This is a genomic window from Mesorhizobium sp. M0029 (genome assembly GCF_040323735.1).
Classification (GTDB): domain Bacteria; phylum Pseudomonadota; class Alphaproteobacteria; order Rhizobiales; family Rhizobiaceae; genus Mesorhizobium.
This window is the reverse complement of the sequence record NZ_JAMYVF010000018.1, coordinates 52,948-108,415: the sequence shown is the minus strand read 5'-3', so window position 1 is coordinate 108,415 and position 55,468 is coordinate 52,948. Positions and strand designations below refer to the sequence as shown.

Annotated in this window: 57 protein-coding genes, 1 tRNA gene and 1 pseudogene (2 of these 59 running past the window's edge); 21 read left to right on the top strand and 38 right to left on the bottom strand. The window is 62.8% G+C overall.

Going from position 1 to position 55,468, the window contains the following annotated elements; genetic code table 11:
- Positions 1-15 (top strand): annotated as a pseudogene (locus tag NKJ76_RS25445) (ABC transporter ATP-binding protein); it begins 1,060 nt to the left of the window's first position.
- 40 nt (positions 16-55) lie between these two features.
- Here the strand turns inward: NKJ76_RS25445 and NKJ76_RS25440 are convergent.
- The 5 genes from NKJ76_RS25440 to NKJ76_RS25420 form a co-directional block, all read right to left on the bottom strand.
- Complete coding sequence (locus NKJ76_RS25440; protein ID WP_352538642.1) at positions 56-1,351, bottom strand: flavin monoamine oxidase family protein; 1,296 nt, start codon at positions 1,349-1,351, stop codon at positions 56-58.
- Positions 1,348-2,424 (bottom strand): extracellular solute-binding protein, encoded by a 1,077-nt coding sequence (locus NKJ76_RS25435; RefSeq protein ID WP_352538641.1) that lies wholly within the window; start codon positions 2,422-2,424, stop codon positions 1,348-1,350. Before NKJ76_RS25435 ends, NKJ76_RS25440 begins: the two co-directional genes overlap by 4 nt.
- Before the next feature lie 116 nt (positions 2,425-2,540).
- Positions 2,541-3,623 (bottom strand): ABC transporter substrate-binding protein, encoded by a 1,083-nt coding sequence (locus NKJ76_RS25430; protein WP_352538640.1) that lies wholly within the window; start codon positions 3,621-3,623, stop codon positions 2,541-2,543.
- A gap of 58 nt (positions 3,624-3,681) precedes the next feature.
- A complete protein-coding gene (gene betI, locus NKJ76_RS25425; RefSeq protein ID WP_352538639.1) occupies positions 3,682-4,359 on the bottom strand; it encodes a transcriptional regulator BetI in 678 nt (225 codons plus the stop codon).
- 27 nt (positions 4,360-4,386) lie between these two features.
- Positions 4,387-5,187 (bottom strand): class I SAM-dependent methyltransferase, encoded by an 801-nt coding sequence (locus tag NKJ76_RS25420; RefSeq protein ID WP_352538638.1) that lies wholly within the window; start codon positions 5,185-5,187, stop codon positions 4,387-4,389.
- Positions 5,188-5,388: 201 nt separating this feature from the next.
- Here NKJ76_RS25420 and NKJ76_RS25415 point away from each other — a divergent pair, with 201 nt between their 5' ends.
- From NKJ76_RS25415 to NKJ76_RS25400, 4 genes are read left to right on the top strand one after another with little or no spacing between them, the layout of a single operon-like run.
- On the top strand, positions 5,389-7,008 hold the full coding sequence (locus tag NKJ76_RS25415) for a phytoene desaturase family protein (protein ID WP_352538637.1): 1,620 nt from the start codon (positions 5,389-5,391) through the stop codon (positions 7,006-7,008).
- Positions 6,995-8,560: a phytoene desaturase family protein gene (locus tag NKJ76_RS25410; RefSeq protein ID WP_352538636.1), complete on the top strand. Its 1,566-nt coding sequence runs from the start codon at positions 6,995-6,997 to the stop codon at positions 8,558-8,560. Before NKJ76_RS25415 ends, NKJ76_RS25410 begins: the two co-directional genes overlap by 14 nt.
- Before the next feature lie 51 nt (positions 8,561-8,611).
- Positions 8,612-9,838: an aminomethyl transferase family protein gene (locus NKJ76_RS25405; protein ID WP_352538635.1), complete on the top strand. Its 1,227-nt coding sequence runs from the start codon at positions 8,612-8,614 to the stop codon at positions 9,836-9,838.
- A gap of 2 nt (positions 9,839-9,840) precedes the next feature.
- A complete protein-coding gene (locus NKJ76_RS25400) occupies positions 9,841-10,089 on the top strand; it encodes a hypothetical protein (protein WP_352538634.1) in 249 nt (82 codons plus the stop codon).
- 3 nt (positions 10,090-10,092) lie between these two features.
- Here NKJ76_RS25400 and NKJ76_RS25395 read toward each other — a convergent pair whose 3' ends face one another.
- From NKJ76_RS25395 to NKJ76_RS25380, 4 genes are all read right to left on the bottom strand, one after another.
- Positions 10,093-11,151: a dipeptidase gene (locus NKJ76_RS25395; RefSeq protein ID WP_352538633.1), complete on the bottom strand. Its 1,059-nt coding sequence runs from the start codon at positions 11,149-11,151 to the stop codon at positions 10,093-10,095.
- Positions 11,152-11,400: 249 nt separating this feature from the next.
- The gene (locus tag NKJ76_RS25390; RefSeq protein WP_352538632.1) at positions 11,401-11,700 is read right to left on the bottom strand and encodes a GNAT family N-acetyltransferase; all 300 of its coding nucleotides are present in this window, start codon (positions 11,698-11,700) and stop codon (positions 11,401-11,403) included.
- Positions 11,693-12,325, bottom strand: a complete 633-nt coding sequence (locus tag NKJ76_RS25385; RefSeq protein WP_023683957.1) for an alpha/beta hydrolase — start codon at positions 12,323-12,325, stop codon at positions 11,693-11,695. Before NKJ76_RS25385 ends, NKJ76_RS25390 begins: the two co-directional genes overlap by 8 nt.
- A gap of 4 nt (positions 12,326-12,329) precedes the next feature.
- The gene (locus NKJ76_RS25380) at positions 12,330-13,262 is read right to left on the bottom strand and encodes a VOC family protein (RefSeq protein WP_352538631.1); all 933 of its coding nucleotides are present in this window, start codon (positions 13,260-13,262) and stop codon (positions 12,330-12,332) included.
- 217 nt (positions 13,263-13,479) lie between these two features.
- Between NKJ76_RS25380 and NKJ76_RS25375 the strand changes: the two genes are divergently transcribed.
- Positions 13,480-15,018: an alkaline phosphatase family protein gene (locus NKJ76_RS25375; protein WP_352538630.1), complete on the top strand. Its 1,539-nt coding sequence runs from the start codon at positions 13,480-13,482 to the stop codon at positions 15,016-15,018.
- A gap of 96 nt (positions 15,019-15,114) precedes the next feature.
- On the opposite strand, the gene NKJ76_RS25370 is transcribed toward NKJ76_RS25375, so the two are convergent.
- The gene (locus tag NKJ76_RS25370; RefSeq protein ID WP_352538629.1) at positions 15,115-16,419 is read right to left on the bottom strand and encodes a PRC-barrel domain-containing protein; all 1,305 of its coding nucleotides are present in this window, start codon (positions 16,417-16,419) and stop codon (positions 15,115-15,117) included.
- 259 nt (positions 16,420-16,678) lie between these two features.
- On the opposite strand from NKJ76_RS25370, the gene NKJ76_RS25365 reads away from it, so the two are divergent.
- Positions 16,679-17,599: a diacylglycerol/lipid kinase family protein gene (locus NKJ76_RS25365; protein ID WP_352538628.1), complete on the top strand. Its 921-nt coding sequence runs from the start codon at positions 16,679-16,681 to the stop codon at positions 17,597-17,599.
- Between the two features lie 26 nt (positions 17,600-17,625).
- Here NKJ76_RS25365 and NKJ76_RS25360 read toward each other — a convergent pair whose 3' ends face one another.
- Positions 17,626-17,853 carry a hypothetical protein gene (locus NKJ76_RS25360; protein WP_352538627.1) on the bottom strand — a complete coding sequence of 76 codons (228 nt, stop codon included), beginning with the start codon at positions 17,851-17,853 and terminating at the stop codon, positions 17,626-17,628.
- A 166-nt stretch (positions 17,854-18,019) separates the two neighbouring features.
- Between NKJ76_RS25360 and NKJ76_RS25355 the strand changes: the two genes are divergently transcribed.
- Positions 18,020-19,540, top strand: a complete 1,521-nt coding sequence (locus tag NKJ76_RS25355; RefSeq protein ID WP_502882002.1) for a sensor histidine kinase — start codon at positions 18,020-18,022, stop codon at positions 19,538-19,540.
- Between the two features lie 57 nt (positions 19,541-19,597).
- On the opposite strand, the gene NKJ76_RS25350 is transcribed toward NKJ76_RS25355, so the two are convergent.
- From NKJ76_RS25350 to NKJ76_RS25340, 3 genes are all read right to left on the bottom strand, one after another.
- A complete protein-coding gene (locus NKJ76_RS25350; RefSeq protein WP_023683962.1) occupies positions 19,598-20,059 on the bottom strand; it encodes a hypothetical protein in 462 nt (153 codons plus the stop codon).
- Positions 20,060-20,070: 11 nt separating this feature from the next.
- Positions 20,071-20,397 carry an ElaB/YgaM/YqjD family protein gene (locus NKJ76_RS25345; protein ID WP_023670092.1) on the bottom strand — a complete coding sequence of 109 codons (327 nt, stop codon included), beginning with the start codon at positions 20,395-20,397 and terminating at the stop codon, positions 20,071-20,073.
- Positions 20,398-20,521: 124 nt separating this feature from the next.
- The gene (locus NKJ76_RS25340; protein WP_023670093.1) at positions 20,522-21,283 is read right to left on the bottom strand and encodes a Crp/Fnr family transcriptional regulator; all 762 of its coding nucleotides are present in this window, start codon (positions 21,281-21,283) and stop codon (positions 20,522-20,524) included.
- A gap of 278 nt (positions 21,284-21,561) precedes the next feature.
- Between NKJ76_RS25340 and NKJ76_RS25335 the strand changes: the two genes are divergently transcribed.
- Positions 21,562-21,939 carry a response regulator gene (locus NKJ76_RS25335; RefSeq protein ID WP_023806536.1) on the top strand — a complete coding sequence of 126 codons (378 nt, stop codon included), beginning with the start codon at positions 21,562-21,564 and terminating at the stop codon, positions 21,937-21,939.
- Between the two features lie 56 nt (positions 21,940-21,995).
- On the opposite strand, the gene NKJ76_RS25330 is transcribed toward NKJ76_RS25335, so the two are convergent.
- Positions 21,996-22,547 (bottom strand): sigma-70 family RNA polymerase sigma factor, encoded by a 552-nt coding sequence (locus tag NKJ76_RS25330; protein ID WP_023670095.1) that lies wholly within the window; start codon positions 22,545-22,547, stop codon positions 21,996-21,998.
- 3 nt (positions 22,548-22,550) lie between these two features.
- Entirely contained in the window at positions 22,551-22,754 is a 204-nt protein-coding gene (locus tag NKJ76_RS25325; RefSeq protein ID WP_023670096.1) for a NepR family anti-sigma factor, read from the bottom strand.
- Positions 22,755-22,966: 212 nt separating this feature from the next.
- On the opposite strand from NKJ76_RS25325, the gene NKJ76_RS25320 reads away from it, so the two are divergent.
- The 6 genes from NKJ76_RS25320 (at position 22,967) to NKJ76_RS25295 (ending at position 26,445) form a co-directional block, all read left to right on the top strand.
- Complete coding sequence (locus NKJ76_RS25320) at positions 22,967-23,761, top strand: response regulator (protein WP_023670097.1); 795 nt, start codon at positions 22,967-22,969, stop codon at positions 23,759-23,761.
- Between the two features lie 220 nt (positions 23,762-23,981).
- Positions 23,982-24,149, top strand: a complete 168-nt coding sequence (locus tag NKJ76_RS25315; protein ID WP_023670098.1) for a DUF1328 domain-containing protein — start codon at positions 23,982-23,984, stop codon at positions 24,147-24,149.
- Between the two features lie 160 nt (positions 24,150-24,309).
- Positions 24,310-25,344 (top strand): sensor histidine kinase, encoded by a 1,035-nt coding sequence (locus NKJ76_RS25310; protein WP_352538626.1) that lies wholly within the window; start codon positions 24,310-24,312, stop codon positions 25,342-25,344.
- 129 nt (positions 25,345-25,473) lie between these two features.
- Entirely contained in the window at positions 25,474-25,650 is a 177-nt protein-coding gene (locus tag NKJ76_RS25305) for a hypothetical protein (protein WP_352538625.1), read from the top strand.
- A 142-nt stretch (positions 25,651-25,792) separates the two neighbouring features.
- Complete coding sequence (locus NKJ76_RS25300; protein ID WP_352538624.1) at positions 25,793-26,119, top strand: hypothetical protein; 327 nt, start codon at positions 25,793-25,795, stop codon at positions 26,117-26,119.
- Between the two features lie 83 nt (positions 26,120-26,202).
- Complete coding sequence (locus NKJ76_RS25295) at positions 26,203-26,445, top strand: YMGG-like glycine zipper-containing protein (RefSeq protein ID WP_023670102.1); 243 nt, start codon at positions 26,203-26,205, stop codon at positions 26,443-26,445.
- 39 nt (positions 26,446-26,484) lie between these two features.
- Here NKJ76_RS25295 and NKJ76_RS25290 read toward each other — a convergent pair whose 3' ends face one another.
- The 4 genes from NKJ76_RS25290 to xylF form a co-directional block, all read right to left on the bottom strand.
- Entirely contained in the window at positions 26,485-28,131 is a 1,647-nt protein-coding gene (locus tag NKJ76_RS25290; protein WP_352538623.1) for a CHASE domain-containing protein, read from the bottom strand.
- A 154-nt stretch (positions 28,132-28,285) separates the two neighbouring features.
- Positions 28,286-29,083 carry an ATP-binding cassette domain-containing protein gene (locus tag NKJ76_RS25285; RefSeq protein ID WP_023693682.1) on the bottom strand — a complete coding sequence of 266 codons (798 nt, stop codon included), beginning with the start codon at positions 29,081-29,083 and terminating at the stop codon, positions 28,286-28,288.
- Between the two features lie 12 nt (positions 29,084-29,095).
- A complete protein-coding gene (locus NKJ76_RS25280; protein WP_352538622.1) occupies positions 29,096-30,412 on the bottom strand; it encodes a sugar ABC transporter permease in 1,317 nt (438 codons plus the stop codon).
- Between the two features lie 144 nt (positions 30,413-30,556).
- Positions 30,557-31,597: a D-xylose ABC transporter substrate-binding protein gene (xylF, locus tag NKJ76_RS25275; protein WP_352538621.1), complete on the bottom strand. Its 1,041-nt coding sequence runs from the start codon at positions 31,595-31,597 to the stop codon at positions 30,557-30,559.
- A 265-nt stretch (positions 31,598-31,862) separates the two neighbouring features.
- Here xylF and NKJ76_RS25270 point away from each other — a divergent pair, with 265 nt between their 5' ends.
- The gene (locus NKJ76_RS25270; RefSeq protein WP_352538620.1) at positions 31,863-33,098 is read left to right on the top strand and encodes an ROK family protein; all 1,236 of its coding nucleotides are present in this window, start codon (positions 31,863-31,865) and stop codon (positions 33,096-33,098) included.
- A gap of 30 nt (positions 33,099-33,128) precedes the next feature.
- Here NKJ76_RS25270 and phoB read toward each other — a convergent pair whose 3' ends face one another.
- From phoB to NKJ76_RS25235, 7 genes are all read right to left on the bottom strand, one after another.
- Entirely contained in the window at positions 33,129-33,818 is a 690-nt protein-coding gene (gene phoB, locus NKJ76_RS25265; RefSeq protein WP_031193203.1) for a phosphate regulon transcriptional regulator PhoB, read from the bottom strand.
- A 16-nt stretch (positions 33,819-33,834) separates the two neighbouring features.
- Positions 33,835-34,539, bottom strand: coding sequence for a phosphate signaling complex protein PhoU (gene phoU / locus NKJ76_RS25260; protein ID WP_352462178.1), 705 nt, complete (start codon positions 34,537-34,539; stop codon positions 33,835-33,837).
- Between the two features lie 40 nt (positions 34,540-34,579).
- Positions 34,580-35,404: a phosphate ABC transporter ATP-binding protein PstB gene (gene pstB / locus NKJ76_RS25255; protein WP_023670110.1), complete on the bottom strand. Its 825-nt coding sequence runs from the start codon at positions 35,402-35,404 to the stop codon at positions 34,580-34,582.
- 17 nt (positions 35,405-35,421) lie between these two features.
- Entirely contained in the window at positions 35,422-36,738 is a 1,317-nt protein-coding gene (gene pstA, locus NKJ76_RS25250) for a phosphate ABC transporter permease PstA (RefSeq protein ID WP_023683971.1), read from the bottom strand.
- The gene (gene pstC / locus NKJ76_RS25245; RefSeq protein ID WP_352538619.1) at positions 36,735-38,195 is read right to left on the bottom strand and encodes a phosphate ABC transporter permease subunit PstC; all 1,461 of its coding nucleotides are present in this window, start codon (positions 38,193-38,195) and stop codon (positions 36,735-36,737) included. The genes pstA and pstC overlap by 4 nt, the downstream gene beginning before the upstream one ends.
- A gap of 95 nt (positions 38,196-38,290) precedes the next feature.
- A complete protein-coding gene (locus NKJ76_RS25240) occupies positions 38,291-39,319 on the bottom strand; it encodes a substrate-binding domain-containing protein (protein ID WP_352538618.1) in 1,029 nt (342 codons plus the stop codon).
- Positions 39,320-39,815: 496 nt separating this feature from the next.
- Positions 39,816-44,378: a PAS domain-containing hybrid sensor histidine kinase/response regulator gene (locus tag NKJ76_RS25235; RefSeq protein ID WP_502902342.1), complete on the bottom strand. Its 4,563-nt coding sequence runs from the start codon at positions 44,376-44,378 to the stop codon at positions 39,816-39,818.
- 188 nt (positions 44,379-44,566) lie between these two features.
- Between NKJ76_RS25235 and NKJ76_RS25230 the strand changes: the two genes are divergently transcribed.
- Positions 44,567-44,923 carry a hypothetical protein gene (locus tag NKJ76_RS25230; protein ID WP_023742935.1) on the top strand — a complete coding sequence of 119 codons (357 nt, stop codon included), beginning with the start codon at positions 44,567-44,569 and terminating at the stop codon, positions 44,921-44,923.
- A 110-nt stretch (positions 44,924-45,033) separates the two neighbouring features.
- On the opposite strand, the gene NKJ76_RS25225 is transcribed toward NKJ76_RS25230, so the two are convergent.
- Complete coding sequence (locus NKJ76_RS25225) at positions 45,034-45,945, bottom strand: DUF2865 domain-containing protein (RefSeq protein ID WP_352538616.1); 912 nt, start codon at positions 45,943-45,945, stop codon at positions 45,034-45,036.
- 292 nt (positions 45,946-46,237) lie between these two features.
- Between NKJ76_RS25225 and NKJ76_RS25220 the strand changes: the two genes are divergently transcribed.
- A complete protein-coding gene (locus NKJ76_RS25220; RefSeq protein WP_023670117.1) occupies positions 46,238-46,453 on the top strand; it encodes a hypothetical protein in 216 nt (71 codons plus the stop codon).
- A gap of 134 nt (positions 46,454-46,587) precedes the next feature.
- On the opposite strand, the gene tolA is transcribed toward NKJ76_RS25220, so the two are convergent.
- From tolA to NKJ76_RS25190, 6 genes are all read right to left on the bottom strand, one after another.
- Positions 46,588-46,956, bottom strand: a complete 369-nt coding sequence (gene tolA / locus NKJ76_RS25215; protein WP_352538615.1) for a cell envelope integrity protein TolA — start codon at positions 46,954-46,956, stop codon at positions 46,588-46,590.
- 215 nt (positions 46,957-47,171) lie between these two features.
- Complete coding sequence (locus NKJ76_RS25210) at positions 47,172-48,056, bottom strand: glutathione S-transferase family protein (RefSeq protein ID WP_352538614.1); 885 nt, start codon at positions 48,054-48,056, stop codon at positions 47,172-47,174.
- A 25-nt stretch (positions 48,057-48,081) separates the two neighbouring features.
- Positions 48,082-48,663: a VOC family protein gene (locus NKJ76_RS25205; RefSeq protein WP_352519835.1), complete on the bottom strand. Its 582-nt coding sequence runs from the start codon at positions 48,661-48,663 to the stop codon at positions 48,082-48,084.
- Between the two features lie 591 nt (positions 48,664-49,254).
- Positions 49,255-49,329: transfer RNA gene (locus tag NKJ76_RS25200), tRNA-Glu, on the bottom strand.
- Positions 49,330-49,421: 92 nt separating this feature from the next.
- The gene (locus NKJ76_RS25195; RefSeq protein ID WP_023696435.1) at positions 49,422-49,829 is read right to left on the bottom strand and encodes a VOC family protein; all 408 of its coding nucleotides are present in this window, start codon (positions 49,827-49,829) and stop codon (positions 49,422-49,424) included.
- Positions 49,830-49,842: 13 nt separating this feature from the next.
- Complete coding sequence (locus NKJ76_RS25190; RefSeq protein ID WP_023690093.1) at positions 49,843-50,223, bottom strand: hypothetical protein; 381 nt, start codon at positions 50,221-50,223, stop codon at positions 49,843-49,845.
- 26 nt (positions 50,224-50,249) lie between these two features.
- On the opposite strand from NKJ76_RS25190, the gene NKJ76_RS25185 reads away from it, so the two are divergent.
- Together NKJ76_RS25185 and rpoH are read left to right on the top strand one after the other, a co-directional pair.
- Entirely contained in the window at positions 50,250-51,308 is a 1,059-nt protein-coding gene (locus tag NKJ76_RS25185) for an RluA family pseudouridine synthase (RefSeq protein WP_352538613.1), read from the top strand.
- A 244-nt stretch (positions 51,309-51,552) separates the two neighbouring features.
- Positions 51,553-52,464 (top strand): RNA polymerase sigma factor RpoH, encoded by a 912-nt coding sequence (gene rpoH, locus NKJ76_RS25180; protein ID WP_023670124.1) that lies wholly within the window; start codon positions 51,553-51,555, stop codon positions 52,462-52,464.
- 150 nt (positions 52,465-52,614) lie between these two features.
- Here rpoH and NKJ76_RS25175 read toward each other — a convergent pair whose 3' ends face one another.
- From NKJ76_RS25175 to NKJ76_RS25160, 4 genes are all read right to left on the bottom strand, one after another.
- Positions 52,615-53,487 carry an MBL fold metallo-hydrolase gene (locus tag NKJ76_RS25175; protein WP_352538612.1) on the bottom strand — a complete coding sequence of 291 codons (873 nt, stop codon included), beginning with the start codon at positions 53,485-53,487 and terminating at the stop codon, positions 52,615-52,617.
- A gap of 145 nt (positions 53,488-53,632) precedes the next feature.
- Positions 53,633-54,292, bottom strand: a complete 660-nt coding sequence (locus NKJ76_RS25170; RefSeq protein WP_352538611.1) for a peroxiredoxin — start codon at positions 54,290-54,292, stop codon at positions 53,633-53,635.
- Positions 54,293-54,482: 190 nt separating this feature from the next.
- On the bottom strand, positions 54,483-54,848 hold the full coding sequence (locus tag NKJ76_RS25165) for a cell division protein ZapA (RefSeq protein WP_023670127.1): 366 nt from the start codon (positions 54,846-54,848) through the stop codon (positions 54,483-54,485).
- A gap of 12 nt (positions 54,849-54,860) precedes the next feature.
- The gene (locus NKJ76_RS25160) at positions 54,861-55,133 is read right to left on the bottom strand and encodes a DUF4164 domain-containing protein (RefSeq protein WP_023670128.1); all 273 of its coding nucleotides are present in this window, start codon (positions 55,131-55,133) and stop codon (positions 54,861-54,863) included.
- Between the two features lie 273 nt (positions 55,134-55,406).
- Here NKJ76_RS25160 and tkt point away from each other — a divergent pair, with 273 nt between their 5' ends.
- Positions 55,407-55,468, top strand: the 5' portion of a protein-coding gene (gene tkt / locus NKJ76_RS25155; RefSeq protein ID WP_352538610.1) for a transketolase. The gene runs 1,930 nt beyond the window's last position; only the first 62 of its 1,992 coding nucleotides appear in the window; it begins with the start codon at positions 55,407-55,409; its stop codon lies beyond the right edge, outside the window.

Below are 55,468 nucleotides of genomic sequence, written 5' to 3'. Positions count from 1 at the left end.
GCGATGGCGGACTGAGCATGATCCCGAAAAGTGGGAACCGGTTTTCGGAATAAGATCATGCTCCACTAAGAATTTTAAGTTCCGTCGCGATCTGTTTGGCTGCGATCCGCCCCATCACGATAGCGCCTTCGACATAGCCCGGGAATGACGGCGACAGTTCCGACGATGCTAAATGAACCGGGGCAGCGCCGGCACGGATCGTGCGCTCGGCATCCCGTGCCGTCACATCGACAATAAGGTCGCTGTAGGCGCCGCCGCTCCAGCGGTCATCGATCCAGTCGCGCTGGCTGAAATCGATAATGTCGGCCGCCTCCGGGCCAAGGGCATCAACGAGCCTTGCCGTGACCTCCGCACGCAGCGCCGCGTCCGCGAGCGGACGCCAACGCAACGCCAGTGGTCCGCCGACGAAGACGACCAGCGCGGCATGTTGCGCGTCCTTGCTGGCGTCACAGGCGAACAGGCCCGGCAGGTCGCGCCACATCACCATGCCGCACAGGTCGCGCTCGCGCCAGAACGGCGTGGGATAGCGCACCAGGATCTTGATCACCGCGCCGCTTTCCCAGACGCCGAGCGCCTTTGCGAGAGCCGGCGGCAGAGCGGGCGCGAAATCCAGCTTCGCGGCCGTCGCCGGCGGCAGCGCGACCAGCACTTTTCGCGCTTCGATGGCGCTGCTCGCCGAGACGGCACGAACCCGTTGAGGCCCGTGCTCGATGCGCGTAACCGGTTCGTTCAGCCAAACCCTGTCGCCGAGATCTCCCGCCATGTCCTCGGCCAGCGACTGCATGGTTTCAAGCAGTGAATATTGCAGCTCGGGCACCTCGTTGGTGATGCGGCGGTCATTGTCGATGAGGTACCACAGCGGCACCTTGTCCATCGCCAGGCACCACAGGCCTTCGATCATCGAGCGGAAGGCCGTCTTGGCGTCAGTGGGATCAGGCTGGCGTTCGAGCCAGGCGGCAGCGCTCATGCCGGCGATCGAGGGATCGTCCGGCTCGATCGCATTCATCCGCTCGCGGATTGCCATCGCGCCATGATAGGTCCGTTCGGCCTGTTCGACCGACAGCGATGGATGGGTGATGAAATCGCCATTCACATAGGTTTCGACGAAGGCCTTGCCACGGGACGCGGCAAGCGCCGTGACCTCCGGCATGTCTTCGCAGAAAAACTGTCCGCCGCTGTCGATGCGCTCGCCAAGCCCGTTGCGAATAGCCTCGACCCTGCCGCCGACGCGGTCGCGTGCTTCGAGCAGCACGACATCGATGCCGGCCTTTCTCAGCTCAAGCGCAGCCGACAGGCCGGTGAAACCGGCGCCGACGATGACGACATCGGTTCTTTCAGTCCTGTCGCTCAATAGCCGGCCTTGATCTTCTCGAATTCCGTGACCATGCGCTGCTTGAGCTCAGGCGGCACCGGCTGCTGGAACAGGGTCTTGTCCAAGAACTTGTCGAGATTGTCGAAGCCACGGTCGCTCAGCACCTGATGGTCGATCGCGGCCATCCCGGCGCTGTTGCCGTGGCCGTAGCCGAAGGTCTTGACCAAGTAATCGGACACGGCATGCGCGTTGACCGCACTGAGGAAATCATAGGCCTGATCGAGCTTGCCCGGCGCATCCTTCATCAGCACATAGCCGCACACCCAGGTGGATATGCCTTCCCTGGTGTCGCGGTTCATGGCGATCGGCATGCCTTGGCCCTTGAGCGTCACGAAGGTCTCATTCCAGCCCCAGACGAGGTCGACCTCATTGCCGGTAAAGGCCTGGTTGAGGTCGGTGTCGTCGGTCCAGTAAAAGCGGATGTTCTTGTGGACGTCACGCAGGAAGGCGGACGCCTCCTGGAACTGCGCGTCGGTCATCTTGGTCCAGTCCTTGAGGCCGATGACCAGGCTGGCCAGCGCATAGGCGTCATCGACATTGTCGCCGATGGTGACGCGGCCCTTGAATTTGGGATCGGCGAAAATCTTCAGCGACTGCGCTTCCTCCGCCGTGACCTTGTCGGTGCGGTAGAGCAGCGAAGTGTTGCCCCAGTCGAACGGCATGAACCAAGCCTTGCCGTCGGCGGTGACGGCGAGATCCTTCATCGCCATGATGCCGGGATTGAGATCCTTCCAGCCGGCGATCCGCGAGGTGTCGAGCGGTTGCAGAATGCCGGCCGCGCGCCACTTGGTCACGCTTTGCGAGCAGGGGTGGGCGATGTCGGCCTTGAAGCCGGCGCGCATCTTCTGGAACGCTTCCTCCTCGTCACCGAAGAAAGCAAAGGTCGGCTCGGCGCCGTATTTGGCGGTGTAGTCGGGGTGCAGCAACGGATCTTCATAACCCGACCAGTCGAACACGACGAGGTCGCCGCCGCCTTCGGCATAAGCAAGCACGGCGCCTGCGCCGACCATAAGGGCGGCAGCAAGAGCAAGGCGGCGAAGCATGGAATTCATGGCGCGAAACTCCTCATCGCGAAAAGCGGCCGGGCGACGTTACGGAATTTCAGCGGCCTTGGCGAGACCGTCTGCCCGGCGCACTGACAGGCAGACGGAGGAGGCCGGACAGAGCTTTAGTAGCCTGCCTTGATCTTCTCGAATTCGGCGATCATCTTGAGCTTGAGCGACGACGGCACGGGCGATTGGAACAGGGTCTTGTCGACGAATTTCTGCACGTCGTCATAGCCCTTTTCTTTCAGGATCGCCGGGTCGACGCCGGCCATGCCCTTGGCGTTGGCCTGGCCATAACCCCAGTCCTTGACCAGCACCTTGGCGGTCTCGGGATCGTTGATCGCGTTGAGGTAGTCATAGGCTTTGTCGACATTGCCGGGTGCGTCCTTGAACAGCACGTAGCCGCAGACCCAGGTCGAGATGCCTTCGTCCGTATCCTTCTTGGACTTGATCGGCACACCGGCAGCGACGGATTGTACCGTGGCATCGTTCCATGCCCAGGCGAGATCGACCTCGCCGCCGCTCAGCAACTGCACGACGTCGGTGGTATCGGTCCAGTAGGAGCGGACATTTTTGTGCACCTGACGCAGGAAGTCGGAAGCCTGCTTGAACTGGTTGTCCGTCATCTTGGTCCAGTCCTTGAGCCCGATGGCAAGGCTGGCCAGCGCATAGGCGTCGTCGACATTGTCGCCGATTGAGACCCGCGCGTTGAACTTGGGATCGGCGAAGGCCTTCAGCGACTGCACATCCTTCGCGTCGATCTTGTCGGAGTTGTAGGTGAGCTGGGTGTTGCCCCAGTCCCACGGCATGAACCAGGCCTTGCCGTCCGAAGTGGTGGCCAGATCCTTCATCGCCATGATGCCGGGATTGAGATCCTTCCAGCCGGTGATCTTCGAGGTGTCGAGCGGCTGCAGCAGCCCCGCCTCACGCCACTTTGTCACGCTCTGCGAGCAGGGATGGCCAAGATCGGCCTTGAAACCGGAGCGCACTTTCTCGAAGGCTTCGTCCTCGTCGCCGAAGAAGGCGAAGATCGGCGAGTCGCCGTTCTTCTCGACATATTTGGGGTGGAAGCTCGGGTCCTCATAGCCGGACCAGTCGAACACGATCAGGTCCTTGTCGGCGGCGACCGCAATCGGCGCGGCCGAACCAGCCAGCGTCGCCGTCAGCGCCAATGTCAGTGTCAGGCGTCGGGTTATTCTTTTCATGCTGTTCCATCCTCTTTGTTTCTGATTGTTCGCTCCGGCTTGGATCCGCCGGTTGTTGTCAACGTCCGCTGTCCGGCGGGTAGTGTTTCGGAAAGGCGGCCGACAGGAATTCGTTTGCCGCCTGCAGCGCGCTCTCACGGGTGACGTCCTCGGTCCCCATCATCAGCCGCAGCCACAAGCCCTCCAGCATGGCGCTGAGCGCCAGCGCCATGACCTGCGGCTCATAGGCATAACCACCGCCCTGCTTGAGCGTGGCACAGAGGTCGATGAAGATCCTCTGGTAGGCCGCGTCGCGCGCGCCGCACAGCGCCTGGTAGGTCGGCCGCGACTTGGCCTCGCCCCAGAACGCGCACCACGCCGCGAGCTTGCGCTTGTTGCAGATCGAACGGTCGAAATCGGCGGCGACCAGCGCCCGCAGCTGCCGGGCTGGATCCTCGCCGGCCTTGGTCAGCGCGACGCGCCAATGCGCCGCATATTCGTCGGCCATATTGGCCAGGGTGGCGACGAGCAGCTTCTCCTTGCTCTCGAAATGGAAGTTGACGATGCCGCGCGACAGGCCGGCGCCGTCAGCGACATCGGCCATCGTCGTTTCCGAATAACCGCGCTTGGCCAGCGAATCGATGGTCGCTTCGATCAGCTGCTGTTGCCTGACCTCCTTCGACGCCTTGCGGCCGCGTTTTTCCGGTTCGGTTTTTCCAGACGTGTCGGAGGATCGCTCTTCGCGCGCAGCTTTCATCGGTGCCGTCATGCTCCACATTGCCGGCTATCCCACCACAGCCGGCTTCCACCCGCGAAGATGAGTGGGACGGTGCTCGCCACTGTCAAGCACCTTCTGCATGGCCTCCCAGGTTCGTATGTTCTTGTCGATATAGGCCGCTCCGACCGCGGCTGCCGCCGTCTCGTAGAGCGGGCCTTTCAGCCTTTCCAGCTCGCCGCGCGCGACCTTGCGATACCAAGAATTGCGGTCTCTGACGGCGACATCGGCAAAGCCGGCGCTGCGCATCGCTTGCGCATAGCGTGCCGGCGAGGCCATGGCGAAGGACAGGCCTTCGGCCGCGACATAGGCCTTCATCTCAGATGACGGCTCGCCGTCATGGCCGATCAGCCAGTCGGAGGCGGCAAAGACGCCGCCCGGCTTCAGCACGCGGAAGATTTCCGCAAACAGCGCGTCCTTGTCGGACACGTGCACCAGCGCATCCTTGGAGAAGACGACATCGAACGAAGCGTCGGCAAAAGGCAGCGGCCCCGGCGGCGCCTGGACGAAGCTGGCGCGGTCTGAAAGCCCTCGTGCAGCGGCATGCTTTCTGGCCGCCTCGATCACCGGCCGCTCGATGTCGAAGCCGGTGGCATGAGCAGCACCGTGGCGCTCCACCAGATGCAGCGCGATGCCGCCGGAGCCGCAGCCGATGTTGAGGATCGTCTTGCCCCTGAGCGACAGCCCTTCGACCACCCGGTCGACCTCGTCTGGTCCGCCCGGCGACAGATAGCCCTCGCCCCACAGCGCCTCGAGGAAGCGGATCGCGGCGTCGTCATATTCCGGCTCGCCATCTGCCGTTTCGATCATCAGACCTTAAGTCCCGTCAGCCGAATTGCGCAGGTTCGAATGCCGGCAAAGCGTAGCGTATTAACAGGAAAACGCAATATCATTTGTTGAACATTCATTCAGAATGGCTGGACAGAATAGCCGCTGCCGTGCCAAATTCCGCGCGTTCGGCGACAAATGACGCGAAAATGAAGGGTCGAGCACCATGAAGGCTGGGCGCGAATGAAAGCTTGGGATGCGATCATCATCGGCGGCGGACACAACGGCCTGGTCAACGCCTGCTATTTGCAACGCGCCGGGCTCGACGTGCTGGTGGTGGAAAAGAACGACTGGGTCGGCGGCGCCGCCACCAGCCGCGAGCTGACGCCGGGCTTCCTCTACTCCAACTGCTCCTATGTCTGCTCGCTGTTTCGCCCCGAGATCATGCGCGACCTCGAACTGCCGAGTTTCGGCTTGCAGGTTATTTCCTATGAAGGCGGCGCCGTGTTCACCCGCGACGGCGACTACCTCGCCAACTACCGTGACCACGATGCGCACCGGCGCGAATTCGCCCGCTTCTCCGGGCGCGACGCGGAGGCCTATGACCGCTATTCGCGCGACGTGACGCGGCAGTGCCGTTTCATCCAGCCGCTGCTGATGCGCACCGCACCGGACCCGGCCAGTCTCAAGCCGCGCGACCTCGGAGAGCTTCTCTATCTCGGCAAGAAATTCGTCGGCCTGTCATCAGAAGAAATGGCGCTGACGCTGCGCTTCTGGACCATGTCGATCTCGGAATTCCTCGACGAATATTTTGAGACCGATGTCATCAAGGCGAACTTCGCTTTGTCCGGCATTATCGGTACCGCGCTCGGGCCGATGTCGCCCGGCACAGCCTACGTGCTGCTGCACCATTATATGGGTGAGGTCGACGGCTCGGTCGGCGCCTGGGGCTATGCGCGCGGCGGCATGGGCGCCGTCACCAAGGCGCTCGCCGCTTCATTCAAGGCGTCCGGCGGCGCTATCCGCACAGGCGCCGAGGTCGACCATGTGCTGGTGAGCCGAGGCAAGGCCAAGGGCGTGGTGCTGGCCGGCGGCGAGGAGGTCTACGGCAAGCTCGTCGTCTCCAACGCCGACGTCAAACGCACATTCCTGAAACTGGTCGAGGAGAAGGAACTGCCCGACATTTTCCTGCGGCGGGTCAGGAACTTCAAGATCCGCGGCTCCTCCGGCAAGGTCAACATCGCGCTGGATTCTCTGCCGGAATTCCCGGCACTGCCGAAGGATTCACCCGTTTATCGCGGCGACATGCATTTCACCGATTCCATGGAGCGCATGGAGCGCGCCTATGACGACTGGAAGGCCGGTCGCTGGTCGGCCGACCCATTCCTCGACATGGTCATCCCAACGACGCTCGACCCGACCATGGCGCCGCCGGGCAAGCATTTCATGAGCTGCTTCGTGCAGTACGCGCCGCCCAAGGTGAACGGCCGCGACTGGACCGATACCGACCGCGACGGCTTCGCCGAAAGCGTGGTCGCGCAGATCGCGGAATACTCGCCGGGCTTCCGCGACCGCATCGTTCACATGGAGGTTCGCACGCCGCGCGAGATCGAAGCCGAGGTCGGCCTCACCGAAGGCAACATCTTTCAGGGCGAGCTGACCTTCGACCAGTTGCTGTTCAACCGGCCGGTGCCGGGCTACGCACAATACCGCTCGCCGGTCGGCGGGCTTTATATGTGCGGCTCCTCGACACATCCCGGCGGCGGCGTCATGGGCGCACCCGGCCGCAATGCGGCAGCCGAGATCCTGCGCGACCTCGCCAAATCGACCTCCCATATGAGCCCGGCCCATGACGTCATTTGATGCCATTATCATTGGCGGTGGCCACAACGGCCTTGTCGCTGCCGCCACGCTGGCCAAGGCCGGCCGCAAGGTGCTGGTGCTGGAAGCCGCTGGCGATGTCGGCGGCGCGGCGCGCACCGAAGAGTTTGCGCCGGGTTTTCGCGTCTCGTCGATCGCCCATGTGCTGAACCACCTGCATCCCGACGTGGTGAAGACACTGGAGCTGGAGAAATACGGGCTGCAGGTCACCCGTACAGACTTCATGCCGTCGGTTGCCTTGTCGAAGGACGGCCCAGCGCTTGTCCTGCATGGCGCCTATGGCGAGGTGCTGACCGGCTCTAATCCATCCGAGCAGGCGGCCTGGGAGGAATTGCGCGCGCAACTCATGCGCTATGCCGGCATCCTGAAACCGTTCCTGTCGCGGCGCCCGCCCGATCTCGGTGGCATGTCGCTGCTTGAAACCGCAGCGCTCGGCCAGACGGCCGTGGCGCTGAAAAAGCTCGGCAAGGAAGACATGCGCGACTTCCTGCGCGTTCTCCTGATGAACGTCGCCGACCTGCTCGACGAGCAGCTTGCCGATATCAGGCTGAAGGGCCTGCTTGCCTTCGACGCCACGCTTGGTAGCCACCTCGGCCCGCGTTCGCCGACCTCCCTGCTCGGCCTCTACTATCGGCTGGCCGGCGAGACCGGCGGCAAAACCGGCGCGCAGATGCTGCCGAAAGGTGGGATGGGTGCAGTCGTCGCCACGATCCGCGCGGCGGCGGAGAAAGCCGGCGTCACCGTCCGCACGGCAGCGCCCGCGGCCAGGATAGTCGTCGAGAAAGGCCGCGCCCTCGGCGTGACCCTCGACGGCGGCGAGGTGCTGCACGCCAGAACGATCGTTTCCGCCATCAACCCGGCGACCACAATGCTCGATCTCGTCGGCCCGCGCGAGATCGACACGGGTTTCGTGCGCAAGGTAAAGAACATCCGCATGAGGGGCGACGCGGCGAAGCTCCATCTGGCGCTCGATCGGCCACCGCAATTTTCCGGCGTCGACGCCGCCAGCCACAAGGGCCGTCTGGTTATCGCGCCCTCGCCCGACCATGTCGAGCGCGCCTTCAACCCGTCGAAATATGGCGAGTTCTCAGCCGAACCGGTGATGGAGATCACACTGCCGTCGCTCTCCGACCCGTCGCTCGCGCCAAGCGGCGCCTGTGTACTGTCGGCTGTCGTGCAATACGCGCCTTATGCGCTGAAAGAGGGTTGGGACGCCGGCAAGCCGAAATTCCTCAGAGCTGTTATGGCGCAACTCGAAGCCTACGCCCCCGGTATCGGCAAGTCCGTGCTGCATGCCGAGCTTTTGACGCCAGCCGATATCGAAGCCAACTACCGCATGCCGGGGGGCCATTGGCACCACGGCGAATTGCAGGCCGACCAGATGTTGATGTCGCGGCCGGTCTCCGGCTGGTCGGGCTACGACACGCCGATCGAGGGGCTGTTCCTGGCCGGCGCCGGTTCGCATCCAGGCGGCGGCGTTTCGGGTGCTCCCGGTTTGAATGCGGCGCGGCGCATCATCGCGATGAAGGGATGATCGGATGTTTCAGCCAGTCAACGCTGCACTCTACGGCGAAGGAATGCCGTCATGACGAGTCCGATCAACAACGCCGCCCGCACCACAGCGCAGGGCCATTTCCGCACCTTGCGTCTCGGCACGCCGTTCCAGCCGCGCATCGATGCGGTGGCCAAAACTCAGGACTGGTACAATTGGGCCGGCTATCGCGCGCCGCATTCGCTGTGGGACGAGGAACTCGAATATTTCGCCATCCGCAGCCAGGCGGCTTTGTTCGACATCTCGCCGATGACCAAATACCGGATCGAGGGTCCGGATGCCGAAGCCTTCCTCGATCGCGTCACGCTGCGCGATATCACCAAGCTGAAACCGGGCCGCGTCCACTACACCGCATGGTGCGACGACGAAGGTTTTGTCCTCGATGACGGCACGCTGTTCCGGCTGTCGCCGACCCGCTTCCGCCTGTGTTCGCAGGAGCGGCACCTGCCCTGGCTGCTGGACAGCGCGACCGGCTTCGAGGTGACAGTCGAGGAAGAGACTGGAAGCGTCGCTGGTCTCGCTCTGCAAGGCCCAACCTCCTTCGCCGTGCTGCACGAGGCGGGTTTCGCCGGCGTTGAAAAACTCAAAGTGTTCGATCTCGCCGAATTCCCGCACGATGGCGGCACTATCACCATCTCGCGCACCGGCTTCACCGGCGATCTCGGCTACGAACTGTTCGTGCCGGCCGAAAAAGCGCTCGGCCTCTGGGACCGCCTGATGACGGCAGGCGAACTGCGCGGCATCCGCGCCATCGGCTACGCCGCCCTCAACCGCGCCCGGCTGGAAGCCGGCCTGATCGTCGCCAATGCCGACTTCACCACCGCAGACCATGCCATTCGCTCCGACCGTCTGCGCATGCCGGACGAGATCGGTCTCGGCTTTATGGTCGCCCTGGGAAAAGGCCATTTCAATGGCCGCCGCGCCATCCTCGAAGCCCGTGCCAAACGCAAGCTGCTTTACGTGCTGGTCGGGCTGGAGATCGAAGGCAACATCCCGGCCGAGCACGCCATCGTCTATCACAAGAAGCATCAGGAGGTCGGCCTGGTCAGCGCCGCCATGTGGTCGCCGATGGCCAAGCGCAACATTGCCATCGCCTCGCTGACGCGTCCCTATGGTGATACGATGGTGGAAGACCTCTGGGTCGAGATCTACGCCATGCGCGAGTTGCAGTATCAGAAGCTGATGAAGCGGGCCAAGGTGGTGGCCCGTCCCTTCATCAAGCTCGACCGCCGCACCGCCAATCCACCGGCGGATTTCTGACTATGGCCGACTTACAAGATGATGCGGCGGAAGCCGCAGAACAGTGGCAGCTGGTCAACACGCCGCTCGGCGAGAAATGGTCGGGTCGCACCCGCTATGCCGCCGCCATGTACTTCTACAAGCGCGGCGAAATGAGCGCCGAGACGCTCGAAGTCTACCGCATCTGCGCGCGGCTGGACTGGGAGAACCCGCTGCCGATGATCAGGGATCGCGGCGGCGGCCAGGATTGGCTGAAGCGCATAGGCGCTTAAGCCTCAGCCTATGGTTCTTTCGAGAACGCTCAGCCAGTTGCGATAGGCAATCTTCTCGATCAACGCGCGTCCGAAACCGCGCGCGGCCAGCGCATCTATCAGCTTCGGCAGACCGGCAACGTCGCCGATGACGGCCGGAATCATCGCCCCGTCGAAATCCGAGCCGAGACCGACTCCGTCCTCGCCCAGCGCCTGCAGCAGCGAGTCGACATGGCGCACCATGATGTCGAGGCTGGTGTCCGAATTCATCCGTCCGTCTTCACGCAGGAAGCCGGTGGCTAAGTTGAGCCCGACCATGCCGCCGGTCTCGCGGATGGCGCCGAGCTGCCAGTCCGTCAGGTTGCGCGAATGGGTGCACAGCGCATGCACGTTGGAATGAGTGGCGACCAGCGGCGCATCGCTGAGCGCGGCGACATCGCGAAAGCCCTTTTCGTTGAGATGTGACAGGTCGATCATGATCTTGAGCTGATTGCAGGCCTTGACCAGCGCCTTGCCGGCATCGGTCAGCCCCGGTCCGGTATCGGGCGACGACGGAAAGCGGAACGGGACGCCATGGCCGAAGGCGTTGGGTCGGCTCCAGACAATGCCGAGCGAGCGCAGGCCGGCTTCGTAGAGCACGTCGAGCAAGGTAAGTTCGGGATCGATCGCCTCGACGCCTTCAATATGAAACAACGCCGCGATCGACCCTTTCGCCATCGCCTCGCGAATGTCACCGGCACTGCGGCAGACGGTCAGCGCCCCCGCTCGCTCCAGCCGAAACAGGATCGAGGCCATGCCGATGGTGGAATTGAGCGCATCAGCGCGCGGCAGTTCCGGCGGCAACGGCTCATTGTCGCTCGGCGCCGGCGGAACCGCAGAGCGTTTGCTCTTCTCGACCGGCGGTGGAAAGATCGCGAACATGCCGCCGGCAAAGCCGCCCTTCTTGGCGCGCGGCAGATCTATATGACCGCCCTGCGTCCCCTCGATGAACAGCTTTTCGACGTCGGTGTCTTTCGACTGGTACAGTCGCAGCAGCGTGTCGTTGTGGCCGTCGAAGACGGGGACGAGATCGGATTCGGTCATCAGGAAGCCATTCGGTCAGTTGGCAGGAGCGGACGAACCGCAGCGAACTGTGTACTTAGGCAAGAAGGCCGAACTGCGCAAATGCCAGAGAGGTGTTCGCTCTTGTGGCTGAGCGACTCCGACCACCTGCCGGGTCCCCGCTGCTTCGCAGCGTCCCGGCGTTCGCCGGCCTTTCATCGCGCCACTGGCACGATGAATTCGCCTTCGGCGACCGGCAACTCACCCCACAAGGGGAGAAGGGAAAAAGGTCTATTGCTTCAGCACATCCGCCCATTCCGGATGGCGGCGGAACTGGGCGTTGGCGAAGGGGCAGAGCGGGATGATCTTCTTGCCCACTGCCCGCGCGTCCTCGACGGTGCGTGTGACAAGCCGAAGGCCGGCGCCCTGGCCGCGAAACACGTCCGGCACTTCGGTGTGATCGATGATGATCTGGTGCTCGCCGACCTTGGTGAAGGTCATTTCCGCCTCGGCGCCGCCGGGTCCGCGCAGCACATAACGTCCCTTCGAGCCGCGGTCCTCGAGTTCGATCTCAGGCAATTCGTCAGGCATCGCTTGCTCCTTCAACCGGCGCATCGGCAAAAAGCCGCCTCGCCGCTTCGATCTCGTTTGGTCGAATTTCGTGGCCGCCATCGTGCCACTCCACTGTGACATCGGCGCCATTGGCGCGCAAATAGGCCTCCAGCCGGGATGTCAGGTTGGGCGGGCAGATCGGGTCGCGCTTGCCGGCGGTGACCAGGATGCGGCGTCCGGCAAGGCTGCCCTGCACCTGCGGTTCGAACGGGATAAGCGGGTGCATCAGCACCGCCGCATCGAACAGCTCGGGCGCGGCGAACATTACGGACGCCAGGATGTTGGCGCCGTTGGAATAGCCGAGACCCAAGACCGAAGATGGCCTTGCCGCTGCCACCTGCGCCTTGATGAAACCGGCCATCTTGGCGGTCGCCCGCGCGAGGTCGTCCATGTCGTAGACGCCCTCGCCGGTGCGGCGGAAGAAACGCGCCGCACCATGCTCGGAAACATCGCCGCGCGGCGATACGATCGTCGCCTGTGGCGCGAGGTCGCGCCCGAGCGACAGCAGCTGGCTCTCGTCCGCGCCGGTGCCGTGAAAGACGAAGAGCAGCGGGCCGCCGGGCGAACCCGGCAGCGCCTTATGGATGTAAGCTTCCTTGCTCATCGTCTCAGCCTTCCAGCTTCTGCAGATGCTCTTCAAGATAGGGCCGCAGATGCTGGTGCTGCGTCGGCAGTTTCAGGGCTTCGCCGAGATGGGCGGTGTCCTCGTCGCGGTCGAAGCCCGGCTCATTGGTGGCGACTTCGAACAGCACGCCGCCCGGCGTTCGGAAGTAGATCGCCCAGAAATAGTCGCGGTCGATCACCGGCGTCACGCCATAACCCGTATCGATCAGCGCCTTGCGCACTTCGAGCTGCTGGGCGCGGTTCTCCACCGCGAAGGCGACATGGTGGACCGAGCCGGCGCCGAGATTGGCAAAGCCCGCGGTAGGCAGCGATTCGATATCGACGACATCAGCGCCGTTGCCGTTCTTGATGGCGAGCCGGCTGACACTGCCGGACTTGTCCACTTGCTCATAGCCCATGAACTTCAACAGCTCTTCCGTGGCGCCACCATCCTTCAATCTGAGCGAGACCGAGTGGAAGCCGCGTATCGCCTCATCAGCGGGAATGCCGCCTTTCAACCATGGCGCGCGGCTGTCCGCCTTGTCTTCGACCAGCGCGAAACCCTCGCCGTCGGGACCGGCGAAGGCCAGCCGCTTCTCGCCGAACGTCTCTTCGCGGGAGACACCCGCAACGCCTTCATCGGCGAAGCGCTTTTCCCAATAGCCGAGCGTGCCGGCCGGCACCGAATAGGCCGTGGTACCGACCTCGCCGACGCCGTGGCGGCCCCTGGCAATGTCCGGGAACGGAAAATAGGTCATCACCGAGCCGGGCGTACCGTGCTCGTCACCATAATAGAGGTGATAGACATCTGGCGCGTCGAAGTTGACGGTCTTCTTGACCCGGCGCAGGCCGAGCTTGTGCGTGAAGAAATCATTGTTCTGGCGCGCATCGCCGGCCATCGACGTGACGTGATGCAGGCCCTTGATCTGGTCGAGCATTGTCTTGCTCCTTCCCTTGGGTTTGCGGCCGTTGCCGCTGTCCACGCCTATATGAGGGGCCGCCCGGCAACGGCAAAGGCGGCAAACTCAGAATGGACTGTATCTTAATAGTGAACAGCAGGAAATTTTCGTTCACCATTTAAGCAAGACTGACAGGCTTGCGCTGCCGCCAAATTCCGGTTCATTGAACGTCTTCCCGACGTGACAGGATAGAGCATTGGCCGCGAAAAGCAGACGCCCGAACATCCTATTGATCTCCTGCGACCAATGGCGGGGCGATTGCCTGTCGGCTGCCGGCCATCCCGTGGTGAAGACGGCGAATGCCGATGCGCTCGCCGCCGAAGGCGTCCTATTCAAGCGGCATTACGGCGGCGCGGCGCCCTGCTCGCCGGCCCGCGCGTGCCTCTACACCGGCCTTTACCAGATGAACAATCGCGTCTGCCGCAACGGCACGCCGCTCGACGCCCGCCACGGCAACATGGCGCTTTCGGCCCGCGCCCTCGGCTATGATCCGACTTTGTTCGGCTACACCGACGTCTCGCCCGATCCGCGCACGATGGCGCCGGGCGATCCCCGGCTGAAAAGCTATGAGGGCGTGCTGCCCGGCTTCAGCGTGCGCCAGTTCCTGCCTGAGCATCAGAAACCATGGCTGTCATGGCTGAAGGCACGTGGCGTCGACACCAGCGCGGGCTCTCCCGGCATTCACCGTCCCGTGGGCGGGGAAGCGAGCGGCGCCGTGACCAATGCGCCGCCTGTTTATTCCAGGGACGAGACGCCGACCGCTTTTCTTGCCGGCGAATTCATTCGCTGGCTGGACGAACAGGATTCGCCATGGTTCGCGCATGTCTCCTTCATCAGCCCGCATCCGCCCTTTGTCGTACCGCAGCCCTACAACACGCTGTATGATCCGGCGGATGGACCGCCCTTCCGCCATGTCGAGACTTGGCAGGCCGAGGCGCAAAGGCATCCCTATCTGGCTTACGACCTTGGTCGCCAGAAGCGGAGAAGCTTCCGCCCCGGCACCGACGGCCACGTGCGCGACTGGGGCGACGACAACATCCGGGCCATCCGCGCAATCTATTACGGCATGATCTCGGAGGTCGACGCGCAGCTTGGCCGCATCTGGCTAGCGATCAAGACGGCGAATGCATGGGATGACACCATCATCGTGCTGACTTCGGACCACGCCGAGATGATGGGCGACCATTTCATGCTGGGCAAAGGCGGCTTCTTCGACGGCAGCTATCACATCCCATTGATCGTGCGCGACCCGCGTCACGGCAATGCAGCCGGCTCGACCGTCAACCACTTCACCGAGGCCGTCGACATCTTCCCGACCTTGCTCGATCTGCTGGACGCCGACGCCCAGCTGCATCTCGACGGCCGCTCGCTAAAACCGTTCCTGCAAGATGAACCGCCTAAGGATTGGCGCGACGCGGCGCATTGGGAGTTCGACTTCCGCTCGATTGCCAGCGGTGAGGCCGAACGGCATTTCGGCATCGGCTCGCGCCAGTGCAACCTCGCCGTCATCCGTACGGAAAAATTCAAATACGTGCATTTCGGCGGCGGCCTGCCGCCGCTGCTCTTCGACATGCAGAAGGATCCGGGCGAACTGGCCAACGTTGCCGCCGACCCGGCCTATCTCAGCGTGCGGCTTGAATTTGCCGAGCGACTGCTTGCCTGGCGCGCCGAGCATCTTGACCAGTCGTTGGCGCTTGCAGAGCTGACGGACGAAGGGGTGGTGGATATGTGGTAGGCAGTAGGCAGTAGGCAGTAGGCAGTAGAATGTTCTGGCGGCCTGATGCCTCGTCACTCGGTTTCGCCTACTGCCCAATCCCTACTGCCTATTCCCTTACTGTACCATCATCCGCTGCTGGTCGCGCTTCTCGGCATAGCTGCCCTTGTCATACGCGGCCTGCGCCTGCAGCTGCTCCTTGGTGAAGTTGGTGTAGAGATATTTGTTGCCGTCCTTGTCGGTCATGAACTTGAGCTTGTCCATGCCGACCGCGACCTCCTTGGCGCCGATGCCTAGAAAGCCGCCGACATCGATGATGACGGCATCCGGCTTGCTGTCGGGCGTGAGCACGACGTCGCCGATCTCGCCGACCTTGGCGTCGTTGGCGCCATAGACGGTGGTGCCCTTCAGGTCGTCGCCTCTGATGTTACCGACCGGCATTTCGGTCAGTGTGGACTTGTCGATCGCTGCCGTTTGCGTCGGATCGGTGGCTTTTGTACCGGCCGGAGCTTCCGCGGTCTTGTCCGCGGGCTGAGCATTGTCAGCCGGTGCAACGGCCGTCGGGGCAGCCGGAGCAGTCGGTTGCGTCGCGTCGGACGTTGTCGTCACCGGCGCCGGATCATAGGGCTTGCGGTCGAAATCAGGCTGCGCCTGCAGTTCCTCCTTGGTGGTCTGCGCCACCAGCCAGCGATCGCCGTTCTTTTCGGCCCACTGCGCCTTGGCGAAATCATAGGTGACATTCTTTTCACCCATGCCAAGGAAGCCGCCGACGCCGATCACCAGCGACTGCGCCTTGCCATCCTTGGTCAGCACGATGTCGTTGACATCGCCGATATTCTGGGCATCGTCGCCAGTGCCATTGTAGACATTCTCGCCGATGATGTTGGTTGCGAGATTGCCGTCAGCGCGTTTCACCGCCGGTTCTGACGGCGCGGCGTTGAGATCAACCGGCTTCTGCGGGTCGTTCTGCGCCGTGGAAGCAGTGGCCGGGGCCGGATCGTAGGGCTTGCGGTCGAAATCGGGCAGCGCCGTCAACGCTTCTTTCGTCGTCTCGGCGACGAGCCAGCGGTCACCATTCCTCTCGACCCATTGCAACTTGCCGTAGTCGAAGGCGACGTTCTTGCTGCCTATGCCGAGGAAGCCGCCAACGCCGATAATGGCGGATTTCGCCTGGCCGTTTTCATCAAGGACGACGTCGCTGACGTCACCGATCTTCTGCGCATCGTCGCCAGTGCCATTGTAGACGGACTCGCCGATGATATTGGTCATCAGCGCGCCGTCGGCCTGTTGCGGCGCCGGCGCGATGGTAGCAGGGGCTTCAGCCGGCGCTGGGGTCGTCGCCGGGGTCGTCGTTGACTGCGCAAACGCACCGGTAGCGATCAGCGTTGCGAGTGCGGTCGTCGCGAACAGTGTGCGGATCATGATTAAGTCTCCTCTTGCGTGATCTCGTGCGCGCCGCAATCGGCAAACCACTTGCCGGGAGACCGAAGGCGGCGCCTCCAATGGGATCACAACGTTGTGACAAGGCGCTTGTTCCGAAAAAACGGGAGCATCGATATACCCCGGGCAAGTCCGTGAAATCGCCCGAGATTTCCGCCCGGCCGATGGAACCTTTGCCAAGCTTGCCCGTTTCAGCCTGCGGCTGGCAATTCCGGCCGCTAAAAAGAATACGGAGCGGGGCATGCGATTTGCAGCGGTGCTGAACCGGGACGGCGGCACCTTGCGGACCACCGATCTTTCCGCGCTAACCGACCGCATGCGCCAGACGCTTGAGGCGGCTGGTCACTCCATCGATATCGACATCGTCGCCGGCAAGGAGATTGTCGCGGCGCTCGACAAGGTCGCCGCGCGGCGAGACATCGACGTCGTGCTGGCCGGTGGCGGCGACGGCACCATTTCGGCCGCCGCGGGGCGGCTGATGAATGGCAAGAAGGCGCTGGCCGTCCTGCCTGCAGGAACCATGAACCTGTTCGCCCGCGGCCTTGGAATTCCGCAGACCATCGATGGCGCGCTGAAGTCCTTTGCCGACGGCGAGATCATGGCGGTCGATATCGCGAGCGCGAATGGCCGGCCGTTCGTGCATCAGTTCTCGATCGGCCTGCACGCCAGGATGGTGAAGCTGCGCGACAATATGGAATTCGCCTCGCGCCTGGGAAAGATTCGCGCCTCGGCCAAGGCCGCTTGGACGACGATCAACAATCCTCCCGCCATGAAGGTGACATTGAAGGTCGGCGAAGCCGAAATCGTGACCCGCATCAGCGGCATCGGCATTTCCAACAATCTGTTTGGCGAAGGCCATCTGCCTTATGCCGACAATCCTGCCGGCGGCGTGCTCGGCATCTATGTAACCGTGGCGCGGCAGCGTGGCGAACTGGTCAGGGCGCTCTTCGACATGGCTCGAGGCAGGTGGCGCGACAGCGATCATGTCGAAACTCATCAGGCCGACAAGGCAATCGTGAAAATCCATACAGGGAGCAAGAAATTCGGCGCCGTCATCGACGGCGAACTGGTCAAGCTGGAGCGTGAAACGACAATCCAGATCCACCCTGGCGCACTGAACGTCCTGGTTCCGGCGCAAGCCGCCCAGGCGAAGGCCGCCTGATGCGATTACGGATGACGCGGAAAACCCTAGCCGCCCGACTGCCCCTCGCCGGCTGGCGCGCTCTGGTTGGCCGGCGCGCTCTGGCCGGTGGGCTGCCCTTGGCTTTCAGGGTTATCTGGATCGATCTTTTGGCCATAAATCTCGGCCGCTCCCCAAGCAATGAAAGCCAGGAGCAACGCGGCGACCAATATGCGCAGGCCGTGCCAACCCCAGCGCCCCTGACGGGCTTTGTTTTCAGGGGCGATCTTGGTCATTGGCGGCGTTCCTATCGTGCAGCCGGGATGGTGGATAAAACCATCGCCGGCGAAACATGGTGGGGTAACGATTGCTTGCTACAAAAGTTCCGGCGCGCGACGGCCGCGCAAGGTGCGCGCCACCGCGGGTGGGGCCTGCAAGCGAGGGGGCTTGGTGGATAGCAAGGTGACGAAGCAGGCTGGTTTGCCGGTTGAGGTCCGCCGCGCCGTGGCGGCGCCGGAGCGGCTTGCCGTACTGCACGGGCTTGACGCGATCGACACCGACTCCGATCCCGACTTCGATCGCATCACCGGCCTTGCCGCCGCCGTGATGCAGGCGCCGATCGCGCTCGTCACGCTGCTCGACACCGAACGACAGTGGTTCAAATCCTGTGTCGGCTTCAACGAGACCGAAACCGCGACCGACATATCGTTCTGCGCCCATACCATTGCCGCCGGCGACGAGCCGATGGTGGTGCCGGATGCCAGCATCGACCCTCGCTTCTCCCGCAACCCGCTGGTCACCGGCGAACACCATGTCCGCTTTTATGTCGGCGCGCCGATGGTGGTCGCCGGCGCGCGCGTCGGCACGGTGTGCGTACTCGACCGGGAGCCGCATGAATTTCCGTCCGCTGCCGCGCTCGATCATTTGAAATCGCTGGCCAGCCTCGCCGCCAGCCTGTTTACCCTCAAGGACGCCACCCGCAGCGGCGCCATTGCCACGGCTGCTTTGGCGCAGGAGGAAAAGCGCCGAGCCATAGCGCTCGACGCCGCCTCGCTCGCCAGTTGGGCCTGGGATATCCGCACCGACATGATCGAATGCGACGTGCGTTTGTCGGAGCTGTTCAACCTGCCGCGTTCGAACCGGCTGCGGGCGCGCGACATTCTGGCCGCCATCGACCCGCGCGACGTCTACCAGACCGAGACGCGCTTTCGCGATGCCCTGACCGGCAGCGACGACTATTTCGGCGAATACCGGGTCAAAGGCTTCGATCCGCCGCGCTGGATAGTCACCCGCGGCCGCGTCATCGAGCGCGACGGCGAAGGCAAGCCGACGCTGATCTTTGGCGTCAACTACGACATCTCGGAACGCAAGCTCGGCGAGGACCGGCAAAGGCTGCTGCTGCGCGAGCTCAACCATCGGGTCAAGAACACGCTGGCGACGGTGCAAGCGCTGGCGACGCAGACCGTTCGCCACGCTCGCCGCCCAAGCGAATTCCTGGAAGCCTTCGGCGCCAGGCTGCAGGCGCTAGGCGCTGCCCATAACCTGCTGTCGGATCGCGAATGGCGCGGCATCGGTATTCGCGAACTGATGCAGATCGAGGTCAAGCCGTTCGATTCGGCAGAACGGCCGCGCATCGTGATCTCCGGTCCGGAGCTGCTGCTTTCGCCCGACCAGGCGGTGGGGCTCGGTTTGATCATGCACGAACTGGCCAGCAACGCGCTGCAATACGGATCGCTGTCGGTTGGCTCGGGGAAGGTCGATGTCGACTGGAAGGCGGCGGGCAAGAAAGGCGCGCGCCGCCTTGTGCTGACCTGGAGCGAAAGCGGTGGGCCGAAAGTCGACCCGCCGGAACGCCAGGGCTTCGGCTCTATCCTGATCCGCCGCAGCCTCGCGAAGGTTTTATCGAGCGAAGTGACCCACGAATTCCGCAGCGAAGGCGTGTTCGCCGAAATATCGATGCCGCTTGAAGATCTGCCGGCTTAAAGCAATTTCAGAAGTGCTAAGCGGTTTTCCGGGAACAGCGTATCAGCGCGACGCGCTTTAGTCGGCTTCGCTGTCTGGATCGCCCGGATCCGGTTTGACGTTCTCGCGGTAGATGGCATAGGCCGCGAGCGCGATCATCGGGCCGAGAATGACGCCCTTCCCGCCTTTCCCCTTGAGCAAGGCCGGCAGCACGGCAAGCGCCGCGGTGATACCGAGCGCCTTCAGGTCGGCATTGCGCCTTCGCGCACGTCGGCGTGCACGCGTTCCAGCCGCAAGTTGATGAATGAGCACGATAAGCCCGGCCAGTACCAGGAAACCAGCGGCGAAGCCAAGACAGGCGGCCATCGAGCCATAACGGTCAGCCGCCCAGATGTAGGCCGCCCCCAGGAGAAACCCGAGGCCGCACAGGGCAGCCACGGCGGCGAGCCCGTAGACGATTGCCGCCGTGCGCGCGCGGCGCATGGCGGCAATGGCTTCACCCGAGGCCAAGGCCGAGATAAGCGGTGCCAGCATGCCCATCTCTGTCGAAACTAGCGCCGGGCAAGAAGCGCAAACAGGAAGCCGACGCCGGCCGCGATCGCCAGTGAAGTGACCGGCTTCTCGCGCACATTGGCCGTGATCTGGGCCTCAAGATCCTTGGCGTTGCCACGCAGGCTGTCGAAGACGGCTTCGCCCTGCGCGCGCAACTGGTCGACGCCTTCGGCAGCAGCGCGCCGCGCCGTGCCGTAACCATGTTCGCCGGTCTTGGCCAATTGCTTGGTCAACTTTTCGATATCCGCCTTCAACTGCCGAATGTCGGCTTCCAGGTCGGCGTTCGTCTGACTTTCGTTGGCGGTTTTTCCTGCGGCAGTTGCCATTCTAAACTCCTTGCGTTTGCTTGGCTTCAAACGCCCGACACACGTCATGGTTCCGAAATCGGAGACCGTAACCATGAAAGGGTGTTTGCAAGTGCGAGTCCAGCCCCAGATGGAGGCCTGCCTGTCAGATCAGCGGCCGACGGCCTTCGCTAAGGCCCTCCCAGCGCGCGAGATCCTTCAGCCCCTCCCCGTCGATCACTTCGCAACCGCCGTCGCGCCAGGCGATCAGCTTGCGATCGATGAGCTTGCGGATCGTCTTGTTGGTGTGGACCAGCGACAGGCCGAGCGTATCGGCGACATGCTGCTGGGTAATCGGGATTTGCACCGGCGCCTTGCCGTTGAGCCCGACTGCCGCCGCGCGGCTGGCGATGAAGGCAATGAGATAGGCGGTGCGCTCGACCGCCGTGCGCCGACCGACGCTGAGCAGGTTCTCGTCCAGCATGCGCTCCTCGCGCGACGCCAGCCAGGTAATGTCGTAAGCAAGGCCCGGATGGTTGCGGTAGAGCTCGTGCAGGTTTTCACGCTCGAAGACGCACAACAGCATGGGCGACAGCGCCTCGACCGAGTGCTGCATTTCGCCCATCAGGCTGCCCTGCAGCCCGATAAGATCGCCGGGCATGGAGTAGTTCAGGATCTGGCGCCTGCCGTCCGACAATAGTTTGTAGCGGAAGGCCCAGCCCGAAAGCACGGTGTAGAGATGAGCACTTTGGCTGCCTTCGACCAGCACTGTGGCGCCCTTGTCGACGGCCAGTTCGCCCTTCTTGAACATGCTGACATAGGCAAGCTCCTGCTTCTCGAATTCCCGGAACACCGGCAATGGCCGAAGCGGGCAGATCTCGCATGGGTACTGACGGCTGGAAAACGAACGACCGTTCTGGCCAGACATTTCGATCCCTCTTTCGAACGTCTCTTGCCAGAGACTGAGTGCTACGCCTTTGCAAGGCCGCGGTTCCGCTGCCGATGGCATGTCTTTTTTAAATGACAGGATGGCAAATAGCGATCATGACTCGCTACACTCCACTGAGGCGAATTCGAAGCTCGCTTGTGGAGTAGAGCCGGTGGGCGAACTTTTCGATTAAGGCCTGACCGATCCCCCAAGGTCCGCGATGCGGTTGACTGGAGTCACTGTACCCGATGCTGCAAGAATTGAGGAGAGATTGCCAAGTGCCGCCATTGCTTGAGGGATTGCGAATTCTTGTCTTGGAGGATGAATTCCTGATCGCCATGGATGTCGAGCAGCTTTGCCGCGACCATGGCGCGAGCGACGTAGTGATTGCCCGCGCTCTGGCCGAGATCGATGAGCAGAAGGTCGTTGGCGAGTTCGACGCCGCTATCGTGGACCTCATGCTGGGCGGAACGTCTACACTCGATTTCGCCTCGCGGCTGCGCCAATCGGGCCTGCCGTTTGTCTTTGCCTCCGGCTATTCGGACCCGGATGAGATCAAAGTGTCTTTTCCCGGCATCCGCCTGGTCACCAAGCCTTATTCGGGGACCGATCTCGTCGAGGCTCTGGCGGCGGCCTGCGGACGCGCGCCAGTCTGAGATATCTTCGATGCGTATGTGTAGAGAGCCCGGGCCCGCAAACGGGGCCTCCGCCGTCAGGCAGCGTTTGAACCCGTCACCTGGGACGAGATCGCGTCCGGCCCGTATTCGTCTTCGCCGGAGATTTTGAGGATCTCCTGCAACCGCGTGCGGGCCCGGCTGACCCGGCTTTTGATCGTTCCGACCGCACAGCCGCAGATTTCGGCGGCCTCTTCATAGGAAAAGCCTGAAGCGCCGATGAGGATGATGGCTTCGCGCTGGTCCTCGGGGAGTTGCTCGAGCGCGCCGCGGAAATCCTTGAGGTCAAGCTGGCCGTGCTGAGCCGGATGAACGGCAAGCCTGGCCGTCATGATGCCGTCGCTGTCCTGCACCTCGCGGCCGCGCTTGCGCATCTGGGAATAGAACTCGTTGCGCAGGATGGTGAACAGCCATGCCTTGAGATTGGTGCCGGGCTGAAAGCTCTCATGCTTGTCCCAAGCCTTGACCAGCGTCTCCTGCACCAGATCGTCGGCCTTGTCGGCATTCTGCGTCAGCGACACGGCAAAGGCCCGCAGGCTCGGGATCGAGCCGAGCAGGTCGGTCTTGAACCCTTGTGAGACAGCTGCCATGCCTCAGTCCTTCTTCTGTGCAGGTTCGGCTTTTTCCAGTTGGCTGAGCAACTGGGCAAAGCGATCCGGCACATTGTCCGAGACCAGCTCGTCATAATATTGTTTGAGTTTGCGGCCGATTTCCGAATTCGCCCCGAGCGGGTCGCCGGAATTGGCCCGGCGCCTGTCAGCGGCGCCAGCCAGCGTTTCTTTATTCATGTCCTTCATTTCGCCCTTAAATCCAGCGCCCCGAGCCGCCCCATTACACAACGCAAAGCGGCCCCCTCGTCTGGTTGCCCATCGCACCACAAACGTCGCCCGTACAGTTTCGTTCCACAAGTCTCGGAACTTTTTCGCAAAACCCGCGTTTGGGTGTTGGGGCTTGCAATCAGCTTGACCTGCAATCTATGCAATCACGTCATCTGAGGGAGACGTCTACCATGAGCCTTTCCGCAACCATCGCTCCGCACCTGCCGTTCCTGCGCCGCTTTTCACGCGCCGTATCCGGATCGCAGGAGAGTGGCGATGCGCTGGTCGCCGCGATGCTCGAAGCCATCATCGCCGACGTCGATATCTTCCCGCAAGCGTCAAGCGACCGCATCGCGCTCTACAAGGTATTCGCCAAACTGTTCACCTCCATTGCCATCCGCGTTCCGCAGGAGCAGGCGCAATCGGCATGGGAGCAGCGCGCCGCCGCCAATCTGAACGCCATTGCGCCACGGCCACGCCAGGCTTTCCTGCTGGTCGCGGTCGAAGGCTTCGGTGAAGACGAGGCAGCTGAAATTCTCGATGTCGACGCCAAGGAATTCTCCGAACTGCTTGCCCAGGCGAGCAATGAGATCTCTCGCCAGGTGGCGACCGATGTGCTGATCATCGAGGACGAGCCGCTGATCGCCATGGACATCGAGGAAATGGTCGAGAGCCTCGGCCACCACGTGGTCGGAACCGCGCGCACCCATACCGAGGCGGTGGCGATGTTCGGCAAGACAAGGCCGAAGATGGTGCTGGCTGACATTCAGCTTGCCGATGGCAGCTCGGGTATCGATGCGGTCAACGAAATCCTGTCGTCGACTTCGGTGCCGGTAATCTTCATCACCGCCTTCCCCGAACGTCTGCTGACCGGCGAGCGGCCTGAACCGGCCTTCCTCGTCACCAAGCCGTTCAATCCCGACATGGTCAAGGCGCTGATCAGCCAAGCGCTGTTCTTCGACCGGCAGGCCAAGGCCGCCGCGTGAAGTAGGGCCTTCAATCTCCAACTTTTCGCCGCCTCGCAGCGTTGCAAGCACTGCCGATCGCCAAACCCGGCGATCGGCGGCTGCCCGTCGCTCCGTATCGGGCGCACGCGCGTGAATCAATTCGCATCCGGGCCTCTTCCAAAGACCTTCTTTTTCGGCAAATGGTGGAACAAACAGCAATCACTCACGTTCTTGATCCAGTATCGGAAGGAGACAGATCATGCTCTACTGGGCGCTCGTATTTCTCGTCGTGGCGATCATCGCCGGCGCGCTTGGTTTCGGCGGCATCGCCGGTACCTCGGCCGGTATCGCGCAAATATTGTTCTTCATCTTTCTCGCCTTCCTCGTCATCTCGCTTCTGGCCGGCCTGTTCAGACGGGCATCGTAGGAGCGGGCGAACACTGGAAGCCGCACCCCTCAAACGGTTTCCAGCCACCGCCGGGCGATGTCCTTCAACGGGACATCGTCCGGCGGACCTTTTCTGGGGACCTACTCAGGAACTGAGTCCAAGTGAATCGTTCAGTCCTGATCAGGTGGACAGGTGATTGATGCGTTCTATTGGCGGAGGCGAGAGCGGACAGGGCGACGAGGTGATCGCACTGCACCCGGCTGAAAGCGGAATGCAGCTTGGCCGGGCCTTGCTTCACGCTCTGCACAATGCCGGCATTTCCGTCCTCTATCAGGATCGTGAATTGAAGACTGTATGGGCCCGCAACATGCGTGCGCCGTGGGTTTCCGACACAGCCGACAGCAACGGCGCGTTGCCACCGGCGCAAGCTGAGCAAATCGCCGCCGCCAAAAGCAATGTGATCGCTTCCGGCAATCCGGAACGCCTTGAACTGAGTGTTCCCACCGGTGATGGCATGCGCTGGTTCCAGGTATGGGTCGATGCCGATCGGGGCCATCGCGGCGACGTGCAGGGCGTCGTCACCACGATGGTGGAAACCACCGAGCAGAAACGCCGCGAACAGACGCTGAAGACGCTGTTGCGCGAAGTCAGCCACCGCTCCAAGAACCTGTTGGCCATCATCCAGAGTATTGCCACCCAGACCGGCCGCTATTCCGAGACACCCGACGATTTCCTGAAGCGCTTTCGCGGCCGCCTGCAGTCACTGGCTTCCTCCCAGGATCTGGTAACGTCGTCGAACTGGCGGGGTGCAGCACTTCGCGAGCTTATCCGCGGCCAGGTCGTTCGCTACGGCGCCGATCCCGCGCAGAGCCTGCGCTTCAATGGCGTCAACCCCTACCTCAATCCCAACGCGGCCATTCATATTGGACTGGCAATGCACGAACTCGCCGTCAATTCATTCAGCTACGGCGCCTTGGCGCGGCCGGACGGCTTTGTCGAGGTAACCGCCGATCTGTCGAACGTCCCAGAGGCCGCCGACAAGCCGGCTTTGTCGCTGACTTGGGTCGAGGCCATTGTCGCCAATGATAACAGACGCACCGAGAAACGCTTCGGCAGCGTTGCCCTCGAACGTGTCGTGCCGGCATCGCTGAACGGCACGGCGACGCTGGAGATCACCAGTGACCGCCTCGAATACCGCCTCGTCGTTCCGCACGGCAATTTCGAAACCGAATGAGCGGCGGGATTCCTTAACCGGCTGTTCACCATAAAATCCGATGCTGTGGTTCCCAGAGATTGCTGGATCTTGACCGATTCAACCGATGTTTCGGCCGCGGCCTGCAACGCAAGTATGGGAGGAATGATCATGACGGTTGCCGATATGAACAGGCTGGAGCAGGCCGCCCGGGTCTCGATGAGCGGCTTTCAGGATCCTGATGCTTCAGCCTCGCCTTTGCAGCACGCCTGGCATCCCTTGCTTCGCTTCGCCGCTGTCGCGCTCGTCGCCGCTGTTATGCTGATCGTGGCGTCGCAATTGGCCTGAGCCAGATGCTCAGGTTCACGCTGCTCCCAAGCAGCCTGGCTCAGAAGCTGTCCAGCTCGTAGCCAACCAATTATTAACGCCCTTTGCGGCACAGGAACTTTGACGGCTGTGGACCGTTCTTATGGCGAGAGGACGTGTCGCCGTGGAACACATCGCCGCTTTGCTTTTGGTAATTGGCTGTTCGAACAACATGACCGAATGCCGTGAACTGCCGGTGCCGGTCAGCGTTTTCGAAACCGCCGAAGCATGCACGGCAGAACGTCCATTCGCTGCCGGCGACGTGCAGGGTCAGGCCGACCACGTCGTTGCCAAATGTCTTACGGTCGACCCCGCGCTGGAGGATGATTACGACCAGGTTGTCTGGAACGTGCGCCCGGACGGCTCGCTCGACGCGTCTTTGCAGATTTCCAATGTCGTGGTCGCGTCGAATGCGACGCGCCGCGAAAAAGACTCTCTTAGCCAACAATAAGATCGAGCGGGCAAAGGCTGCTCTTTCGTGCTAAATAGCGGCTGGAGCTTACTAAAGTGAGGACAAAAGTGAGGAGAGATTCTATGCGGAAATTGATTATTGCCATGGTTGCGGTGGTCGCCGTCAGCGGCTGCAGCACGACCGAGCAGGATGTCGGTGTCGGCGCCGGTGTCGGTGCTTTGGCCGGCGGACTGATCGGCGGCGGCAAGGGTGCGCTGATCGGCGCAGCCGTTGGCGCCGGTTCCGGCCTGCTGGTGCGCAACCTGCGCAACGGCTATTGCCAGTATCGCGACAATCGCGGCCGGCTCTACACCGCTCGCTGCTGATCCGCTTCAAAAGCGTCAGACAATCGCGACGGAGACCGGTCAGCCGGTCTCCGTTTGTTTGACTGCATCAGGCTGCGGGATCCTGATTTCCACCGTAAGCCCATCGGCGCGAAAATCTCGGGCAATCGTGCCGCGCAACTCGCGCGTGACATTGAGGTCGATCAGCTTGGTGCCGAAGCCGGTCTTCGCCGGCGCTTCGAGTTCCTTCTGCCCGGCTTCCCGCCAGTTCAGAACTAGCATCCGCTCGGACCCGCGCCCCTCGAACGACCAGTTGACCTTCAGCGCACCCACGGAATTGCCGGCCTCGCCATATTTCAGCGCATTCGTCGCCAGCTCGTGAAAGGTCAGGCCAAGCGCCTGCGTCGTCCTCTCGTCGAGCAGCACCTGGGGCCCTGACAATATCCCTTCCGGAAGCTCCTTGCCGAACACCTGGCCGAGCTCGATGCGCAGCAGGTCGCCAAGATCGGCCTTCTGCCAGCGCGAACGCGTCAGCATATCCTGGGAAGCCGCCATTGCCTGGAGGCGGGCCGAGAAGGAAGTTGAGAACTCCTTCACGTCGGTTGCTTGCGCTGCCGTCTGGCGCGCAATCGCCAGCACCCGCGTGATCGAATTCTTGATCCGATGCTTCATCTCCTGCAGCATCAAATCCTTTTCGAGCAGGCTTTTTTCCGTCGTTTCATGCAGCAGCGACTTGGCGTCGTAGGCGCGCTCCTGGTAGCGGGCCACCAACGCGATGGCGCCGGCCAGAAGCAGGCCGAACAGCCCGAGCATGACCGGAATGGCGCGCGAGGACGGTTGCGAAAATGCACTTGTCGGCCGAAACAGCACCGTCCACGGCCGACCGGCGACGATGATCTTGCGCGTCACCAACAGCCTGTCGCCAAAGCTCGCAACCGGCGGCGTTTCGGACTGGAACAGAAGATTGTCGGCGTCCGCCGTGCCGTCATAGACCGCGGTGTTGACCGGCAGCAAAGGCGTGCGGCTGAGCGCGGTCTGGAACAGGTCGCGGGCGCAGAAGGCCGCGTAGAGAAGGCCTGATGTCGATGATCTGGACGCATTGATACCATCCGGCGCGGTTTCGACATTGAGCCTGACGAAGACCAGGAAACCGGTAAAGGTCTGCGCCGCGCCAGTGTCCTGGCCGAGCTGGACCAGACCGCTTGCGTGCTGTGCGTCATCGGCCAGCGCTTTTTCGATCGCCTCGCGCCGCACCGGCTCGGTGAACATGTCGTAGCCGATGGTGGATTCGTTGGCAGGGTCGAGCGGCTCGAACAGCACGACGGGCGTGCGCCACGGCTGTGTCGTGTCCGGATAGACCGTGTGGGCGGCGCCGCGGTCGCGCAACATGTCGCGCTCGACCGCCGCTTCGTCACCGGTCTTGGCCAGCCTGAGATAGCCGATGCCGCGCAGGCCAGCGAAATTGTTATCGACATCGAGGGCGCTGAAGAAGGCCTTGAATTCGCTACCTGAAATCTCGCCGTTGCGGGAGTCGAACAGCGCCTGCGTCGAGCGCAGCAGTGACAGATGCAGATCGATACGGCTTTCGATGCGGTTGAGCGCGTCGTCGGCCGTCGCCTCGAACTTGATGCGCGCCGCTTCCTGGGTGGCGAAATAGGCGAAGCCCGCCATCGTCAGGCTGATCAGTGCAACGGCAATGAAGGCAAGGATCGGGAAAAACTTCTTCAACGCAGGCCCATGGACGGTTCGGAACCTTTATGGGCAAGTCGCCGCGGCAAGACAATGGCGCGGCCAAGCCATAATGACAGCTGGCATATCACCCATATTTAGCCGGCTTATCGATCGAACATCAGTGAACATGAAAGCTGACGATAGCGTGGTGTCAGGCCGCGATCTTCAGCGCACCCGGACCGGGAATGGCGCCGGGCGGGCACTTTCCCAGGATGATCATGCCGAGCACTTCGTCCTGAGTCACATCGGTGGTGCGCGCGGTGCCGACGACCTGGCCGTTCTTCATTACGCAGACCCGGTCGGCAAGCTCGAACACGTCGTGAATGTCGTGGCTGATCAGGAAAATGCCGATGCCGTCGGCCTTGAGCTGCTTTACCAGTTCGCCGACCTGCGCCGTCTCCTGCGGCCCGAGCGCCGCCGTCGGCTCATCCATGATCAGGATGCGGGCGTTGAACAGGATGGCGCGTGCGATCGCCACCGACTGGCGCTGGCCGCCCGATAGCTTGATCACGGGCTCCTTGAAGCGCTGGAAGCGCGGATTGAGCCGGCCCATCACCTTGCGCGCCTCGGCCTCCATGGCGACATCGTCGAGTGTCCCCCACGCGGTCATCAGTTCGCGGCCGAGGAAGAGGTTGGCGGCAGCGTCGACATTGTCGGCCAGCGCAAGCGTCTGGTAGATCGTTTCGATGCCGTATTTCTTGGCGTCGCGCGGATTGGAGATCGAGGCCTCCTGGCCGTTGACCAAGATCTGGCCGGCATCGCGCTTGTAGGCGCCCGACAGGATCTTGATCAGCGTCGACTTACCGGCGCCGTTGTGGCCAAGCAGCGCCACCACTTCGCCCGGGAAAAGATCGATGGACGCATCGTCGACGGCGCGAATGCCACCGAACGCGATCGAGATGTTACGCATGTCGATCAGTGGCGTACCGGTGGGAGCAGTTTTTTCCATAATCGTTCCTCCCTAGACGCGCTTGCGGTAGACGGTGTCGAGCCAGACGGCGATGACCAGGACAGCGCCAACGACAATGCTCTGCAGCGGCGAGTCGATGCCGAGCAGCACCATGCCGGATTGCAGCGACTGCATCAGAAGCGCGCCGAGCATGGCGCCCATCACCGTTCCGGCGCCGCCGGCGAGCGACGTGCCGCCGATGACAGCGGCCGCGATTACCAAAAGCTCGTCCAGTGTGCCCAGCGCATTGGTTGACGCATTGAGACGGGCCGACGAGATCGCCGCGCTGATTGCAGCCAGCACACCCATGATCATGAACACCTTCATGGTCACCCAGCGCGTGTTGATGCCGGCGAGTTCCGCTGCCTCCGGATTGCCCCCGATGGCGAAGACATAGCGGCCGAAACGCGTGCGCTTGGTGATGAACGTCATGATGATGCCGACAATCACCGCCATCAGCACCGGTATGGCGATGCCATGCGCGATGAACAGCCCGCCTTCGGGATCGGTGATGCCGTTCTGCTGTGCGTACTGGCGCACGATGCCGATCGGCCATGGATAGGAATTGGCGATCCACACGGCGCCGAGGATGGCCGCGCAAGCGACCACGCCAAGCAAGGTCTCGGCCCAGACGGGGCGCAGTGGAAAGCTGAAGCGCTTGCGCTGCGAGCGACCGTTGAACAGCGCGAAGGCGACCGCCGCGCAGGCGAAGATGCCGACGATCCAGCTGGCAGCGGCGCCAATCGAGCCGCGTGGTCCGCCGCCCATCAGCTGGAAGGTGGCGTCGAGTGGCGCGACCGTGCGCCCGCTGGTGATGAGCCATGCCATGCCACGCCAGACCAGCAGGCCACCAAGCGTCACGATGAAGGCCGGAACCTGCATATAGGCGATGATGAAGCCCTGGAACGCGCCGATCAACAGACCAAGCACCACGCCGGCGGCAAGCGAGATGATCCAGAGCCAGGGGTTTCCAAGCTGGAAGCCGATGACGCGAATGAGGAATTCGGCCTGTGCCACGCCCATGATCATGCCGATCACGCCTTCGACGGAGCCCACCGAAAGGTCGATGTTGCGCATGACGATGACCAGTACCATACCGGCCGCCATGATCGCGACCGAGGACGTCTGCACCGACAGGTTCCAAAGATTGCGCGGCGTCAGGAAAAGCCCACCCGACAGGATATGTATGCCGACCCAGATGACCAGCAGCGCGCCGACCATGCCGAGCATACGCGTGTCGAGCTCGGTCGCTTTCACGAACCGGGCGACCGCGCCGAGTTCAGACGCTCGCGCCGTATCGGCCTGCGGATTTGAGGTCGTGTCGGTCATGATGTCCTCCAGCGGCTTGCCGTCTGGCGCGGATGCCGGACCACAGCCTAGAAGTTTGCCGCCGATGGCGGAAACACACAATTCTCGTAGAGAAAACGCCGCGGCTTGACAGCCGCGGCGCCTCATTTCTTCAAGTCGGCGAGATCAGTTGCAAGCCGCGACGCTGCCGGCGGCGACGCCTGTGCAGACTTCGTCCTTCTTGATCCAGCCGGCGTCGATGACGACGTTGAGGTTGTCCTTGGTGATCGCGACGGGGGTCAGGAACAGCGACTTGACGGTGTTGCCGCCAGGCGTGGTGAAGTCCTTGGCGCCGGCAATGTCGCCCGTCTTCTTGCCATCGGCAAGCTGCGAGGCGATCTCGGCGGCGTTCTTGCCGAGTTCGCGCGCGTCTTTCCACACCGACACCGTCTGCGTGCCGAGCGCGATGCGGTTCAGGGCGGCATGGTCGCCGTCCTGGCCCGAGACCGGAACCGTTCCGGCAAGGCCCTGCGCCGTCAGCGCGGCGACAACGCCGCCGGCGGTGCCGTCATTGGCCGCAACCACGGCATCGACCTTGTTGTCATTGGCGGTCAGGAACTGTTCCATGTTCTTCTGGGCGTTGGCCGGCAGCCAGCCATCGGTATAGGCCTCGCCGACATTCTTGATCTTGCCCGAGTCGATGGCTTCCTTGAGCACTTCCATCGAGCCCGAGAACAGGAAATCGGCATTCGGATCCGAGCCCGAGCCCTTGATGAAGACATAGTTGCCTTCGGGCTTCGCCTTGAACACTTCGCGGGCCTGCATGCGGCCGACTTCCTTGTTGTCGAAGGTCAGGTAGAAGACGTCCTTGTTCTCGATCAGGCGATCATAGCCGACGACCGGAATGCCTTCGTCCAGCGCCTTCTGCACCGCCGGGCCGATGGCCGAGGCGTCCTGCGCCAGGATGATCAGCGCGTTGGCGCCCTGCGAGATCAGGCTTTCGACGTCGGTCAGCTGCTTGCCGGGATTGGACTGCGCGTCGGCCGAAATGTACTTGTCGCCGTCGGCTTCGATCGCCGTTTTCATCGCCGCCTCGTCGGTCTTCCAGCGCTCTTCCTGGAAGTTCGACCACGACACGCCGATGACCTTGTCCTTCGCCTGCGCGACCGAGACCAGCGCCAGCGACATGGCGACACCCGCCAGCATGGCGGCTGCAAATCTGTCCATCATAATCCTCCCTGCGCCGCGTGCGGCGCGACAAAACTGGCCCGAGGGCCGGCACACAGAGGCCCTATTTTTTCGAGCCTCGAAAAAATACTGGTTCAATGATAAGGCGCTGTCAACATCGATTCTGATGGATTCTGATGGCCTTGCCGAATTTTTTCGAGGTCCGCAATAAACAATGACAGGGCTGCCGGCGTCTGCCAATATTTGGCTGGTGCCGTCGAACGCCTTCACTATCATGAGGCGCGAGGAGGCCGGGAGGAAACAAATGTCGGTTGGAATCCGCCACGACGATCTGCGCCGTCGCAACCGTGCGATGGTGATTTCAGCCGTGCGCCGGGCCGGCCAGCCGTCGCGGACCGAGATTGCGGCGACCACCGGCCTCAGCCACTCGACCATATCGGCAATCTCGTCTGATCTGATTCAAGAAGGCATCCTGATTGAAGGCAAACCTGGCGAGACCGGCGCACTGAAACGCGGCCGGCCGCAGGTGGGCCTTGGTCTCAACCCGGAAGCGGCGGCGGTGATGACCGTCGTGCTGTCGCTCAATTTCCTGTCCGTCACCGTCATCGACTATGCCGGCCACGTCGTCGCCGAGGAACAGCGCCGGCTGGACACGCTGACCAAGCCGCGCGACGAGCTGATTGGCGAATGCGTAGCAATCGTCCGGCGGCGGCTTGAGGATCCCGACCTCGATGTCCAGAGCATCGCCCGCATTGCCATGGGCATCCAGGGCATCACCGATTCGCAGGCGCGCGCCATGCTGTGGTCGCCGATCACGCCACTGACCGACATTGCCTTCGCCGACATGTTGGAAGCGGAATTCGGCATTCCTGCCACCATGGAGAACGATTGCAACATGATGGCGGTGGCGCTGCAATGGCGCCAGCCCGAGCGCTACCGCGACAATTTTATCGCCATCCTCTTATCGCACGGCATCGGCATGGGCCTGGTGCTGAAAGGCGAACTGTTCACCGGCACCCATTCCTCGGGCGGCGAGTTCGGCCACATGATCCACCGTCCGGGCGGCGCGCTCTGCCGCTGCGGGCGGCGCGGCTGCGTGGAAGCCTATGCCGGAAACTACGCCATCTGGCGCAGCGCCAAAATGATGGGCGAGGATGCCGAGCCGGTCGATATCGGCGACGCTGATATGCGCGCACTCGCCGCGCGCGCCCGCGAAACCGACGGCCCGGAGCGCGAAGCCTATCGCAAGGCCGGCGAGGCGCTCGGCTTCGGCCTCGGCAGCCTGTTTGCGCTGATCGATCCGGCACCCGTCGCCATGGTAGGCGTCAGCGCCGCCGCCTTCGACCTGATCGAGCCGGCATTGCGCGAGGCCATCGCCCAGACTGCCGGCGGCCAGCACTCGAAGTCGATCTCCTTCGACACCGAGCCCAACGAACTGCCGCTGATCCGCGAAGGCTGCGCCATGCGCGCACTCGGCTTCGTCGACCAGGAGATTTTCGCACCGGGCATTCAGCCCAAATCTGGCAAGCATGTCGCCTGAAAGGCCGGCAACGGCGCGACGCGCAGCATCCTAATCTTCCCTGATCGCGTAGCCGGCGCCGCGAATGGTACGGATGACATCCGGCATGCGGCCGTTGTTGACGGCCTTGCGCAGCCGCCCGACATGGACATCGACGGTTCGCTCGTCGATATAGATCGTCTCGCCCCAGACATTGTCGAGCAGTTGGCTGCGCGAGAACACGCGGCCGGGATGGCGCATCATGAATTCGAGCAGCCGGAACTCGGTCGGTCCGAGCCTGATCTCGCTCTTCTTGCGGTAGACCCGGTGCGATTCTCGATCGAGCACGATGTCGCCGACCTTGAGCACGCTGGACAGCACTTCCGGCTTGGCCCGGCGCAGCAGCGCCTTCACTCGCGCCATGAACTCCGGCGTCGAGAATGGCTTGACCAGATAGTCGTCGGCGCCGGTGGACAGGCCGCGCACGCGATCGCTTTCCTCACCGCGCGCGGTCAGCATGATGATCGGCAGCCGCTCGGTTTCGGGCCGCACTCTAAGCCGCCGGCAGAGCTCGATGCCGGAAACAGCGGGCACCATCCAGTCGAGCACCAGGAGATCGGGCACGTTTTCCTGCAGGCGGATCTCGGCCTCGTCGCCGCGTGTCACCACCTCGACGTGATAGCCTTCGGATTCGAGGTTGTAGCGGAGGAGCACGCCTAGCGGTTCCTCGTCCTCCACGACCATGATGCGTGGCGCGATCATCGGCAGTTCACCCTCATCAGGCCGGCATGGCCATCGCCGTCTCGTCCTGCTTCGGACGATTGGCGGGCAGTTGCTGGCCGGTCAGCACATAATACGCATTTTCGGCGATGTTGGTGACATGATCGCCGATGCGCTCAAGATTCTTGGCGCAGAACAAGAGATGCGTGCAGGCGGTGATGTTGCGAGGGTCTTCCATCATGTAGGTCAAGAGCTCACGAAACACGGACGTGTATTTGACGTCGATGCGCTCGTCGTCATTCCTGAGTTTTGCAAGCGCTGCCGCATCGGTGGCGGCATATTCCTCGACGACGCCTTGCACCTGGATCAGCACCAGCTGCGCCATGGCGTCGATGGAGTGCGACAGGTCGCGCGGCGTGACACTGAGGCCCACGGTGCCGACGCGCTTGGCGATGTTCTTGGCGAGATCGCCGATGCGCTCGAGGTCGCCGGCCATGCGGATCGAGCCGACCACGGCGCGCAGATCGTTGGCCATCGGCTGGCGCTTGGCGATCAGCGTGATGGCGCGGTCGTCCAGTTCGCGCTGGCGCGCATCCATGATGGCGTCGTCGGAAACGACACGCTGTGCCAGCGCATTGTCCGAATTGAGCAGCGCCCTGGTCGAGCCGCTGACCATCGAGCCTGCCAGATCGCCCATGTCGCGGATCAGCTTGCTGATCTGCCCGAGCTCTTCATCGAAGGAGGCGACGGTATGTTCACCCATGATCTTGGTCCTCGTGCCTGAAATTCACCCGCCGGAAGGTTCAGCCGAAGCGGCCGGTAATGTAATCCTGGGTGCGCTTGTCGTCGGGGTTGGTGAACATCTTGTCGGTTGCGCCCTCCTCGACGAGATAGCCGAGATGGAACATCGCCGTGCGCTGCGACACGCGCGCCGCCTGCTGCATCGAGTGGGTGACGATGACGATCGTGTAGTTCTGGCGCAGCTCGTCTATCAGCTCCTCGACACGGGCGGTGGCGATCGGATCAAGCGCCGAGCAGGGCTCATCCATCAGGATCACTTCCGGCGACACGGCGATGGCGCGCGCGATGCACAGGCGCTGCTGCTGGCCGCCGGACAGGCCGGTGCCGGGCTCCTGCAGGCGGTCCTTGACCTCGTTCCAGATCGCAGCCTTCTTCAGGCTCTGCTCGACGATCTGGTCCATGTCGGACTTGCGCTTAGCCAGCCCATGGATGCGCGGGCCGTAGGCGACGTTCTCGTAGATGGACTTCGGGAACGGGTTGGGTTTCTGGAACACCATGCCGACGCGTGCGCGCAGTTCGACGACATCGATGTTCTTGTCGTAGATGTCGTCTTCATCGAGCGTGATCTTGCCGGTCACCCGCGCCGAATCGATGGTGTCGTTCATGCGGTTGAGGCAGCGCAGGAAGGTCGACTTGCCGCAGCCGGACGGGCCGATCAGCGCCGTCACCTGGTTCTGGCGGACGTCGAGATTGACGTCGAACAACGCCTGCTTCTCGCCATAGAACACGCCGACCTTGTCGCCGCGCATCTTGATGACTTCGTTCGACTTGGCGTTCATTTTGTCGCCCACTGCATTCTCAAGGGACTGTTCGGTCATGATGTTCATACCAAATTGCCTTTTTTCTACCAGCGCCGCTCGAACCGGCGCCGGAGCACGATCGCGGTGATGTTCATGGCCATGAGGAAGACGAGCAGGATGATGATGGCGCCGGACATGCGCTCGACAAAAGCGCGCTCAGCCTCGTTTGCCCACATATAGATCTGAACCGGCAGCGCGGTCGCCGGATCGAAAGGCGTCGTCGGATAATCGGCGACGAAAGCGACCATGCCGATCAAGAGCAGCGGTGCTGTCTCGCCGAGCGCACGCGCCAGGCCGATGATGGTGCCGGTAAGGATGCCTGGGGCGGCAAGCGGCAGGATGTGATGGAACACCATCTGCATCTTGGAGGCGCCGAGACCTAGGGCCGCCGAGCGGATCGACGGCGGCACCGCGGCGAGGGCGGCGCGCGTGGCGATGATGATGGTCGGCAGCGTCATCAGCGTCAGCACCAGGCCGCCGACGAAGGAAGCCGAGCGCGGCATGCCGAGGAAGTTGATGAACACGGCAAGGCCAAGCAGACCGAAGACGATCGACGGCACCGCCGCGAGATTGTTGATGTTGACTTCGATCAGGTCCGTAAAGCGGTTCTTCTTGGCGAATTCCTCGAGATAGATCGAGGCGGCGACGCCGATCGGCAGCGCCAGCAACAGCACGATCACCATCATGTAGAACGAGCCGATGATCGCCACGCCCATGCCCGACGTTTCGGGCCGGCTGGAGGCGCCATAGGTGAACAGGCCGGTGTTGAAATGCTCGGCCATCACGCCGTCGGCTTTAAGCTTGTTCATCCAGTCGATCTGCTGGTTGGACACCTTGCGGCGCGCTTCATCGACGCCGAGGTCGATCTGACCCTTGAAGGCCGAGTCGAGGTTCGCGGCAGCCAGGATGTCGACGTCACGCGTCCTGCCGATCACCGACGGATCGGCGGAGACGATGTCGCGCAGCTGGACGCGGGCGCCTTCCGACAGGAAGCCCTTGAGCTTCAGCATCATCGGCTTGTTGGCCGGATCGATGCCGAGCTTGGCCACCAGCGCGTTTTCGGCGAGCTTGGGATAGTTCGCCTTGATCAGCACGGTAGGGTCGGTGGCGCGCTTGCCGGAGGGATCGATCACCTTCTCGTCGAAGGTGACCGGCAGCGTCACCGTCGTCTGCCAGAAGGCGGTGTAGCCTTTCGAGACGATGGTGATCAGCATGATGGCCAGGAACGCCAGGCCCACCGAGATCGCAATCACGCCATAGATGCGGAACCGGCGTTCGGCGGCATAGCGCGCCTTCAGCCCGATGTCGCGGCGCGGACGCGCGACGGCACCCGCCATCGTGTCCAGGGGGATGTCGGTCATTCGTACTGCTCCCGGTACTTGCGCACGATGTAGAGGGCGACGATGTTCATCACCAGCGTCAGCGCGAACAGCGTCAGGCCGAGCGCGAAGGCGACCAGCGTCTGCGGCGAGTTGAACTCGAGATCGCCGGTCAGCTGGTTGACAATCTTGACGGTGATGGTCGTCATCGCCTCGAACGGATTGGCCGTCAGATTGGCGGCGACGCCCGCCGCCAGCACGACGATCATCGTCTCGCCGATGGCGCGCGACGCCGTCAACAGGATGGCGCCGACGATGCCGGGCAGTGCCGCCGGCAGGATCACCCGCTTGATCGTCTCGGAGCGCGTGGCACCGAGGCCGAGCGAGCCGTCACGCATTGCGCGCGGCACCGCGGTGATGATGTCGTCGGACAAAGAGGACACGACCGGGATCAGCATGACGCCCATCACCAGACCGGCGGTGAAGATGCTCTGGCCCTGGATGAAGGGCGAGCCGCCGGTGAGTGCCGCCGACAGGTCGCGCAAGAACGGTCCGAGCGTGACAACGGCGAAGATGCCGTAGACGATGGTCGGAATGCCGGCCAGCAGTTCCAACGCCGGCTTGACCACCGAGCGCACACCGCGCGAGGCATATTCGGACATGTAGACCGCCGACATCAGCCCGACCGGCACTGCCACCAGAAGGGCGACGGCGGCGATGTAGAGCGTGCCGGCAAGAAGCGGGATCAGGCCGAACTGACCCCGGCTGCCGCCGGAACCGGCGGCGGCGAAACGCGGATCCCACACCGTGCCGAAGAAGAAGCTCATCGGCGACACGCTCTCGAAGAAGGTGATGGTCTGGAACAGCATCGACAGCACGATGCCGACCGTGGTCAGGATGGCGATGGTCGAGGCCGCAAGCAGCCCCCACAGCATCAGCTTCTCGACGTTGTTGCGCGCCCTGGCGCGCGGCGCGATCTGCCTCAGCGCATAGAAGGCGCCGGCGACCGACAGCGCGAAGGTCAGCACGGCGCTGAACAGGCCGAGCCGGTCCTGGACCTGGTTCGCCTCGACCGCGATCGGGATCATATAGTCCTGGGTGTCACTGGCCAGTGCCACGCCCTTGGCGGCGAGCAGCGGCTGCAATTCGGCGAAAGTAGCGGGAAGTGCGGTATCGCCATCGAGCCGGCGCAGGCCCTTGGCCAGGCTCTTCACCAGGCTGGCGTCGAGCGCTTCGCTGGCCACCTTTGTGTCGGCGGTGCGCTCGGGCAAAGCGGCATGGATATGCCGGTCGAGATAGAAGGAAGAGCCGATATCCCAGACGGCGAGCAAAAGGACGGCAGGCAGGACCGCGAGCAGAAAGGCCCACCAGCCATGATAATGCGCGCGCGAATGCGGCTTGACCTTGCCGGTATCCTGCGCCGCGGCGCGCTGGCGGCCGACCACAAAAGCGACCACGCCTATGGCGATGACTATGGCGAGTACGAGCAAGGACGACATAACCCACCCCAGGGAAAATTCAGATCGCCGCAGCCGTTTCGGCAAGCGGCGAAGTCAGGGCGCGGAGTTCATCCGCGCCCTGATCCGTCCGTTGATTACATTGTCTTTCCAGCGGCGAAGGCGTCGCGCTGGCCCTGACGTTCGGCGTCGGGAGCGGAAACCAGGCCGTACTGGGCGAGCGGGCTTTCCGGGCCGATCATCTGGTCATCAAGGAAGAACTCGACATATTCCTTGAGGCCGGGAACGACGCCCAGATGCGCCTTCTTGACGTAGAAGAACAACGGCCGCGACACGGGGTACGTGCCATCGGCGATGGTCTGCGTCGAAGGCACGATGCCTTCCACGGTAGCGACCTTCAGCTTGTCGGCATTGTTCTCGTAGAAGGCGAGGCCGAACACGCCAACGCCGCTCTTGTTGGAGTCGATGCGGGCCAGCGTCTCGGTGTAGTCGCCGTCAATGTCGACAGCCTTGCCGTCTTTGCGGATGGCGATGCAGGTCTTGCCGATTTCCTTGTCGTCGGCGATGCCGGCAGCCTTCAAAGCGGCCTTGTCGCAGCCGGCGTCGAGCAGCTTGGTCTCGAACACTTCACGGGTGCCGTGCTTCTCACCCGGGATATAGGCGGCGATATCCCAGTCGGGCAGCTTCGGATTGACCTGGTTCCACTTGGTGTTCGGGTTGTCGACCAGCTTGCCGTCGACCACCAGCTTGGCGGCGAGCGCCTTGTAGATGTCGGCGGGAACCAGCGCCCAGTCCGGACCCTTGATGTCGGAGGCAAAGACGATGCCGTCATAGCCGATGCGGACTTCCTGGACGTCCTTGACGCCGGCGTCGGCGCAGGACTTCAGCTCGTCCTTCTTGATCGGGCGCGAGGAGTTGGCGATGTCGATCGTGTCTTCGCCGACGCCCTTGCAGAACTCCTTGATGCCGGCGCCGCTGCCGCCGGACTCGACCACCGGGGTCTTGAAGTTGGTGAAGGTTTCGCCGAACTGCTCGGCGACGATCTTGGCGTAAGGCAGCACGGTCGACGAACCGGCGACCTGGATCTGGTCACGCGCAGCGGCGACACCGGACGATGCGGCGAACGCTACCGCCACGGCCGATGCCGTAACGAGGAATTTCTTCATGTGGCCTGCTCCTGTTCGGAAGATGGTCTCTTGGCGCCCTCTTCAAACCGGCGCCCGCTGAGGCCAATAGCCTTCGATTATTACAGTCGCATGACAGTTTCGTGTCAGCCCGGTAACGTCGCACAGACGCCTCGTGAGCCGCAGCCTTTAAGCCGGTTTGTGGGGATGGAAGTGCCGCTGGAATCAGACGCTTGCGCGATTCGTGCTGGCATCAAGTCCCGGCACACCGCAGGCCGCGATGCCGAGAAAGAAAAACCGGACGGGAGCGCGTTGCCCGTGGCCAGAGCGAATCTTGGCCGAGCCATCGCCAAAAACAGGTCCGTTGGGGTAGATTCGACGCTGTTTCTTGTCGGCGGTCGCTTGCTCCCGCCCGTAACTGAATGAGCGGTTTCGTCGCGACCATTGTCCTGACTGGGCGCCAGCTTTGATATGGTGCGATCGCACCATAGCCTTGGCTGTTGCGGCGCGGCCGAATCCCGGCCGGCGCCGCAGGTTGCTATCCAGCGTCTCGTTGGGCTTCGCCTGATATGCCGACCCAGCGCTCGACCTTTTCGAGCAGCGCCCTGGGGCTGATCGGCTTGGGCAAATAGTCATCCATCCCGGCTTCCAGGCAGCGCTCGCGGTCGCCCTTCAAGGCATGCGCGGTGACGCCGACGATCGGGATATGCATACCCGTATGTTCTTCAAGCCGGCGAATTGCGGCGGTGGCCTCGAGCCCGTTCATCTCCGGCATCGAGACGTCCATCAGGATCATGCGCGGATTAAGCCGGCCGAAGGCATCAAGCGCCTTGCGGCCGTTGCCGACGATTTCGAAACTGTAGCCGGTTTCGCCGATTATCTGGGTGAACACCATCTGGTTCACTTCATTGTCCTCCGCAACGAGGATGTCGAGCCGGCGTTCATCCCCGGCGGCCCGGGCGCGGGCACGAACCGGCGGCGGTTGCAGCAGGGCGCGTTCCGAGGCAGCGAGCGGCGGCTTTGCCGGCGACGGTTCGTTCCTGCCGCCACCGGAACCGCTGCTTGCCGCCGGCAGCACACGGCCGCCCGTGATGTTGTGATGGTGCCGCTGGATGGTGGCGACCAGCGTTTCCAGAAGCACCGAGGAACGCGCCGGCTTGATCAGCTGGGCGTCGATGCCGAGATCGCGATAGCTGGTGTTGGCGAGCGACTGGTCGACCGAAGTCAGCATGATGATCGGCGTGTCGGCCAGCCCTGCGGTGTTGCGCACGACGCGCGCCATTTCGGCGCCGCTCATCCCCGGCATCTGATAATCGAGCACGACGCAATCGACCGGCACGCCATAGACAGCCGCGGCGACCAGCACCTTGAGCCCTTCGGGTCCGCTTTCGGCGGCGCAGGAATCGAAGGTCCATGACGCCATCTGCTCGCTCAGGATCGATCGGTTGACGGCATTGTCGTCGACGATCAGCACCCGTGAGCCGGTCACGTCGACCGGCAAGATCCGCCGTCCGGTCTGTTCCTCGGCCCTGGGCAATGTCACGGTGAACCAGAAGGTCGAGCCCTTGCCTTCGGCGCTCTCGACACCGATCTCGCCGCCCATCAACTCGACCAGCCGCGAGGTGATGGCGAGCCCGAGCCCTGTGCCTTCGTGGCGTCTCGTCGACGAGGTGTCGGCCTGACTGAATTTTTCGAAGACGAGCTTCAGTTTCTCGTGTGGAATGCCTATGCCGGTGTCGGTGACCGAAACGGTAAGCTTTGTCCCCGTCGGCCCCCTTTGTCCGGTCACGTCGACCAGCACGTGGCCTTCGTCGGTAAACTTCACCGCGTTGCCGACCAGATTGGTGACGATCTGCCTGATGCGACCGACATCGCCGACGAACAGGCTTTCCAGGCCCGGCTCGACGCGCACGATGAGCTCGAGGTCCTTCTCCTTGGCGCGCGTCGATATCAGCGTCGCCACATCCTCGATCGCTTCGGGCAGGTTGAAGGGCGCAGGGTCGAGCACCAGCTGTCCGGCATCGATCTTGGAGAAGTCCAGTATGTCGTTGATGATGGTCAAGAGCGCGTTACCCGACTTGACGATGATATCGGTGAACGTCTTCTGCTTGGGATCGAGGTCGGATTTGGCCAGCAACTCGGCCATGCCGAGTACGCCGTTCATCGGCGTGCGGATCTCGTGGCTCATATTGGCCAGGAATTCCGACTTGGCGCGGTCGGCCAGTACGGCGCGCTGGCGCGCCTCGCGCAGTTCGGCCTCGCGCAGCTTCAGTTCGGTGATGTCGGTGGTCGACCCAATCAGATAGAGCGAACCGTCGGACGCGATCATCGCGCCCTTGCGGGCGAACTGGTGGCGCACGCTGCCGTCGGCAAGCGTCACCGTTTCCTCGATCTCCTGTGTATCGCCTGTGCGCAGCACGGCGAGATCGCTGTTGACGAAGGCTTCGCCGTCCTCGCCGAAAATCTCGATGTCCGTCTTGCCGATCGCGTCTTCCCTGCGGAGGCCGGTGAGGTCGCACCAGCCCTTGTTGACGTAGAACTGCCTGAGGTCGGAGCGCTTGGCGTAGATCGACACCGGCACGTTGTCGATGAGATTGCGGAACACCTCGTTCTCGCGCATGCTCTCTTCCAACGCCTGCTCGCGCGCCTTGACGTCGGTGATGTCGGTGCTGGACCCGACCAGGTGCACCGACCCATCGAGCGCCACCAGCCGGCTCTTGCGCGTCATCAATTGCCGCACCGTGCCGTCGCGATGGGTAACGGGCTCCTCGATCTCGCGGCCGCGGCCGGTGACGACGACCTGGGTGTCGTCATGGGTGTAGGTTTCGGCGTCGTCTATGCCGAAAAGCTGGAGATCGGTTCGGCCGATGACCTCCTCCTTGGGGATGCCGGTCAGCGCGCACCAGGCCTTGTTGACGAATTCCATGCTCAGATCCTGCGCCTTGATGAAGGCGGCGACCGGCAGTTCGTCCATGACGTGGCGGAACAGGTCGATCTGGCGCATGCTTTCCTGCAGCGCCTTTTCGCGGCTCTTGATCTCCGAGATGTCGACGCGCACGCCGATGAAGGTGCCGTCCTCGGTGCGCATATCGTAGACCTGATACCAGCGGCCGTCGGGATTGCACCGTTCGTAGGAGGAGTTCGGCAGGCGGTAGCGGGCGAGAATGGCATCCAGCCAGATGTCTCGATCGCCGTCATAGAGCTTGTCGGTCTCCGGATCGCCACTGAAGCGGAAATATCCCACGGAATGTCCAAGTTCCAACGCCTCGCGGAAGCTGCGGCGAGGCTGCCATGCCGGTTTCAGCGCCGGCAGCGTGTCTTGCAGCTTGCGGTTTGCAAAGACGAACTTGTCGTCGCGGTCATAGATGATGACGGCCGCCGGCAGCGACTCCAGCACCGTGGCGAGATTCTTGCGGGCGTCCTCGGCCTCGGTCTCGCGGCGCTTCATGTCGGAAATGTCGAACAGGAAACCGGCGACATAGTTGCGGCCGCTGGGCATGCCGACGCGGTTCTTGCGCACGATGCGCGAGCGCTTGGCGCCCTCGGCGTCGAAAGTCTCCTCGACCTCGTAGGGCGTGCCGGTCGCCAGCACGGCGCGTTCGCTGTCTTCGAATTGCGCGGCGTCCTTTTGCTTGAGGAAGTCGCCGCCGGGTCTGCCAAGCATCGCTTGCGGGCTCTGTCCGAACAGTGCCGAAAATGCCTCATTGACGAAGACGAAACGCAGATTGTCGTCCTTGACGAAGATCGGGTCCTTGACGCCGTTGATCACCGCCTCGGCCAGCCGCGATTTCTCCAGTGCTTGGGCGAGTTCAGCCTCGCGATCCTTCATGTTGGTGACGTCGACATAGGAGATCAGCCTTTTGCCGCCGGCGAGCGGCGCCAGCGAGGCAATCAGCGTACGGCCGTCATTGCGTGGCAATTGCCTGGAGCCCACCAGGCCGGCCGAGATTTCTGCTTCGCGCTCGGCGATGTGGTCCTGCCATTCCGCATCGTCAGCACCGTACGGGTCCATATCGCGGCTGGCCTGCATCAGTTCGCGGAAGCCGCAGCCGATGCCGGCGCGTCGGGGATCGATTTCCCAGAAATCATAGAAGGCGCGGTTGATCACCTCCGCGCGCATGTCCGCATCGAGGACAAGCACGCCGATCGGCATCTGGTTGACCATCGTGCGAAGATTGGCGAAGGTCTCCGTGATTTTGGCGTTGGCACTCTCGATCTCTGCGTCGCGACGCTTGAGCTCGGAGACGTCGTAGTAGGTCAACAGCCGCTTGCCGCCGGACAATGCCGTCACCGAGAACATCATCGTCCTGCCGTTGGCATGGAGAAATTCGCGTGGCGCAACCGAGCCGGCGCTGATCTCCTCGATGCGGGTGGCGAGGTAGTGCTGCCACTGCTGTTCATCGAGATCGCCGTAGATGCCGTTGCGGCGGTTGAGTTCCATCAACAGGCTGAACGGCGCGCCGACCGTGACGGCGCCGTCGGGAATCCTGGAGAGCTCGCGATAGGCCTTGTTGACGATGAGCGTATCGAACTTCGCGTCAAGCACCACGACGCCCATATGCATGGCATCCATCGTCCGCTCGAGATCGGCGAGGTGCTGCGTGGCCTCGCCGGCCGGCGGATCGCTCTCCTCCTCCCGCAGTTCGTCCAGCGCACCGGCCAGTGCCGTGACGTTGCGGCCGATGCCGCGATAGCCGATGAATTCGCCTTCGCCGTCGAACCGCGGGGAACCGGTGATCGAAACCCAGCGGCAGCCGGGACGGCCGCCCTTCAACTCATAAACAAAGTCGCGAAACGGCCGATGCGCCTGCAGATCCTCCAGATGCGCGGCGGCGTGTCGATTGCCGTGCACCATCTGCTTGAGGAAATCGAAGCGGAAACGGCCAAGTATGCTGGCGGGATCGATGCCGGTGGCGGCCTGGTAGTTCTCCGAAAGCCAGGAAAAGCGCAGCTCGGCGTCGGTCTCCCAGACCCAGTCGGCGCCGGCCTCGACCAGTTCGCGCAGCGCTTCGGGCGAACCCCCGACGGACGTATCCTCGCCGTTCACCACCCCTTTTCGGGAACCGCGTCCGCCGCGTGTTCCAACAGTCCCGTCAGCCATCCCGTTCCCACCCCGAAAGCCAAGGCCGAACCCCCTCAGCGGTTCGCCGGCGGAATGTGCCCGAGAAGCATTAATGATCCGCTAACCATAACCAATCCAGACTGCGGCCAGAGCCACATTGCCCTGCGGTATTCCGCCGGTTGTCGGCGGAACCCCGGCCGGGCTATAAGTCGGCGGGGGTGTTGCTGATGACCGGTTGGATCGTGCCTTGTTTCCTGTGCCTGGCGCTGCTTGCGGGCAGCGGCTGCGCACGCAGCTATGACGGCACGGTGGTGATCCCGAAGCCGCTCGATATCAGGCGGGTCTGGGATCGCGATCCGTCGCAGACTGAGGCCAGCCGGATGCAGGCGGCAGCCGGTGTGTTTCCGACGCCGCCGCCGCAGGAGCCCTACCGGCTCGCGGCACGCAGGCACACAACACAAATAGCTGCGCCAAGCCGGCACGTCAGGTCCAGCCCGCCCAGCATGGCTTCCGAACCGGCCAATCCGCTCACCTGCAAGAATGTCAGCGAACCCGGCAAACGCTACAGGATGGTTTGCGAATAGCTGGTACTAGAGCAATTCCAGGAAAAGTGTGAAACGGTTTTCCGTCCGGAATTGCGTAAAACAAAGACATAGAGCGGTTCGCCGTTTCGGTGAAACGCTCTAGGCGCAGGTTACTCCGCCGGGAAGAAAGCCGGCCCGACCACCCTGACCGGCCGCGAGCCGGCCAATGGCTCGACCGATTGTCGCTGGGCGGCGCCCCTGGCCTCTGCAGCGTCTGCGCCAGGCTGGGGAAGTTGCGCCACGGTGCCAAGATCCGGCTTCGCTGACGGCAAAGGAATGATCGCGTTGGCCATATTGGCTGGCGTCACCGTGCGCGCTCTCAGCTCGGCAACGCGCCGGTGATAGCGCTTGAGGTCGCAGGCCCTGAAGTTCGCATCATCGCGATATTTGAAGGCCGTCGGCAGGTCCTTGTAGGATGTGCGCGTATCGAGCGCGACCATCTCTTCGGTTTCAAGGCTTGGGTCCCTGAGCATGTACAGGTCGACGCCGGCATCGTCGCAGATGTAGCGGCACTGATCGACCATCTCCTTGACATCGCCGCCTTGCACGAACTGCGATTTCGGCGCCGGGAAGAAATAGCCGTCGGAGAGACGAACGCAAAACAGCATCGAATTGCTGCCGATCATGGGGCCAGCCGGACGCTGTCTTTGTTGCCCGGCGGCGGGCCTGCAGCCGAGCGCGACGAGCCTGGCCTGCAGTCCGGACGCATCCCGGCGCGAAATCGCGGCGCCGGCGATCTGGCGTTGCACCTGTGTGCGGCTTTTGGCGAGGTCGGCGCAAGCATTGAAGAAGCCCCCCACCGCACTTTGCGCCGTGCACCGGCGTTGCCTCTCCAGCCCCTGGATCGCCGCAAGCTGGCGGCGTAGCTGCGCAAGCTCGGAGCTGATCCCGCCGCTGCGGCCGGACGGTGCCAGTTGGCTCCTGAGCGCGGCGCATGGATCGGCAAGGGAAGCCGAAATGCCGAGGACGCTTGCCGCTACCGACACCAGTGCAAAGGTCACGACAAGCCACAAACGCATCATCGGCGACACCTGGTTCCTTGTACCCCTGTGGAGCCGATCGCCGCTCCAGCCGATTGAGCCTCAATGCGGGAGGTAAGTCTAATTCAAGAGACGCCAGCAACCGCCAGGTATTTTATGCCGAGTGTATTATGCCGGTTCCTGTAAATTCGCTATTACACTTTTGTTTCAAGATTGAGACGAGGCCAGGCTCGGGCGAGCCCGGGCCGCCGCAATCATCGATCCCGCGTTATCGGCCCTTGCGGATGAAACCTTTCTCCGGTGTCTCGCGTTGTGTCGGGCAAAGGAGACGAAGATGTCTATTCACTTCACTGTCTCTGGCCTGACCAGGAACCTGTTCCACTCGCTGGGGCTGGACCATGAGCGGGCGCCGAGAGCGCTCGATCCCGAACAGAGCCTGTTGCTGGAATGCTATCTGGCCGGACAGATTCCGGAATCCGCCTGGGCCGACTACGTCTTCGAGGCGCCGGAACTGCAGCGGCATGTCGATATCAGACGCCCGCACAACTGATCAGAGCAACTTCAGGAAATGTGTGAGTCGTTTTTCCGGGAAAAGCGCGTAGCGCTTTCCCCTGGGAATTGCGTCAAGACAACGAGAGAGGGGGTCGCCGTTTCTGTGAAACGGTGAAACGCTCGCCCGCTCGCCTACTGCTTGGGCGAAGCGAATTGCACGGTGAAGACATTGCCCGCGACGCCTTGCGCCAGCGTCGGCGAGAAGCTCAACGGCAGGCACTTTTGCAGGGCAGTGGTTGCGGCGTCGACGAATGATTTCCTGGTATCCGCATCGCCATCGACCTTGATCGCCGTCGGCCGCGGCGGGCCAATCAGCGTGCCGTCGCGCTTGAAGCTGAAGCTCAAGGTGACGCTGGCATTTCCAACACCCGCCGGCGGCGTCCAGCACGCCTGGATGGCATCGCCGACCTCCGCCATCGTGTCGAGCGGCGCGGCATCGGACGGGTAGCCTCCGACCGACACAACACCGGCAATCGCAAACACTCTCGCTACGCCCTTCATCGCAAAGCTCCTCGTGTGTCGTCCGCCGACCATGATGGTAGGGTCGAAGCAGACGATGGCAATATGCCTGATGTCTTACAGCATGAGACGCGCCTGATGGCGCATCGGCGAAAAGCAAAAGGCCGGCATTGCGCCGACCTTTCCCTTCACCCTTGCGCCAGTACATCCGTGGTCGCGCGGTGCCTTCAATAGACAGCGTTCTGGTTAATGAATCCTTAGCTTTGCGCGCTGGCCTGCGACTTCACATAGGCGATGTAGCCGCGCACGTCGCCGGCCGGCTCGGCATAGGCCTGGCCGAGTTTCTTCTCCATCGCCGCGACATACTCCTTGGCCCATTTTGGCAGCGCATAATCGATGACGGCCAGGAACTCCAGCGTCGATGCCAGGCGTATGTCGGCGATCGACGGGTGCTTGCCGCCGATGAACGGCTTGCCGTCCCTGAAGAAGGAGTGAAACACCTCCAGCGGCTCGGCAATGGCGGCCATGGCGGCCTTCTGCGCCTCGGACTTCTTCTCCGGATGAGCGTCGCTATGGCCGACCTCGCCGGCGTAATGCGGAAAACCCAGCGCCGGATAGGTGGCGCGCGCCACATACGGGTAGAGCGTGCCGATCAGGTAGAACATGGCGCTGTCGACCATCGCCCGCTTGGCCGGCGCCTTGGGATAGAATTTCTCCAGCCCGTGCTTGTTGGCGAGATACTGCATGATGGCACAGCTCTCCCACAGCACGCCGCGCGGCAGCCCCTTGTCCTCGATCATCGGCGTCAGATGCGCCGGATTGCGCGCCATATATTCGGGCGAGCGCGTGTGGCCCCAAGCGTCGGTCTCGGCGGCGTCGAACCCGGCCGCACGGGCAAACACCCGGACGGTCATGTTGTTGACGCTCGGCTTCAGCATCGAGAGCTTCAGCGCCGGTTTTTTCGCCGCCTTGGCCTTCGGCCCCGACATCTTAGTAGCCGGCTTTGTCGCGGCTTTCGCGGCCGGCTTTGCGGCTGCCTTCGGCGCGGCCTTTACAGCCATTTTTGCCGCCGGCTTCGCAGCCGCTTTTGCCGCAGGCTTGGCCGCCGATTTGCCAGCGCTCTTGGTCACTGTCTTTGCCATTATGGTCCTCCCCTTTTGCTGGCAGTCAGTATGGATTCTTCGGCGTCCGGTCGTCCGACAAGGTCGCGCGCGACCACTCGACCAGCGTCTGGAGCGCGTCGGCAAGGTGCACTTCGGCGATGTTGTAGTCGCCGCGCGCAACGCGCAGCTTGTGCGCCTGCATCAGCACATCGGCGTGGGTGAAGCCGGCCGGCGGCTCAAAGCGATAGGACGCTAGCTCGATCAACAGGCCGAGCGGATCCTCGAAATAGATCGAATCCATGAAGCCGCGATCCTTGACACCGCTGTGCTTGATGGCGCGCTCGTCGAGCCGGGCGACCGCCTGCAGGAAGGTCACGCGCGACACCGAGAACGCAATATGATGGACGCAGCCCGGTTCGGTGGGCGTGCGCCGCTTGACCGGCGTGCGGCTCTCGTCGGTGAAGACGGTGATCAGCCTGCCGTCGCCGGGATCGAAATAAAGATGGCTTTCGCTTGGCTTGTCGAGATTGGGTTGCTCGAAAATGAACGGCATGCCGAGCACGCCCTCCCAGAAATCGATCGAGGTCTGGCGGCCGGCGCCGACGAGCGTGATGTGATGGACGCCCTGCGACTGCAGTTTCTGCATCGGTCTCCTCCTCGCCGGCCCTCGCCTATGTTCCCCGGCGTCTTGCGCGCCGCAACGCCCTTTGGCGAGGCTTCGTACACGATGCTAGTGCAATTGGCCGCGCCGCGCCAGAAGCTCGCGGAAACTGCCGGCGCTGGATGGTGAAAGGGGCTTGAGTTGCACGACCTGAGGCTATGCAACAGCTCTGAGCTCGGCCTCCTCCAGCGTACCCAGGCCCGCGCATTCGGCGCATGCCATCGTCTGCCCGGGACAGCCGGCCCGATGCGTGCCTTGCGGGCAGCAATGCCCTTTCGACTCGCGCCATTTCAAGCAATCGAAAACCTGCCCGCTGCCGTGACAGCACGGGCATATCATTTTTGCCGAATTCATGTCTGCTATGCCCAACCAAATCCGCGTTGCCGCAGATGCTACCCCCGCACCGCAAGTAACAGAGATCGCTACGCTTTCAAGCGTCGCGGCCTGACTTAAATTGGGTGTATTCGGGTACGCGGACTTGCCGAATTTCGCTGATGCCGCCGACCCTCGCGGTCACACGCGATCCGCGCGGCTGCTGCCCGAAATTTTCGATGATGCGGAAGGAAAGTCGTTTCTTGGTACGCCCAAGGGGAATCGAACCCCTGTTCCCGCCGTGAGAGGGCGGTGTCCTGACCGCTAGACGATGGGCGCGTTCAAGAACCGGCGATATAGGCTGACGGTTTGGAAAAAGCAACTGGGCTTCGAACGGCCGGACCGCTTCTGTGTAATGTCGCTTCGCGAACCTAGCGTTTCGGCTCGATCAGGTCCCACAGATTGCCGTAGAGATCGGCGAAAACCGCCACGGTGCCGTACGGCTCATGGCGTGGCGTTTCATGGAAATCGACGCCGTTTTCCAGCATGGTCGCATGGTCCCTGGCAAAATCATCGGTTTCGAGAAACAAAACCACCCGGCCTCCGGTCTGGTCGCCGACGCGGCTTTTCTGCACATCGTCCAACGCTTCCGCCAAAAGCAGCCGGGGGCCTTGCCTGGCCGCAGGCGTCACCGTCACCCAGCGCTTGCCGTCACCGAGCTCGACATCTTCGGCAAGCAGAAAGCCGAGCCGTTCGACATACCAGGCAATCGCCTCATCATAGTTGGCGACGACGAGCGTGATGGTTGCGATGCGGCGATGTTCGGCAAACCCGGTCATTGTTTCGGCCCGGCTATTTGTTGCGGATGGCGAAGCGGCCGATGATACGGCGCTCGGCGATGTCGTAGACGAAGATGGTGCGGCTGCCGTCGCTGAGCTCGGCGTCGATCGAAATGCGATTGCCCGACAGAGCCTGGCTGATCACCTTGGCTCCGACCGGGAGCACTATGTCGGCCGCGAGCGGCTCGCCGGGCGGAACTGGAATGTCGTTGGCGAGCGGCGGGTTCGCGGGCGGCGCCTTGCGCGATTTGTAGACAATGGCCGCGATCACCACCATAAGGGCCAGCAAAAGCAGGCCGAGATTGATGGCCATGAAGCGGATGAGCCTGCCGCGCACCTTTTCGATCTCGGGATCGAGCGGCTTTTCTTCTTCATCGGCAACGGGCCGGGCCATGGCAGAACTTTCCGGAACTTTTTTCGATGAGCGCTCATAACGAAGAGACCCCTGAATTGATAGAGGCTGGACAATTCATAGAGGGGGCGCCGACCGTGCTCGAAGCCGACGCGGAAGCGGCCGGCCAGCGCCTCGACCAGTGGCTGGCGAGCGCCCTTGGTCCCAATATGTCGCGCAGCCGGGTGCAGATGCTGATCCGGCAAGGTGCAGTTTCGATCGACGGCAAGCCGGTCGACGAGACCAAGCGCAAGATGAGTGCCGGCGAGCGCGTATCGGTCGTCATGCCCGAGCCGGAACCGGCCGAACCGCAAGGCGAGGCCATCGCGCTCGACGTGCTTTATGAGGACGACGAGCTGATCGTCATCAACAAGCCGGCCGGCCTCGTCGTCCATCCCGGCGCCGGCAACTGGACCGGCACGCTGGTCAACGCCCTGATCCACCACTGCGGCAACAGTCTTTCCGGCATCGGCGGCGTCAGGCGGCCGGGCATCGTCCATAGGCTGGACAAGGAAACCAGCGGCGTCATGGTGGTGGCCAAGACCGACCGCGCCCACAAGGCGCTGTCGGAGGCCTTTGCCGACCACGGCCGCACCGGCGACCTCGAACGTGCCTATCTGGCGCTGGTCTGGGGAATCCCGTCGCGGCCGGCCGGAACGGTCGATGCGCCGCTTGGCCGTGCCGCCGACCGCATGCGCCGCGCCGTCGTGCCGGAAGGCCGTGACGATGCCCGCCACGCCGTGACCCATTTCACCGTCAAGGAGCGTTTCGGCGAGGGCCAGCAGGCGTTCGCCACCGCCAGCCTGGTCGAATGCCGGCTGGAAACCGGCCGCACCCACCAGATCCGCGTCCACATGGCCCATATCGGCCATCCCGTCATCGGCGACCCCGATTACGGCCAGGCCTTCCGCACCAAGGCCAACCGGCTGCCCGAGCGGCTGAAGGGTCAGGTCAAGGCATTTTCCAGGCAAGCTTTGCATGCCTGGCTCCTTGCATTTCGGCACCCGGCTACCCATTTATCGATGAGGTTCGAGGCGCCGATACCGGGGGACATGGAGGAACTCGTCGGCGGCTTCCGCAAACTCTGAACCCGAGCAATTCCAGGAAAAGTGTGAAACGGTTTTCCGTCCGGAATTGCGTCTAAACAAGCCAGCTAAAACCTGAGCGGCATTGTTCACTTCAGCGTGACACACTGTTTCGTGTTGAACAAATGCCTGTCTTTTCTGGTTTTGTTCCTATATAAATCAGTTGTCGCGGGCGAGCCTTTTGGTGCTCGCGTCACATGCCCGCCGCGTTTCGGGGGCATCACTCCAATAGAGAGGGGGCGCAATCATGGCCCAGTCACTACCTAGTATTGTTTCCGGCGAAGGCGGCCTCAGCCGCTACCTGGAAGAAATCCGCCGCTTTCCGATGCTTCAGCCGCAGGAAGAGTACATGCTCGCCAAGCGCTACGCCGAGCATGAAGACACCAGCGCTGCGCACAAGCTCGTCACCAGCCACCTTCGGCTTGTTGCCAAGATTGCCATGGGCTATCGCGGCTACGGCCTGCCGATCGGCGAAGTGATCTCGGAAGGCAATGTCGGCCTGATGCAGGCCGTCAAGAAATTCGAACCCGAGCGTGGCTTCCGCCTCGCTACCTACGCCATGTGGTGGATCAAGGCCTCGATCCAGGAGTACATCCTGCGCTCGTGGAGCCTGGTCAAGATGGGCACGACCGCCAATCAGAAGCGCCTGTTCTTTAACCTGCGCAAGGTGAAGGGCAAGATCCAGGCGCTGGACGATGGCGACCTCAAGCCCGACCAGATCACCGAGATCGCCACCAGGCTGAACGTGTCGGAAGCCGAAGTCGTGTCGATGAACCGCCGCCTGTCGGGCGACGCGTCGCTGAACGCGCCGATCCGCGCCAGCGAAGGTGAATCCGGCGAATGGCAGGACTGGCTGGTCGATGATCACGAAAGCCAGGAAGACATGCTGATCGAGCAGGACGAGCTGGAAAACCGCCGCGGCATGCTGTCGGGCGCTCTGGCCGTGCTCAACGATCGTGAGCGGCGCATCTTCGAGGCCCGCCGCCTCGCCGAGGAGCCACTGACGCTGGAAGAGCTGTCGTCCGAGTTCGACATCAGCCGCGAGCGCGTGCGCCAGATCGAGGTGCGCGCCTTCGAGAAGGTGCAGGACGCGGTCAAGGCCGCCGCCAAGCGCCAGATGCAGGCGCTGCGCACGATCGAGGCGCAGCCCGCGGCGTAAAGCCGGGTTCGGCTAAGGAACAGAAGGCGGCGTCGGGAAACCGGCGCCGCCTTTTTTTATGTCTTACGCTTACGCTGGCGATTGGCGAAAGCATTCTTGACATCCAATCTCCCCCCTTGCGGGGGAGATCGGCAGCTGCCAACTGCCCTCTCAAAGCCCATCAAGCGGAAACTTCAGATACCGCCTCCCATTGGCCTCCGGTTCCGGCAGCCGTCCACCATTCATGTTGACCTGCAGCGCATGCAGGATCAACCGCGGCATCGGCAGTGTCTTGTCGCGCGCTTCGCGCAAGGCGACGAACTCGGCTTCGCTGCGCGCCGCGACGAGGTGGATATTCCCAGCCCTCTGCTCGGCGACCGTGCTCTCCCAGCACGGCTCGCGGCCGCCGGCCTGATAGTCGTGGCCGACAAACACCCGCGTTTCGTCCGGCAGCGCCAGAACGCCCTGGATCGAATGCCACAGCCGCGCGGCACTGCCGCCGGGAAAGTCCGTCCTTGCCGAGCCGCTGTCGGGCATGAACAGCGTGTCGTGGACGAAGGCGGCGTCGCCGATGACATAGGTGATCGAGGCGAGCGTGTGGCCGGGCGAGAACAGCACCTTGACCGGCAGGTTGCCGATCATGAACGTTTCGCCTTCCCCAAACAGCCGGTCCCACTGCGAGCCGTCTGCGGGGAAATCCGGCCAGTTGTAGATCGCCTTCCACAGCGCCTGGACTTCGATGATCCTGTCGCCGATCGCCGTCGGCGCGCCGGTCTTTTCCCGGAGATAGTGCGCCGCCGAGAAATGATCGGCATGCGGATGGGTGTCCAGGATCCACTCGAGCTCCAGCCCGTTTTCGCGGATAAAATCCAGCAAGGCGTCGGCATTCTTCGTCGCCGTCGCGCCGGATTTTTCGTCGAAATCGAGGATCGGGTCGATGACGGCGCAGCGTCTCGTCACCGGGTCGGTGACGACATACTGGATGGCGCCGGTCGGCTTGTCGTAGAAGCCGGCGACCTCAGGTTTGGCCGAAGCGATGTCCAATGTCCGGCCCCCCTGCCCCTTGCCCGACAGGAACCGTTTTCTCCGTCGGGTTGAACAAGAGCATGGTCATCTGGCAAAGCGCGCCGGTCAAGCACGCCTTGCCACAAATAGGACTGAAGCCCCAAATAGCTCCGACGGAGAAAACCTAGGCTGACGGCTGCTTGGTCTTCCTGAGATAGGGCAGGATCGTCTCGAAAGCGCCAAAACGCTTGACCGCATCTTCGTTCGAAACCGCGGCGGTGATGATCACATCCTCGCCCTGCTTCCAGTTGGCCGGCGTCGCCACCTGGTGCTTGGCTGTCAGCTGCATGGAATCGACCGCGCGCAGGATCTCGTCGAAGTTGCGGCCCGTCGTCATTGGGTAAGTCAGCACCAGCTTGATCTTCTTGTCCGGCCCGATGACATAGACCGAGCGCACCGTGGCGTTGTCGGCCGGCGTGCGGCCTTCCGACGTCTCGCCGGCGCCCGCCGGCAGCATGTCATAAAGCTTGGCCACCTTGAGGTCCTTGTCGCCGATCAGCGGGTAGTTCACCGTCTGGCCGGTCGCCGTCTTGATGTCGGCCTGCCACTTGTCGTGGCTCGCAACGGGATCGACGGAAATGCCGATGACCTTGACGTTGCGCTTCTTGAACTCGCCTTCGAGCCCCGCCATCGTGCCCAGCTCGGTGGTGCAGACCGGGGTGAAATTCTTCGGATGGCTGAACAGGATCGCCCAGCCGTCGCCGATCCAGTCATGAAACTTGATCGGCCCTTGCGTGGTCGCGGCGGTGAAGTCAGGCGCGATGTCGTTGATACGAAGGCTCATGGCATTATTTCCCCAGCAACAGATTTCGTCAGGAGCGGCCGTGGACGGCGTCAACGCTCCGGCATTCCCGCATCTTAGCGCAAAAATTGCGGCTGCAGGACAATAGGAAACTATTATTGGCGACGGAACGAGCACTTTCGTTCTACGGACCGACGTTGGGCCGACAATCTTTCGTTTGTGCGGGAAAGGCTCAGGCCTTGTTGACCGCCAGCGACGTGGCCAGGTCTTCCATGCGCTGGGCGAGCGCGCCGAGCGCGCTGGTCAGCACGGTGTCGTTCTTGTCGGCCTTGGTCAGCGCTTCGTCGCGCGTCTTGCGCAGCGTCTGCACTTCGGTCTCCATGCCCTTGACCCGCTTCTGCAGCTCCGAAAGCTCGTCCATCACCATGATGCCGGCCATCACCGTCAGCCGCTGGTCGCCGATCTCGCCGAACGAATCCTTCAGATGCGAGACATAACGGTCGAACCGCTCGGCGAGGTCGATCAGGTGCTCTTCCTGACCCTCGTCGCAAGCCATGCGATACTGCTTGCCGTCGATGGAAACCGTGACCTGTGCCATGGCCTGCAGCTCCTACCTGTCCAGCACCGCGCGGATGGTTTCCATGGCGGTCACCAAGCGGCGCGACACTTCCTTGTTGGCATCTTCCAGCCGTTCGGCGCGGGCTTCGGAATTGTCGAGTTCCTGCGCCAGCCGTGAACGGTCGGCGTTCATGCGCTGCACCTCAGCCTCGGCTTCGGAATAGTCGCGCTCGTGCTCGAGCTTGGCCGCGACGGCGTTTTCCAGCCCCTCGATGGCCTTGCCCAGCCTGTGGATGACTTCCTTGAGTGTGGTTTCGCCGGTCATGGCCTTCGTCCTGTGCCCTGCCCATCACCGAATCGCTTCGCGTTCAGAACGCGTTAACAAGGAAACATTAGGCACCGGGTGAAGGCAACGTCAACAAAGCTCTCGCGACTGTCCCCCGCTAACGCTAATGTAGGTCGCCCCATAAGGTCTCAAAGCCATCACAAGACCGGCAAATGTGCAGCCGATTTGTTGACTAAAAGCCCGTGGCTGCTATGTGTCGCGCACTCTTTCCTGGGCTCTGCCAAGCCCACAAATCCCCACCCCGGAGGTACCATGACGTCGCGTGAACAACATGACCGGATGGCCAATGCGATCCGTTTTCTCTCCATGGACGC

Bases quoted from the DNA above. Each gene is read 5' to 3' on its own strand.
- NKJ76_RS25210 (WP_352538614.1), bottom strand. From the start codon at position 48,056: ATGGCAAAGACAGTGACCAAGAGCGCTGGCAAATCGGCGGCCAAGCCT.
- NKJ76_RS25280 (WP_352538622.1), bottom strand. From the start codon at position 30,412: ATGACCGACACGACCTCAAATCCGCAGGCCGATACGGCGCGAGCGTCT.
- NKJ76_RS25240 (WP_352538618.1), bottom strand. From the start codon at position 39,319: ATGAAGAAATTCCTCGTTACGGCATCGGCCGTGGCGGTAGCGTTCGCC.
- NKJ76_RS25285 (WP_023693682.1), bottom strand. From the start codon at position 29,083: ATGGAAAAAACTGCTCCCACCGGTACGCCACTGATCGACATGCGTAAC.
- NKJ76_RS25315 (WP_023670098.1), top strand. From the start codon at position 23,982: ATGCTCTACTGGGCGCTCGTATTTCTCGTCGTGGCGATCATCGCCGGC.
- NKJ76_RS25415 (WP_352538637.1), top strand. From the start codon at position 5,389: ATGAAAGCTTGGGATGCGATCATCATCGGCGGCGGACACAACGGCCTG.
- tolA (WP_352538615.1), bottom strand. From the start codon at position 46,956: ATGAAGGGCGTAGCGAGAGTGTTTGCGATTGCCGGTGTTGTGTCGGTC.
- NKJ76_RS25400 (WP_352538634.1), top strand. From the start codon at position 9,841: ATGGCCGACTTACAAGATGATGCGGCGGAAGCCGCAGAACAGTGGCAG.
- NKJ76_RS25195 (WP_023696435.1), bottom strand. From the start codon at position 49,829: ATGACCGGGTTTGCCGAACATCGCCGCATCGCAACCATCACGCTCGTC.
- xylF (WP_352538621.1), bottom strand. From the start codon at position 31,597: ATGGACAGATTTGCAGCCGCCATGCTGGCGGGTGTCGCCATGTCGCTG.
- NKJ76_RS25270 (WP_352538620.1), top strand. From the start codon at position 31,863: ATGTCGGTTGGAATCCGCCACGACGATCTGCGCCGTCGCAACCGTGCG.
- NKJ76_RS25340 (WP_023670093.1), bottom strand. From the start codon at position 21,283: ATGTCTGGCCAGAACGGTCGTTCGTTTTCCAGCCGTCAGTACCCATGC.
- NKJ76_RS25305 (WP_352538625.1), top strand. From the start codon at position 25,474: ATGACGGTTGCCGATATGAACAGGCTGGAGCAGGCCGCCCGGGTCTCG.
- NKJ76_RS25325 (WP_023670096.1), bottom strand. From the start codon at position 22,754: ATGAAGGACATGAATAAAGAAACGCTGGCTGGCGCCGCTGACAGGCGC.
- NKJ76_RS25310 (WP_352538626.1), top strand. From the start codon at position 24,310: ATGCGTTCTATTGGCGGAGGCGAGAGCGGACAGGGCGACGAGGTGATC.
- NKJ76_RS25160 (WP_023670128.1), bottom strand. From the start codon at position 55,133: ATGACCGGCGAAACCACACTCAAGGAAGTCATCCACAGGCTGGGCAAG.
- NKJ76_RS25185 (WP_352538613.1), top strand. From the start codon at position 50,250: ATGAGCGCTCATAACGAAGAGACCCCTGAATTGATAGAGGCTGGACAA.
- NKJ76_RS25420 (WP_352538638.1), bottom strand. From the start codon at position 5,187: ATGATCGAAACGGCAGATGGCGAGCCGGAATATGACGACGCCGCGATC.
- NKJ76_RS25330 (WP_023670095.1), bottom strand. From the start codon at position 22,547: ATGGCAGCTGTCTCACAAGGGTTCAAGACCGACCTGCTCGGCTCGATC.
- NKJ76_RS25385 (WP_023683957.1), bottom strand. From the start codon at position 12,325: ATGAGCAAGGAAGCTTACATCCATAAGGCGCTGCCGGGTTCGCCCGGC.
- pstA (WP_023683971.1), bottom strand. From the start codon at position 36,738: ATGACCGACATCCCCCTGGACACGATGGCGGGTGCCGTCGCGCGTCCG.
- NKJ76_RS25230 (WP_023742935.1), top strand. From the start codon at position 44,567: ATGACCGGTTGGATCGTGCCTTGTTTCCTGTGCCTGGCGCTGCTTGCG.
- pstC (WP_352538619.1), bottom strand. From the start codon at position 38,195: ATGTCGTCCTTGCTCGTACTCGCCATAGTCATCGCCATAGGCGTGGTC.
- rpoH (WP_023670124.1), top strand. From the start codon at position 51,553: ATGGCCCAGTCACTACCTAGTATTGTTTCCGGCGAAGGCGGCCTCAGC.
- NKJ76_RS25380 (WP_352538631.1), bottom strand. From the start codon at position 13,262: ATGCTCGACCAGATCAAGGGCCTGCATCACGTCACGTCGATGGCCGGC.
- phoB (WP_031193203.1), bottom strand. From the start codon at position 33,818: ATGATCGCGCCACGCATCATGGTCGTGGAGGACGAGGAACCGCTAGGC.
- NKJ76_RS25235 (WP_502902342.1), bottom strand. From the start codon at position 44,378: ATGGCTGACGGGACTGTTGGAACACGCGGCGGACGCGGTTCCCGAAAA.
- NKJ76_RS25435 (WP_352538641.1), bottom strand. From the start codon at position 2,424: ATGAATTCCATGCTTCGCCGCCTTGCTCTTGCTGCCGCCCTTATGGTC.
- NKJ76_RS25295 (WP_023670102.1), top strand. From the start codon at position 26,203: ATGCGGAAATTGATTATTGCCATGGTTGCGGTGGTCGCCGTCAGCGGC.
- NKJ76_RS25220 (WP_023670117.1), top strand. From the start codon at position 46,238: ATGTCTATTCACTTCACTGTCTCTGGCCTGACCAGGAACCTGTTCCAC.
- NKJ76_RS25205 (WP_352519835.1), bottom strand. From the start codon at position 48,663: ATGCAGAAACTGCAGTCGCAGGGCGTCCATCACATCACGCTCGTCGGC.
- NKJ76_RS25225 (WP_352538616.1), bottom strand. From the start codon at position 45,945: ATGATGCGTTTGTGGCTTGTCGTGACCTTTGCACTGGTGTCGGTAGCG.
- NKJ76_RS25390 (WP_352538632.1), bottom strand. From the start codon at position 11,700: ATGCCTGACGAATTGCCTGAGATCGAACTCGAGGACCGCGGCTCGAAG.
- NKJ76_RS25405 (WP_352538635.1), top strand. From the start codon at position 8,612: ATGACGAGTCCGATCAACAACGCCGCCCGCACCACAGCGCAGGGCCAT.
- betI (WP_352538639.1), bottom strand. From the start codon at position 4,359: ATGAAAGCTGCGCGCGAAGAGCGATCCTCCGACACGTCTGGAAAAACC.
- NKJ76_RS25410 (WP_352538636.1), top strand. From the start codon at position 6,995: ATGACGTCATTTGATGCCATTATCATTGGCGGTGGCCACAACGGCCTT.
- pstB (WP_023670110.1), bottom strand. From the start codon at position 35,404: ATGAACATCATGACCGAACAGTCCCTTGAGAATGCAGTGGGCGACAAA.
- NKJ76_RS25345 (WP_023670092.1), bottom strand. From the start codon at position 20,397: ATGGCAACTGCCGCAGGAAAAACCGCCAACGAAAGTCAGACGAACGCC.
- NKJ76_RS25360 (WP_352538627.1), bottom strand. From the start codon at position 17,853: ATGACCAAGATCGCCCCTGAAAACAAAGCCCGTCAGGGGCGCTGGGGT.
- NKJ76_RS25365 (WP_352538628.1), top strand. From the start codon at position 16,679: ATGCGATTTGCAGCGGTGCTGAACCGGGACGGCGGCACCTTGCGGACC.
- NKJ76_RS25430 (WP_352538640.1), bottom strand. From the start codon at position 3,623: ATGAAAAGAATAACCCGACGCCTGACACTGACATTGGCGCTGACGGCG.
- NKJ76_RS25370 (WP_352538629.1), bottom strand. From the start codon at position 16,419: ATGATCCGCACACTGTTCGCGACGACCGCACTCGCAACGCTGATCGCT.
- NKJ76_RS25320 (WP_023670097.1), top strand. From the start codon at position 22,967: ATGAGCCTTTCCGCAACCATCGCTCCGCACCTGCCGTTCCTGCGCCGC.
- NKJ76_RS25350 (WP_023683962.1), bottom strand. From the start codon at position 20,059: ATGGGCATGCTGGCACCGCTTATCTCGGCCTTGGCCTCGGGTGAAGCC.
- NKJ76_RS25170 (WP_352538611.1), bottom strand. From the start codon at position 54,292: ATGAGCCTTCGTATCAACGACATCGCGCCTGACTTCACCGCCGCGACC.
- NKJ76_RS25165 (WP_023670127.1), bottom strand. From the start codon at position 54,848: ATGGCACAGGTCACGGTTTCCATCGACGGCAAGCAGTATCGCATGGCT.
- NKJ76_RS25190 (WP_023690093.1), bottom strand. From the start codon at position 50,223: ATGGCCCGGCCCGTTGCCGATGAAGAAGAAAAGCCGCTCGATCCCGAG.
- NKJ76_RS25395 (WP_352538633.1), bottom strand. From the start codon at position 11,151: ATGACCGAATCCGATCTCGTCCCCGTCTTCGACGGCCACAACGACACG.
- phoU (WP_352462178.1), bottom strand. From the start codon at position 34,539: ATGGGTGAACATACCGTCGCCTCCTTCGATGAAGAGCTCGGGCAGATC.